50 protein-coding genes and 2 pseudogenes (1 of these 52 running past the window's edge) are annotated in these 56,744 nt (G+C 64.0%); 16 read left to right on the top strand and 36 right to left on the bottom strand.

Going from position 1 to position 56,744, the window contains the following annotated elements; all coding sequences use genetic code 11:
• Window positions 1-168: 168 nt before the first annotated feature.
• Window positions 169-1,419: an arsenic transporter gene (locus tag HDG32_RS24945; RefSeq protein WP_184071521.1), complete on the top strand. Its 1,251-nt coding sequence runs from the start codon at window positions 169-171 to the stop codon at window positions 1,417-1,419.
• Here HDG32_RS24945 and HDG32_RS24940 read toward each other — a convergent pair.
• Together HDG32_RS24940 and HDG32_RS24935 are read right to left on the bottom strand one after the other, a co-directional pair.
• Complete coding sequence (locus HDG32_RS24940) at window positions 1,408-1,686, bottom strand: hypothetical protein (RefSeq protein WP_184071519.1); 279 nt, start codon at window positions 1,684-1,686, stop codon at window positions 1,408-1,410. The genes HDG32_RS24945 and HDG32_RS24940 overlap by 12 nt on opposite strands.
• A 316-nt stretch (window positions 1,687-2,002) precedes the next feature.
• Complete coding sequence (locus HDG32_RS24935) at window positions 2,003-2,293, bottom strand: hypothetical protein (protein WP_184071517.1); 291 nt, start codon at window positions 2,291-2,293, stop codon at window positions 2,003-2,005.
• 247 nt (window positions 2,294-2,540) lie between these two features.
• On the opposite strand from HDG32_RS24935, the gene HDG32_RS24930 reads away from it, so the two are divergent.
• From HDG32_RS24930 to HDG32_RS24920, 3 genes are read left to right on the top strand one after another with little or no spacing between them, the layout of a single operon-like run.
• A complete protein-coding gene (locus tag HDG32_RS24930) occupies window positions 2,541-2,834 on the top strand; it encodes an EF-hand domain-containing protein (RefSeq protein ID WP_184065271.1) in 294 nt (97 codons plus the stop codon).
• A gap of 27 nt (window positions 2,835-2,861) precedes the next feature.
• Window positions 2,862-3,575, top strand: coding sequence for a response regulator (locus HDG32_RS24925; protein ID WP_184071499.1), 714 nt, complete (start codon window positions 2,862-2,864; stop codon window positions 3,573-3,575).
• Window positions 3,572-4,945 (top strand): ATP-binding protein, encoded by a 1,374-nt coding sequence (locus HDG32_RS24920; RefSeq protein WP_184071497.1) that lies wholly within the window; start codon window positions 3,572-3,574, stop codon window positions 4,943-4,945. Before HDG32_RS24925 ends, HDG32_RS24920 begins: the two co-directional genes overlap by 4 nt.
• A 28-nt stretch (window positions 4,946-4,973) precedes the next feature.
• Here the strand turns inward: HDG32_RS24920 and HDG32_RS24915 are convergent, their stop codons facing one another.
• The 10 genes from HDG32_RS24915 to bcsD all read right to left on the bottom strand — a co-directional run bounded on the left by HDG32_RS24915 (window position 4,974) and on the right by bcsD (window position 22,261).
• Window positions 4,974-5,240, bottom strand: a complete 267-nt coding sequence (locus HDG32_RS24915; RefSeq protein ID WP_184036397.1) for a hypothetical protein — start codon at window positions 5,238-5,240, stop codon at window positions 4,974-4,976.
• A gap of 155 nt (window positions 5,241-5,395) precedes the next feature.
• Window positions 5,396-5,722, bottom strand: a complete 327-nt coding sequence (locus HDG32_RS24910; RefSeq protein WP_090806367.1) for a transposase — start codon at window positions 5,720-5,722, stop codon at window positions 5,396-5,398.
• Window positions 5,723-5,927: 205 nt separating this feature from the next.
• Entirely contained in the window at window positions 5,928-8,588 is a 2,661-nt protein-coding gene (locus HDG32_RS24905) for a response regulator (protein ID WP_184071495.1), read from the bottom strand.
• Between the two features lie 575 nt (window positions 8,589-9,163).
• A complete protein-coding gene (locus HDG32_RS24900; RefSeq protein ID WP_184071492.1) occupies window positions 9,164-13,855 on the bottom strand; it encodes a cellulose synthase subunit BcsC-related outer membrane protein in 4,692 nt (1,563 codons plus the stop codon).
• Window positions 13,846-15,033, bottom strand: a complete 1,188-nt coding sequence (gene bcsZ, locus HDG32_RS24895) for a cellulose synthase complex periplasmic endoglucanase BcsZ (protein WP_184071577.1) — start codon at window positions 15,031-15,033, stop codon at window positions 13,846-13,848. Before bcsZ ends, HDG32_RS24900 begins: the two co-directional genes overlap by 10 nt.
• A 306-nt stretch (window positions 15,034-15,339) precedes the next feature.
• Window positions 15,340-17,904, bottom strand: coding sequence for a cellulose biosynthesis cyclic di-GMP-binding regulatory protein BcsB (gene bcsB, locus HDG32_RS24890; RefSeq protein WP_184071490.1), 2,565 nt, complete (start codon window positions 17,902-17,904; stop codon window positions 15,340-15,342).
• A 3-nt stretch (window positions 17,905-17,907) separates the two neighbouring features.
• Window positions 17,908-20,115: a UDP-forming cellulose synthase catalytic subunit gene (gene bcsA, locus HDG32_RS24885; RefSeq protein ID WP_184071488.1), complete on the bottom strand. Its 2,208-nt coding sequence runs from the start codon at window positions 20,113-20,115 to the stop codon at window positions 17,908-17,910.
• Entirely contained in the window at window positions 20,112-20,900 is a 789-nt protein-coding gene (gene bcsQ / locus HDG32_RS24880) for a cellulose biosynthesis protein BcsQ (RefSeq protein WP_184071486.1), read from the bottom strand. Before bcsQ ends, bcsA begins: the two co-directional genes overlap by 4 nt.
• Window positions 20,897-21,658: a cellulose biosynthesis protein BcsP gene (bcsP, locus tag HDG32_RS24875; RefSeq protein ID WP_184071484.1), complete on the bottom strand. Its 762-nt coding sequence runs from the start codon at window positions 21,656-21,658 to the stop codon at window positions 20,897-20,899. The genes bcsQ and bcsP overlap by 4 nt, the downstream gene beginning before the upstream one ends.
• A 147-nt stretch (window positions 21,659-21,805) precedes the next feature.
• Complete coding sequence (gene bcsD, locus HDG32_RS24870; protein ID WP_090806351.1) at window positions 21,806-22,261, bottom strand: cellulose biosynthesis protein BcsD; 456 nt, start codon at window positions 22,259-22,261, stop codon at window positions 21,806-21,808.
• Window positions 22,262-23,253: 992 nt separating this feature from the next.
• Here bcsD and HDG32_RS24865 point away from each other — a divergent pair.
• Entirely contained in the window at window positions 23,254-25,575 is a 2,322-nt protein-coding gene (locus HDG32_RS24865) for a bifunctional diguanylate cyclase/phosphodiesterase (RefSeq protein WP_184071482.1), read from the top strand.
• Between the two features lie 21 nt (window positions 25,576-25,596).
• Here the strand turns inward: HDG32_RS24865 and hpaI are convergent, their stop codons facing one another.
• The 7 genes from hpaI to HDG32_RS24830 form a co-directional block, all read right to left on the bottom strand.
• Complete coding sequence (gene hpaI, locus HDG32_RS24860; RefSeq protein WP_184071480.1) at window positions 25,597-26,400, bottom strand: 4-hydroxy-2-oxoheptanedioate aldolase; 804 nt, start codon at window positions 26,398-26,400, stop codon at window positions 25,597-25,599.
• A 10-nt stretch (window positions 26,401-26,410) separates the two neighbouring features.
• Entirely contained in the window at window positions 26,411-27,214 is an 804-nt protein-coding gene (hpaH, locus tag HDG32_RS24855) for a 2-oxo-hept-4-ene-1,7-dioate hydratase (RefSeq protein WP_184071478.1), read from the bottom strand.
• Window positions 27,215-27,221: 7 nt separating this feature from the next.
• Window positions 27,222-27,620: a 5-carboxymethyl-2-hydroxymuconate Delta-isomerase gene (locus HDG32_RS24850; protein ID WP_184071477.1), complete on the bottom strand. Its 399-nt coding sequence runs from the start codon at window positions 27,618-27,620 to the stop codon at window positions 27,222-27,224.
• 19 nt (window positions 27,621-27,639) lie between these two features.
• Complete coding sequence (hpaD, locus tag HDG32_RS24845; RefSeq protein ID WP_184071474.1) at window positions 27,640-28,503, bottom strand: 3,4-dihydroxyphenylacetate 2,3-dioxygenase; 864 nt, start codon at window positions 28,501-28,503, stop codon at window positions 27,640-27,642.
• An 82-nt stretch (window positions 28,504-28,585) separates the two neighbouring features.
• The gene (gene hpaE / locus HDG32_RS24840) at window positions 28,586-30,043 is read right to left on the bottom strand and encodes a 5-carboxymethyl-2-hydroxymuconate semialdehyde dehydrogenase (RefSeq protein WP_184071472.1); all 1,458 of its coding nucleotides are present in this window, start codon (window positions 30,041-30,043) and stop codon (window positions 28,586-28,588) included.
• 40 nt (window positions 30,044-30,083) lie between these two features.
• Window positions 30,084-30,842, bottom strand: a complete 759-nt coding sequence (locus tag HDG32_RS24835; RefSeq protein ID WP_184071470.1) for a fumarylacetoacetate hydrolase family protein — start codon at window positions 30,840-30,842, stop codon at window positions 30,084-30,086.
• Window positions 30,839-31,612: a fumarylacetoacetate hydrolase family protein gene (locus HDG32_RS24830; RefSeq protein ID WP_184071468.1), complete on the bottom strand. Its 774-nt coding sequence runs from the start codon at window positions 31,610-31,612 to the stop codon at window positions 30,839-30,841. The genes HDG32_RS24835 and HDG32_RS24830 overlap by 4 nt, the downstream gene beginning before the upstream one ends.
• A 191-nt stretch (window positions 31,613-31,803) precedes the next feature.
• On the opposite strand from HDG32_RS24830, the gene hpaR reads away from it, so the two are divergent.
• On the top strand, window positions 31,804-32,211 hold the full coding sequence (hpaR, locus tag HDG32_RS24825; protein ID WP_018424961.1) for a homoprotocatechuate degradation operon regulator HpaR: 408 nt from the start codon (window positions 31,804-31,806) through the stop codon (window positions 32,209-32,211).
• Window positions 32,212-32,240: 29 nt separating this feature from the next.
• On the opposite strand, the gene HDG32_RS24820 is transcribed toward hpaR, so the two are convergent.
• The 5 genes from HDG32_RS24820 to HDG32_RS24800 form a co-directional block, all read right to left on the bottom strand.
• A complete protein-coding gene (locus HDG32_RS24820; protein ID WP_184071466.1) occupies window positions 32,241-32,534 on the bottom strand; it encodes a contact-dependent growth inhibition system immunity protein in 294 nt (97 codons plus the stop codon).
• Window positions 32,535-32,541: 7 nt separating this feature from the next.
• Window positions 32,542-33,378, bottom strand: a complete 837-nt coding sequence (locus tag HDG32_RS24815; protein WP_184071464.1) for an RNase A-like domain-containing protein — start codon at window positions 33,376-33,378, stop codon at window positions 32,542-32,544.
• A gap of 144 nt (window positions 33,379-33,522) precedes the next feature.
• Entirely contained in the window at window positions 33,523-34,671 is a 1,149-nt protein-coding gene (locus HDG32_RS24810; protein WP_184071461.1) for a DSD1 family PLP-dependent enzyme, read from the bottom strand.
• A gap of 34 nt (window positions 34,672-34,705) precedes the next feature.
• Entirely contained in the window at window positions 34,706-35,380 is a 675-nt protein-coding gene (locus HDG32_RS24805) for an HAD-IA family hydrolase (protein WP_184071459.1), read from the bottom strand.
• A gap of 98 nt (window positions 35,381-35,478) precedes the next feature.
• Window positions 35,479-36,384, bottom strand: a complete 906-nt coding sequence (locus HDG32_RS24800) for a LysR substrate-binding domain-containing protein (protein ID WP_184071456.1) — start codon at window positions 36,382-36,384, stop codon at window positions 35,479-35,481.
• A 119-nt stretch (window positions 36,385-36,503) separates the two neighbouring features.
• Between HDG32_RS24800 and HDG32_RS24795 the strand changes: the two genes are divergently transcribed.
• On the top strand, window positions 36,504-37,583 hold the full coding sequence (locus HDG32_RS24795; RefSeq protein ID WP_184071454.1) for a hypothetical protein: 1,080 nt from the start codon (window positions 36,504-36,506) through the stop codon (window positions 37,581-37,583).
• Window positions 37,584-37,695: 112 nt separating this feature from the next.
• Here HDG32_RS24795 and HDG32_RS24790 read toward each other — a convergent pair.
• Both HDG32_RS24790 and HDG32_RS24785 read right to left on the bottom strand, forming a co-directional pair.
• A pseudogene (locus tag HDG32_RS24790) lies at window positions 37,696-37,836 on the bottom strand (Gfo/Idh/MocA family oxidoreductase); the annotation flags it as partial.
• Between the two features lie 51 nt (window positions 37,837-37,887).
• Window positions 37,888-39,291, bottom strand: a complete 1,404-nt coding sequence (locus HDG32_RS24785; protein ID WP_184071452.1) for an MFS transporter — start codon at window positions 39,289-39,291, stop codon at window positions 37,888-37,890.
• Between the two features lie 230 nt (window positions 39,292-39,521).
• Between HDG32_RS24785 and HDG32_RS24780 the strand changes: the two are divergent.
• Window positions 39,522-39,774 (top strand): annotated as a pseudogene (locus tag HDG32_RS24780) (LysR family transcriptional regulator); the annotation flags it as partial.
• Between the two features lie 51 nt (window positions 39,775-39,825).
• Here the strand turns inward: HDG32_RS24780 and HDG32_RS24775 are convergent.
• The 4 genes from HDG32_RS24775 to HDG32_RS24760 all read right to left on the bottom strand — a co-directional run bounded on the left by HDG32_RS24775 (window position 39,826) and on the right by HDG32_RS24760 (window position 43,038).
• Complete coding sequence (locus HDG32_RS24775; RefSeq protein ID WP_184071450.1) at window positions 39,826-41,142, bottom strand: MFS transporter; 1,317 nt, start codon at window positions 41,140-41,142, stop codon at window positions 39,826-39,828.
• A 51-nt stretch (window positions 41,143-41,193) separates the two neighbouring features.
• Window positions 41,194-41,772 carry an isochorismatase family protein gene (locus HDG32_RS24770; protein WP_184071448.1) on the bottom strand — a complete coding sequence of 193 codons (579 nt, stop codon included), beginning with the start codon at window positions 41,770-41,772 and terminating at the stop codon, window positions 41,194-41,196.
• A gap of 45 nt (window positions 41,773-41,817) precedes the next feature.
• On the bottom strand, window positions 41,818-42,270 hold the full coding sequence (locus tag HDG32_RS24765) for a MarR family winged helix-turn-helix transcriptional regulator (RefSeq protein ID WP_184071446.1): 453 nt from the start codon (window positions 42,268-42,270) through the stop codon (window positions 41,818-41,820).
• Window positions 42,271-42,390: 120 nt separating this feature from the next.
• Window positions 42,391-43,038, bottom strand: coding sequence for a VTT domain-containing protein (locus tag HDG32_RS24760; protein ID WP_184036546.1), 648 nt, complete (start codon window positions 43,036-43,038; stop codon window positions 42,391-42,393).
• Between the two features lie 150 nt (window positions 43,039-43,188).
• On the opposite strand from HDG32_RS24760, the gene HDG32_RS24755 reads away from it, so the two are divergent.
• Window positions 43,189-43,716: a GNAT family N-acetyltransferase gene (locus HDG32_RS24755; RefSeq protein WP_184071445.1), complete on the top strand. Its 528-nt coding sequence runs from the start codon at window positions 43,189-43,191 to the stop codon at window positions 43,714-43,716.
• Window positions 43,717-43,807: 91 nt separating this feature from the next.
• Here HDG32_RS24755 and HDG32_RS24750 read toward each other — a convergent pair whose 3' ends face one another.
• The 6 genes from HDG32_RS24750 to HDG32_RS24725 all read right to left on the bottom strand — a co-directional run bounded on the left by HDG32_RS24750 (window position 43,808) and on the right by HDG32_RS24725 (window position 48,729).
• Complete coding sequence (locus HDG32_RS24750) at window positions 43,808-44,866, bottom strand: alkene reductase (RefSeq protein ID WP_184071443.1); 1,059 nt, start codon at window positions 44,864-44,866, stop codon at window positions 43,808-43,810.
• Between the two features lie 83 nt (window positions 44,867-44,949).
• Window positions 44,950-45,252, bottom strand: a complete 303-nt coding sequence (locus HDG32_RS24745; protein ID WP_184071441.1) for a helix-turn-helix transcriptional regulator — start codon at window positions 45,250-45,252, stop codon at window positions 44,950-44,952.
• A gap of 224 nt (window positions 45,253-45,476) precedes the next feature.
• Window positions 45,477-46,382, bottom strand: a complete 906-nt coding sequence (locus tag HDG32_RS24740; RefSeq protein WP_311540342.1) for a helix-turn-helix domain-containing protein — start codon at window positions 46,380-46,382, stop codon at window positions 45,477-45,479.
• A 120-nt stretch (window positions 46,383-46,502) separates the two neighbouring features.
• A complete protein-coding gene (locus tag HDG32_RS24735; RefSeq protein ID WP_184071437.1) occupies window positions 46,503-46,715 on the bottom strand; it encodes a hypothetical protein in 213 nt (70 codons plus the stop codon).
• A gap of 451 nt (window positions 46,716-47,166) precedes the next feature.
• Window positions 47,167-47,382, bottom strand: coding sequence for a hypothetical protein (locus tag HDG32_RS24730; RefSeq protein ID WP_184071435.1), 216 nt, complete (start codon window positions 47,380-47,382; stop codon window positions 47,167-47,169).
• Between the two features lie 93 nt (window positions 47,383-47,475).
• Window positions 47,476-48,729, bottom strand: a complete 1,254-nt coding sequence (locus tag HDG32_RS24725) for a glycosyltransferase WbuB (protein WP_184071432.1) — start codon at window positions 48,727-48,729, stop codon at window positions 47,476-47,478.
• Between the two features lie 464 nt (window positions 48,730-49,193).
• Between HDG32_RS24725 and HDG32_RS24720 the strand changes: the two genes are divergently transcribed.
• The 7 genes from HDG32_RS24720 to HDG32_RS24690 all read left to right on the top strand — a co-directional run.
• Window positions 49,194-50,009, top strand: coding sequence for an aldo/keto reductase (locus HDG32_RS24720; protein ID WP_184071430.1), 816 nt, complete (start codon window positions 49,194-49,196; stop codon window positions 50,007-50,009).
• Window positions 49,999-51,549 (top strand): GMC oxidoreductase, encoded by a 1,551-nt coding sequence (locus HDG32_RS24715; RefSeq protein ID WP_184071428.1) that lies wholly within the window; start codon window positions 49,999-50,001, stop codon window positions 51,547-51,549. Before HDG32_RS24720 ends, HDG32_RS24715 begins: the two co-directional genes overlap by 11 nt.
• A gap of 66 nt (window positions 51,550-51,615) precedes the next feature.
• Complete coding sequence (locus HDG32_RS24710) at window positions 51,616-52,254, top strand: putative colanic acid biosynthesis acetyltransferase (protein WP_221307854.1); 639 nt, start codon at window positions 51,616-51,618, stop codon at window positions 52,252-52,254.
• Window positions 52,217-53,086 carry a glycosyltransferase family 2 protein gene (locus HDG32_RS24705; protein WP_184071426.1) on the top strand — a complete coding sequence of 290 codons (870 nt, stop codon included), beginning with the start codon at window positions 52,217-52,219 and terminating at the stop codon, window positions 53,084-53,086. The genes HDG32_RS24710 and HDG32_RS24705 overlap by 38 nt, the downstream gene beginning before the upstream one ends.
• Window positions 53,087-53,136: 50 nt before the next feature.
• On the top strand, window positions 53,137-54,288 hold the full coding sequence (locus HDG32_RS24700; RefSeq protein WP_221307853.1) for a glycosyltransferase: 1,152 nt from the start codon (window positions 53,137-53,139) through the stop codon (window positions 54,286-54,288).
• A 141-nt stretch (window positions 54,289-54,429) separates the two neighbouring features.
• Window positions 54,430-55,857, top strand: a complete 1,428-nt coding sequence (locus HDG32_RS24695; RefSeq protein ID WP_184071422.1) for a lipopolysaccharide biosynthesis protein — start codon at window positions 54,430-54,432, stop codon at window positions 55,855-55,857.
• 99 nt (window positions 55,858-55,956) lie between these two features.
• Window positions 55,957-56,744, top strand: the beginning of a protein-coding gene (locus HDG32_RS24690; RefSeq protein ID WP_184071420.1) for a hypothetical protein. It continues 1,210 nt past the right edge of the window; the window shows 788 of its 1,998 coding nt (coding positions 1-788); its start codon is at window positions 55,957-55,959; the stop codon falls past the right edge of the window.

The following is a 56,744-nucleotide window of genomic DNA, read 5'->3' as shown; positions in this document are numbered from 1 at the left end:
ATGTTAATCGTGTCGAGAGGTATGCGCGCAGAAAGGTCCGCGCATGAAGGCACGCACACTGCTATGGAGCGCTCGCCGTGGTACCGCTGTGGTAATTTGTTGCCCCGAACAACACGGTTGCGCGCTTTGCGCAGCCACGGACATAACCCATTATCCGGGCGTTAAGCCGTGAATTCCGTTTTTCTTTCCTGGAGTATTGCCGCGCTCGCTACCGCCGGCGTGATCACACGGCCGTTCAAATGGCCCGAAGCCGTGTGGGCCGTCGCCGGCGCGGTGCTGCTCGTCGCCCTCGGCCTATTGCCCTTGCATCTCGCGGTCGAAGCGATCGGCAAGGGCACCGACGTCTATCTGTTCCTGTTCGGCATGATGCTGCTATCCGAAGTCGGCCGCCGCGAAGGGCTGTTCGACTGGGTCGCGGTGCTCGCTGTCAATCATGCGCGCAGTTCGCCGCGCAAGCTGTTCGTGCTCGTGTATCTGTTCGGCGTGGTGATCACCGCGTTTCTTTCCAACGACGCCACCGCCGTCGTGCTGACGCCCGCCGTGTTCGCGGCGGCGAAGAAAGCGAAGACACCGCCGCTGCCGCTGCTGTTCGTCTGCGCGTTCGTCGCCAATGCGGCAAGCTTCGTGTTGCCGATTTCGAATCCGGCCAACATCGTGCTGTACGGCAATCACACGCCGCCGCTGGGACCGTGGATGCTGCGCTTCACGCTGCCGTCGGTGCTGTCGATTGCCGCGACCTTCGTGATGCTGCGCTGGACGCAACGCGAGGCGCTCGCTGGCGTCTGCGAGGCAAATCTCGACGCGGTCGAGCTGTCGGCGAGCGGGCGCGTCGCGCTCGCGGGCATCGCGGTGACGGCCGGCGCGCTGCTGACGGTCTCCGCCTACGACATCCAGCTCGGCCTGCCGACCGCGATCCTCGGCACGCTGACCGCGCTCGTCGTGCTGATCAAGGAGCGCAGATCGCCGCTGCCGATGATGCGCGAAATTTCGTGGAACGTGTTGCCGCTCGTCGCCGGGCTGTTCGTGCTGGTCGAGATGCTCGATCACACCGGTGTGATCAACATGTTCGCGGGTGCGTTGCGCCGCGCGACCGAACACAACGAAATGGAAGCGGCCGGGTGGGCCGGCGCGAGCGTCGCGTTCCTCAGCAATCTGATCAACAACCTGCCGGCCGGCTTGATCGCGAGTTCGACCGTGATGCAGGCGCATAGCCCCGAGCGCGTGATCGACGCGCTGTTGATCGGCGTCGACCTCGGGCCGAACCTGTCGATCACCGGCTCGCTCGCGACGATCCTGTGGCTCAACGCGATTCGCCGCGAAGGCGAAGACGTCAGCTTCATGAAGTTTCTGAAAGTCGGCGCGCTGGTGATGGTGCCCGCGCTCGTGCTGGCGCTTGGGGCACGGATATTAACTGGCTGAACGGATGCCGGACCCGCCCGCCATCAGCGGGCTTGTGCAGGAACCGACGCGCGTCGCGCCGGCGAGCTCGTCCAGTCGCGCGCCGACCGAGCGCAGCCTTGCTTCGAGGTGGGCGACGCGCTGGCGTTGCGCGGGCACCATCGACGAACGGTTCAACGCATGCAGCCGACGATGCCAGTACGACAGCGGAAAACGGTCGCGCCCAGAAAGTGCGTTGAAAACGACTTCGAGGTGGGCGATTTCCTTGTCGATATCTTGGTAGCTCATCACAAAGGTCCAGGAAAGAAGGTGGGATAGGGGCGCGCGAACCTGACAGGGATCGCAAGGTCCGTTCCATCCCGCCTATATGTAGTCAATATCAGCCGTGCCGGCGCAGAGCGCCACATCGAGCGCGCGCCTGGCGCCGTGCGCGTTGGTAAGAAGCGGCAAACTCCATGCAAGCTTTACGCGGCACTCCACCTTTCAACGGGACAACGGGAATTCACCAGGCGTGCCCGCGAGGCGCGTGTCCTATGCTGAGTCAACGGCGTGGGCCGGTCTCGGGGCGATCGAAACCGCCCGCGCGACGGCCCGGCGCGCGCTTTCAACGCGGCGCGATCACGAGCGGTTGCGCATAGCTGACCGTCGGCGCGGGCACCACCGCATAGTTGAGCGCGGGCGGCGCCGCGACGATGGTCGCGGCCGCCACTGGCACGTCGACAGGCGGTGCCGATACATACACGGGATTGACCGGCACCGGGTAGTAGACCGGCCGCGGCGGCGGCGCGTAGACCACGGCGGCGGGCAGATACACGACGACTCGCGCGTAGGCAGCGGAAGAACAGGCGAGACCGATGGCGGTGAAAGTCGAGGCGCAGGCGAGACGGATAGTCATTTGGGACTCCTGATACGTGAATGCCGACGAACGGCAGACGGAACGATACGCAGCAGGCCCGCAAAACGAAACCGCGAACTCATTTCATTCGATGTCACGCTGCAGCGGCACCCGGCGCCGTGACATGATTCGACATGATTCTCGAATTGCGATCGCGCGGCGTCTGACCAACAATTCGGCCTGTCATCGAAACGGCTCGCGGCACCCAGGCAGGCGACGGTCGATGTTCCAACCGAAGGAGTCAGTCATGAAGAAGTTGCTCGCCACCGTGCTGCTGTGCTGCGCGTCCACCGTCGCGTTCGCTCAGGCCGCCGCGCCGCAAGGTATCAGCCAGCAGCGGATGGAGCGCATGGAGCAGCAGTTGCAAACGCGTTTTTCAAGCGCGAACACCACCCACGACGGCAAGCTGACGCGCGACCAGGCAGCGGCCGGCATGCCGCTGCTCGCGCGTCATTTCGACGAGATCGACACGCAGAAGGCCGGCTACATCACGCTCCCGCAGATCGAGGCATTCATGCAGGAACGCGGGGCCGCACACTGAGCGGCTCGGTTATCGAGGAGCTTTCGGATGGAACGCCCCGCCAGGATCATCGTGCTCGACGACGAAGCCGAATTGCGCAACATGCTGCTGCGCTTTCTGCGCGGTCATGGCTTCGACGTGCGCGCGGCCGAGGACGGCAAGCGCCTGAATCGCTACCTGGAGCGCGAGCCGTTCGACCTGCTGATACTCGATCTGATGATCGGCGAAGAGGACGGCCTCGAGATCTGCGCGAAGCTGCGCGCTCAAGGGCAGACCTTGCCGATCCTGATGTTGACGGCGAAGGGCGATCCGCTCGATCGCGTGACCGGCCTCGAAACCGGCGCCGACGACTACCTCGCGAAACCGTTTCTGCCGCGCGAACTGGTGGCGCGAATCAATGCGTTGCTGCGCCGCCAGAAGATGGCCGCGGGCGACCTCACGCTGACGTCGCAGTGCGTGCGTTTCGGCGACTTCACGCTCGACATCGGCAAGCAGGAGCTGTCGCGCGCGGGCGAGCCGCTCGAGATTCATTCCGCGCAGATGCTGCTGCTGGTCGCGCTCGCGTCGTCGCCGAATCGCGCGGTGAGCCGCGACAACCTGCTCGCGCGTGCGCGAGGGCGCGACCATGACGCGCTCGATCGCAGCATCGACGTACAGGTGCTGCGGCTGAGGCAGATCGTCGAGGACGATCCGTCGAAGCCGCGTTTCATTCGCACCGTCTGGGGCGTCGGCTATATGCTCGTCGCCGATCTCGAATCATGATGCGCTCACTGTCGCGCGCACTGCTGCCGCGCACGCTGCTCGCGCGCAATATCGCGCTGTTGATCGCGCTCGTGATGCTGAGCCAGATCTGCTCGATCGCCGTGCTGCTGCATTACGTGCAGCGGCCACGCGTCGAACGCGCGGCGGCCGTGTTCGCGACCTACGTGACGACGCTCGACAACCTGCTCGCGGCCACTCCGCCCGCCTCGCGCGCGGCGCTGACCGCGCGTCTCGACGCGCGCGAGCAGTTGCCGCCCGAAGCGACCGACACACCGCCGCACGATCTGTTGCATGTGTACAGCACCTATCAGCACGGCGTTTTCGTCGACAGCCTGCAGAAGCATCTGCCCGCCGATATGCCCGTGCGGTGGCAGACCGAGGGCGGGCAGCGGCTGTGGATTCGCATGCATGCGCCGGCTGCCGGGTCCGACCACGCGGCCGGTTCGTTGGCCAGCGCGCCATACTGGATCGCGCTGCCGGTTCCCGAGGACGCGCAGGGCAGCGGCCTCGAAGCGGCGATCTTCCTGTCGTTGGGTCTCGGCGTGCTCGCCGCGCTCGCCGGCTACGCGATCCAGCTGCACCTGAACGAACCATTGCACGAGCTCACGCAAGCGGCGCGGCGCGTCAGCGCCGGCGACCTGCCCGCGCCGCTGCCGACCGACGGCCCCGCCGAAATCGCCGCCGTGAGCAGCGCTTTCAATCAGATGACGCGCGCGTTACAGGACGCCGAAGCGACGCGCGCGTTGATGCTCGCGGGCATCTCGCACGACATCCGCACGCCGTTGACGAAGCTGCGCCTGTCGATGGCGATGGCGATGCCGCAGGGGGCCGACAGCAGTTTCGTCATCGCCGCCGAATCGTATCTCGATCAGATCGAGACGATTCTGCAGCAGTTCATGGATTACGCGGGCAGCGGCGAGCGCGAGGAAGCGCAGCCCGGCGATCTGAATGCGCTGATCGAACGGCTCGCGGGCGACTTCGCGGGGCTCGGGCACGAGTTCGACCTGTCGTTGGGCAGCTTGCCGGCCGTTCGATATCGGCCGATCAGCATGATGCGGCTGCTGATGAATCTGATGCAGAACGCGATCGTCTACGGCGGCAGCGGGCTTGCGGTGCGCACGTGGGCGACGCAGGACGCGGTCACGGTTGCGGTCGGCGATCGCGGTAAAGGTTTGACGGCGGAGGAGTTGGAGAAGCTGAAGGCGCCGTTCCAGCGCGGCCGCAATGCGCGTGCGCGTAGCGGCGGCACGGGGCTGGGGCTGTCGATCGTCGATCGGATCGCGCGGCTGCACGGCGGCGGCCTGCAGTTTCATCCGCGCGACGGCGGCGGCCTCGAAGTGTGGGTCGTATTGCCGGTCGAGGCGGCATGATGGGATGAGGCGGTGGCGTTCTTGCCGCTCACTCGCGATCGAGCCACGCGTCGAGCCCGACCCGAAACGCAACGCCCGCGATGACCGGCACCGTCAGCATCAGGATGATGCCGAAGTTCGGGATCTCGTCGCCGTACATGATCGGGTTGTACAGCACGACGCCCGACACGATCGTGAACATCACGACGCCAATGGCGACCATCAGGAGATTGCGCACGGACATGGACAGCGTCTTGCGCTTCGGCTTGTCCGTCGTGTCGTGAGCGCCGGGTGCTTCGTCGTGTTGGGCAGGCATGATGGTTCTCGTGGCAAAAAATGCGGCATCGGAAGCGGGTGCGGAGGGCACCGCGCCCGGCATCATACCCGCACCCGCGCGGCTGATGCAGATCGGGGCCGCGCCGTTGCGGTACTCACCCTTACCAACAATATATGCCATTCCAGGCCGCGATTTCAGGCGTCGGCAGTCGACCCCGCCGGAGGCGCCGAATCCGCGCGAGACGCCGATGCAAGCGCGCAACCGCTCAGGCCGAGCTCGTCGAGAATCGCGCTCATCAAGCCCGTGCGGCGCCATTGCAGCCACCTGATGTAGCACGTCTGCGACGGCGGAAACGTGCCGGGCAGCCGATGCCATTTCTCGTTGCGCGTGACGACCCACAGAATCGCGTCCAGGATCTCGCGCGGAGGACGCGCGGGCCGGCCCAGACGTTTCTTCGGGTCCTGCTTGAACAGATGACTGATGCGCGCCCAGGCGTCATCGGAAAGAGGAAGATCTAGCATGCCGCGAACACCTGACTGACCGGTTTATGTCGATCTTACGGTTTGGGCGGTTCCTTCTAATTCCGGATTTACGCGGGGTTTGGCCCGCTGAACCGCGGATTGCTTCGCGTCCGATGATGCTAGCGTTGCTCTCCTGACCTTCATCTGCGACGCGCCGGGGATTACCGCGACCACGTTGAAGGAGCTGACGCTGATCTCTTCGGCCCTAGGACGCCGCCTCGGTGTGGTCGAGCCATTGCGCGAACTCGTGTCGCAACTGCGCGATATCGAGCGGCTTGCCGAGTAGCCGTGCACCCGGAATCGCCGCCCCGATCTCCGCGCTGCGACCGTAGCCCGACACCAGCAGCACGCGTATCTCCGGCTGCACGCGCCGCACCGCGCGCGCGAGTTCGTGGCCGGACATGCCGGGCAGCGTGAGGTCGGTCAACAGTACGTCGTAGCGCTGCGTGTTCGCGAGCGGCAACGCTGCTTCCGCGCTCGCGACCGCGGTGCAAGCGAGGCCTAACGCGCCGAGCAGTTCGCCGAGCGCCTCGCGCGATTCGGTGTCGTCCTCGACGAACAGCACTCGCGCGGCTTCGTGGGCCGCACGCGGCTGGATCGGCTTGTGCGGCTTTTTCTTCGGCTCTTTGTTCGACGCTTTCCGCGGGCCCTTCGCAGTGGCGCACGGGTTGGCGCTTTCGTACGCGGCGGGCGGCACGCATGCGGCGATCCGCGCTTCGCGCATCCCGGCCGCGTGGTCCGCGCGCGCGGCGCCCGCGCGTAGAACGTTACGCACCAGACGGGCAAGATCGTCGCGCCGGTACGGCTTCGACAGCAGCGTGATACCCGCGTCGAGCTTGCCGTGGTGGACGATTTCGTCGCGCGTATAGCCCGACGTGAACAGCGTAGGCAGCGGCGGCGTGCGCGCGGCCGCGCGTTGCGCGAGCTCGACGCTCTTCAGCTTGCCGGGTATCACGACGTCGGTGAACAGCAGATCGATCGGCACGTCGCTGTCGATGAATTCGAGCGCCGCGTCCCCGTTCGACGCGGTCAGCACCTTGTAGCCGAGCTGCGCGAGCATTTCGACCGCGGTCAGCCGCACGTCGGCATCGTCCTCGACGACGAGTATCGTTTCGCCGCCCCCGACCGATGCCGCGGTGCCATCGACGGTCTCCGGCGTCTCCGCCTCGCAGCAGCGCGGAAAGAACAGCGACACCGTGGTGCCGTATCCCACTTCGCTTTCTATCGACACATGCCCGCCGCTTTGCCGCGCGAAGCCGAACACCATGGACAGGCCAAGGCCGGTGCCGTGGCCGTCGGGTTTGGTCGTGAAGAACGGCTCGAACACGCGTTGTAGCACTTCGGGCGGCATGCCCGAGCCGGTGTCGGCAACCGAGAACTCGACGTATTCGCCGGGCGACAACTCCGGCTTGCCGCGGCAGAACGCGGCGTCGAGCGTGCGGTTGGTCGCGCGCACGGTCAGCACGCCGTCGGCGCGCATCGCGTCGCGCGCATTGATCGCGAGATTGAGCAGCGCGTTTTCGAGCTGGTTGCGGTCGACCTGCACGTTCCACAGATCGTCGCTGAGCACCGTGTCGATCCGCACCGTTTCGCCGAGCGCGCGATGCAGCATCTCGCTCATGCCGGTCAGCAGGCGGCGCGGATTCAGCACGGTCGGCGACAGCGGCTGACGCCGCGCGAACGCGAGCAGATGCGCGGCGAGCTTCGCGCCGCGTTTGACGGCATCGGTCGCGGCGGATAGACGCCGCTGCGTGACCGGGTCGTCGTCGGCGTCGGCCGCGAGCATCTGCAGATTGCCGTTGATCACCTGCAGTACGTTGTTGAAGTCGTGCGCGACGCCGCCCGTCAGGCTGCCGATCGCTTCCATCTTCTGCGCCTGGCGCAGCTGTTCCTCGGCGAGCGCGCGCGCCGCGATCGAATCGGCGACGCGCTGCTCGAGCGTTTCGGTCAACTGAAGAAGCTGCTGTTCGGCGATCTTGCGCTCGTGAATGTCGATCAGCACGCCCGGAAAGCGCGTCGGTTCGCCGTGTTCATCGAACTGGCAGCGGCCGTTCGCCTGTACCCACATATAGCCGCCGTCAGGCCGCCGGATTCGGTACTCGGCGCGAAACGGCTCGCCGCTGCGGATCGCTTCGGCGGTCAGGCGGTCGTTGAGCGCCTGGTCGTCGGGGTGGATCATCTGCGTCACGGCATCGCGCGCGACGCCCTTCGACGCTTTGTCGCGTGCAAACAGGAAGGTCCGCGCGAAGCGTTCGTCGCCCGTGACCTCGCCGGTGCGCACGTCGAGCACCCAGGTGCCGAGCACCGCGCCGGTGTTCAGAGCGAGCTGCAGGCGTTCGTTGGTCTCGTGCAATTCGGTTTCGGCTTGCTGGCGCATCCGCTCGGTCAGCACGCGCCCGGTGGTCTCGACGACCATCGCGAGCACACCGGCCGGCGCGCCGCTGTCGCCCGCGACAGGGCTGTAGTACAGATCCATCCACACGTCTTCCGGCTTGCCGTCGCGCAGCAGCATGAGCGCCTTGTCGCGATACGACAGCGTGCCGCCCGCGAGGCAGGTGACCATCACGTGATGGTTGAAATCGGCGACTTCGGGCCAGCCCTCTTCGACCGGACGGCCGAGCAGATACGGATGCCGCCCGCCCGCGAAGACCGCATAGGCGTCGTTGTAGATCATGTAGCCGGGCTCGCCCCACAACAGCACGAGCGGCACCGGCGAGGCGAGCATCATCTGGACCGTCGAGGTCAGACTGCGCTGCCAGTTTTCGATCGCGCCGAGGGTGGTGGCGCGCCAGTCGAATTCGCTGATGCGTCGCGCCATCTCGCCGCGCCAGCCAGCGCAGCCGCAGTCTTGTGCCGGAAAAGGCATGCAGCGCTCCACGTGAAATCACGTCGAAAATGATTGGCTCTTGACCGAAGCTTCGAGGGTTCGCGCGCGTTGCACAGCCTCGCGAATCCCAAATATTGTAGGGCACAACGCCTTATCGTTGATGCATCGCAGACGCTATTCGGGGTTTTGCCGGGTAAGCACCCGTGTCCGAAACCGTACCAATTTGGCACCTCGTTCGATGCGCGGGCAACATTTACCGCGAGGCGCATTTGCTGCGCGGCGAAAGCGGAAGAAGCGCCCGCATTTCAGGCGGTGGCTCGATACCTTCGCGTAGGGCGTGGTCGTGCCCACGGTCAGGTGCGAATCGTGCTCTCGTCCCCGATTCCTGCGCGAGCTTCGAACTTCAACGGAACGCACCGTACGATGGCGAAGGAAAACATCACACGATATCCACACCCCAAACCCGCCGTCGAGCTCGTGAGCAGCCACGAGGCCGGCTATCTCGAGCATGGCCGGCGCTATGCGATGGAGTGCGAACGAAAGTGAGGGCGGGGGGCGCCGAGGCTTGCGATTCATCGAATGCAAGCCGCGACCTCATCCAACGAGTGCGTCCGTCAGTTGGACAGCGACAGATACTGCGACGTCAACGGCACCGGCGGGAACGGCTGCAAGCCGGTCTGCTTGTTGAAGCTGTAGCGCACGTACACGGCCGCGAGCCACTCGCGATATTCATAGGCATTGCCGAGCGACGCGGTCGCCCCGACCGCGAGCTGCGGCGCGAGCTGATATTCACCGACGCCGCTGATCGAATACGACACGCCGGTCTTGCTCTGACCCGGGTAGACGGCGGTCAGACCGTTGCCGAGGGATTGCGCGGCGGCGGCCGCGTCACCTTGCCGCGTCGAGCCGTCGTTCAGCGGGAAGTAGTTCGACGCATCCTCGCGATAATGCTGCACGCCGATCGAACCCTTCACGTCATATGTAAACAGGCCCGCGCGGCCCGACCATTCGACCGGCAGATTCAGGATCACGTACTGCTGCGGACTGAAGTAGCCGCCCTGGCCGTAAGTGAAGTACGACAGATTGCGGTTGTAGCCCATGATCGTCGTGTTCACGCCGACCGTCAGCGTCTGGTCGGCGTCTTTCAGCAGACGCGTGTAGACGCCGCCACCACCCTTGATCGCGTTGTTGCCCGGCACGTTGGTGCCCATGTAGTGCTGATACGACGCGTTCACGTACAGGCCGCTCGTGCCGTCGTCCCAGCTGAGGCTGGCAAGCGCGCCGTTCGACGTGACGCCGCCCCATTCGAGGCCGGCGGCCGCATCGCGCGCGCCCGCGTACGACAGCAGGCTGTCCGTCACCGCGCGTCGCGCGACCGCGATCGAGTACGAGACCTTGTCGGTGATGCCGCCGTTGTATTGCGCGCCACCGACGATGTTGGTCTCGCGCAAGCCGATCGGCGTCACGCCGATATCGCCGCTGATGCTGCGGCTGTCATAGCCGACGGACAGGCCCACACCGCTCGCGGTCTGGCTGCCGTAGTTGTTGGTGCCGTTCTGCGCCGCCGATTTCGACGACGCGGTCGAAAGCCCCGCGCCGAAGCGCGCGAGCGTCGACGTGCTGTTCGACGCGGTGCCTGCGTCGAGCGTGACCGGGGTCGCGGTCACGACCACGTGACCGTTGCCCGCCTTGATACGCCCCTGAATCGGCGCCTCGATGTCGGTGAGCGACGACAGTCCGTCCTCGCCGACTCGATTGCGGAAGATCAGGCCGCCCGACACGGTGCTCGACTGCTCGCGATTGACCTGCGCAAGCTCCTCGGCGACGCCGAGCGTCTGCGCGTTCGCGACGTTCGACTGCGGGTTGTTCTGCGCGTTGCTGCCGGGCGGGTAGTACGGTTGCGCGTAGCCGGCCGGCGGTTGCGGAATGTACGGCTGCTGCGCGTAGTAGCCCTGGTTCGGGTAAGGCTGCGGTTGATAGGGCTGTTGCGGCGGGTACGGCTGATACGGCTGCGCGTAGCCCTGCTGCTGCGGATACGGCGGCGGCTGCGCGTAGACCGGCGCGGGTTGGCTCGTTTTCGCCGTGCTCTTCTTTGTGCTCTTCTGCGTGCTCGTGCGTGTCGATCCGTACGGCAGCGCCGTCGTCGACGCGGCGTTGGCCTGCGCTTGGCGCGCGGCTGGCGACATAGGCCACGGTGTGGCCGCATAGCCGTCCTGCGTGCCGTAGGGCTGCTGCCCGTACGCTGGTTGCCCGTATGCCGGCTGTCCGTACGCCGGTTGCTGCGGATACGCTTGCTGCTGCGCATAGGGCTGCTGCTGCGTATAGCCCGCGTCGTACTGCTGCCGCGGCGTCGGCTGCCCGGGCGCCTGACCTTGCCCCGGATAAGGCTGCAACGGCGCGCCCGACTGGCTCGAGCCGTTGGATTCCTGTCCGTAGCCGCCGACCTCGGCGGCGGAGCGGGGCGCTCCGTACGGTGCGGCGACCGGCGCGGGCTGTGCGGCAGGCGCGTTATAAGGCGTCGCGGCGGGCGCCGTATAGGGCGCGACATACGGCGCGGGCTGAAGGGGCGGCGGATAGTTCGGCACGGTCTGCGTCGGCGAGGAAGACTGCGTATTCAGGAACGGAAGCGCGGGACGCGCGGCATTGTCGGCGACGCCCGAAGGGACGATCGCCGTTTTGCCTTCGAATGGATTGGTGCCCGGCAGCGGCGTCGCGCCGATCTGGCTCATCGCCGCTTCCCAGCCGCGCGGCACGTTGGTGCCTGCGTTGCGGGGCGCGTTCGCCGCCAGCGGCGTGTTGGCCGCGACCAGCGAGCGTTGCAGATAGGTCGACGCGAGCGACAGCTTGCCCTGGGCGCGATACATGCGCCCCACGGTCGCGAGCACGCCCGGGTCGTTGGGCGCGAGGGCGAGCGCCTGGTTCGCGAGCGTTTCGGCGTAGCTGAACTGCTTCGCGCCGGTCGCAGCCGAGATCGCCGCCTGCAGCAGATTCAGATCGTCGGGGCGGCGCTGCAGCGCGACACGGAAGCTCGTGAGCGCGTTGCGGTCGTCCCCCGCGCTCGCATACATGCGGCCGAGCGCGGCTTGCAGGTCGGGGTTGTCGGGCATCGCGGCGAGCCACGGCGCGATCACGTCGTAGGCGCTCGCGAGATCGCCGCGCAGGCGTACCGCGTCGGCTTGTCGGATGACGATGCCGAGATTCAGGTTGTTGAAGTCAGTGCGCTGCTGCGGCGTCAGTTGCATGCCTTGCAACTGGCGCATCACGGCGCCGAGCTCGGCCTGCTGGTTGGCCGCGGACAGAATGCTCGCGTATTGCAGCAGCAGATCGGTGTTGCCGGGCGCCGCGCTCATCGCGCCGCGCACGAGTGCGAGCGCGCGGGTCGGATCGCCGGCCTGCTGGTACGCGCCGGCGATCACGCCGATCAGCTCGGGGTTGTTGCCGGCCACCGGCTCGGCGGCGCGCAACGTCGCGATGGCCTGCTGCGTCTGGCCGTTCTTCGCCATGCGCGTCGCGAGGTCGGCCTGCCGATGCACCCACAGCCGATGCTGCAACGTCGTCATCGCATCGGTGCGCTGCGCGGGCGCAATACGGTCGAGCTGCGCGAGACCGGTCGACCAGTCCTGCGTTTCCGCCGACAGCAGCGCGCTCGCGTACAGCGCATCGGTCATGTCCGGATGCGTGGCGAGCAGACCGTCCATCATGCTGCGCGCATTCGCGACCGCGCCCTGGCGCACGTAGATGCGCGCGAGGTCGAGCCGCAGCCACGGATCGTCGGGCTTGTTTAGCAGCGCGTCTTCGAACAGGCTGCGCGCGCTGCCGAGATCGCCGCGCGCTTCGGCCGCGCGCGCCTGCGCTGCCTGCGCGTCGCCGCGCAAACGGTCGATGCCGCCGACCTTCGCCTGTTGCTGCGCGTTCAGCTGATTGGCGAACTGCAGCGCCTCGTCGGCACGGCCCTGCGCGGCGAGCGCACCGACGAGGCCGCGAATCGCGTCCGGGTTGTCGGCCTGGCGGCGCAGTGCCATCCGGTATGCCTGCTCGGCGCCGGCCGGGTCGCCGGTCGTGAGCAGCATTTCACCGAGCTGCACCTGGGCGGTCACGTCGGACGGATTCAGCGCGATCGCGCGCTCGAACAGTGCCTTCGCCTTCGCGAACTCGCCATTGCTGCGCGCGCCGATCGCTTCGCTGGTGTAGGTCCAGTAGGTCGCGCTGTCGAGCGCGGTTTTCCAGCGCGCCGGATTCGGTCCGCGCGAGGCACGCTCGAGGTAGTTGCGCGCCTCGGCGAAACGCTCCTGCTTCAGCGCGGCGATGCCCATGCCGCCGAGCGCGTCGGTATCGTTAGGACTGTTCGCGAGTACCGACGAGAACCTGGCGCGCGCGCTCACGAGGTCGTCGCGGTCGAGCGCGGCGAAGCCGTCGGCGATCACGCGGCCGCGCGCGTCGGCGGCGGCGTTTTCCTGCGCGCGGGCGCGCGCCGCGCTGCCCTGCTGCACCATCGATTCGAAGCGCGCCTTCACGGCGGCATCTTCGCCGGCGGTCTGGAAGTACGACTCGTACAGCGCGGCGTCCGAGGGCCGCGCGTCGAGCCACAGCAGCGCCTGGCGCCAGCTCTTTTTCGCCGCCGCACCGACCGAGGTGTCGCCGGCGAGCTTTTGCAGCCGCGCGATACCGTCGCGCCGCGTGACGTCGCGATAGGTCAGATGCTGCGCGTACGCGAGTGCGAAACGCGGGTCGTTGGGGTTGTCGTGGGCGAGCTGTTCGAGGCCGCGGCGTGCTTCGTCCCAGCCCTGCGGCGTCGCCGACAGCGCCTGGTAATACTCGAGCTGCAACTGGGGCGTGGCGGGCTTGCCGGCCAGCGCGCGCTGATACTCCTGCGCCGCGCTCGCGCTCTGACCGGCTTGCGCGAGCCGTCGCGCCTCGCTGATGGTCTGGTCGCGCGGGCTCGTTTCGCCAAGGCGGCGGCCGAGCTCATCGAGATTCGGATAATTCGGCGCGACCGCCTTCAGCCGCGCGAGGTACTGCTGCGCGCCGGCGCCGTCCTTGCGGTCGGCCAGCACCATGCCCATGCCGAACAGGGCGTCGGGCTGCTTCGGATCGATGCTGAGCACCTTCTGCCAGGCCTGCTCGGCGAGGTCGCCGCGCTGATGCGACTGCCAGTACTTGCCCTGATCGATCAGCACGGTCAGCGGATCTTTGCTCGCCTGCGCGAGCGCATCGGGGGCGGCCGCGGCCGCGCACAAGACCGCGCCGACGGACAGCGCGATATGCAGCGCGATATGCAGCGACCCGGCGAGGGCGTTCAATCGCATGCGGTCCTCCAGGCGGGCACGAGACCGCCGGCTTCATCGAAGCGATAGCGGCCATCGATGAACCCCGTGCCGAACAGACCCAACACACGATCGTAGTACACCGGTTCACGGCCCGGAACGTTCGCGTCGAGCGCGGCGAGCCGCGTGCGCGCGAGGCCGAGTCCGTGCTCGTCGCCCAGCGTCTTGAAGTATGGCGCGAGCGCGCCCCAATAGCTGAGCGGGCCTTCGCCGCTCGACGCGCCGGTGGTCGACGACACCTTCTCCGGCGGGAAGCCGTTCTGCGCGACCTTCGCGCGCATGCCGCCGAGCGCGCCGAGCCACGGCTTCGCGAGCGGATCGGCGAGCGAAGCGAGGCCGGCCCACAGATAGACGCGGATCGCATCGTAGCTGCCGACGTCGCCGTTCTTCGGATCGACGACGAACCGACCGTTCTGCCACGCCGCCCAGTCAGGCGCGAAGCCTTGCGGCGACACGGTTTTGACGAACTGATAAGCGTTGTCGGCGAGCTTGGTCCACGGGCCGTCCGGCACCTCGTGCGCGAGCGCGCGCAACACCGGCAGCGGCAGATAGCTCGGATTCAGACGCGTGACGTTGCCGTTCCTGAAGCCCTGCGCCCCCGGCAGCAGCATCGGCCCGAGGCCAGATAGATTCGCGACTTCGTCGCGCGCGATGCGCTCGGCGAGTGCCTGGCCCAGTTGCGTGTAGGCGGGGCTGTGCCACAGGCGGCCGGCCTGCAGCAGATCGTAGGCGATCCACAGGTCGGAATCCGATGCCGAATTCGGATCGAGCACGCCGTACGAGCCGTCCGGCTTCTTGCCCCATTGCCATGCGGGCAGCCGCAGGTTCTGGGCGTCGAACTGGTTGCCCGCGAGATTCGCGCGGGTCCAGCCGAGCAGCTTGTCGAAGGTCGCGCGGTCGTTGGCGACCAGCGCGAAAAAGAGCGCGTAGGACTGGCCTTCCGAGGTGGTCTGCTGGGCCGGCGTCGAGTAGTCGATCACGCGGCCGTCGGCCTGGACGAAGCGTTGCACGAAGCTTTGCCAGGCGACCCAGTCGCCGCATGCAGCGCCGTTCTGCGCGGCCTGAGCGGCGCCGCTCAAACCCGGCAGACTGGCCGACGCCGTCATGCCGATACCGAGCGCCAGCGCAAAAGTGGTTCTTCTGTCGATCCGAAACCGCATACGAGTCATAGCCGTTCCATTAGGGTCTGTTTACATATGGAACGCACGTGCGTTGCCGCGAGAAGGGCCGCTCGCAAGGACTGCGACGCCGCGAATACTCGACGTATTCGCAAGGAGCATGACGCAGCGAGCGGCCCTTCTCGCGGCAACCCCATTTGCCTGGATTTCATTTCAGGGGAATGCCCGCTATCGGCCGCATGGCGGCGTCGCGCGTCGCTCACGTGGCGCGGCCACGCAGCGCTCCTTACTCCTTGCCCTGCGGCCGATAGCGGGCATTCGCACGTGCGTTCCATATGTAAACAGACCCTAGTCCTTCAGTCGACGCGCGGCGATCGCGCGAAGGGTCCGGTAGCACAAGGCCGCGATGATCAGCGCGGCGAGCACGCCGCCGAGCAACAGCAGCAGCGGATGCGACGACAGTGCCCAGCGCAGATACTCCTGCGGCGACAGACGGCCCACGTAGTATGCGGTGCCGTTCGACGTGATGGTGACGGCGCGGCCATGGATCACGGCCATCGCGCCTTGAATCTTCGGCAGCACGTCGGCGTCGAGCAGCGCGGCGGACAGATCGGCATCCGACGGGCCGGCCGCGCTGATCAGCGCAACCGCGCTGCGGCCTCGCTGCAGCGGCGACTCGAAGCCGGTTAGCAGCGCCGCGCCGTTCGAGCTGACCATCGTCAGATCGGCACGCGCGGGCGTGCGCTCGACGCCGCGCTCGCCGTGCCACCAGTCCCGCAGCTTGAACACCAGGTCGGTGAGCTGGAACGTGTGCGCGGCGCCGTCGCTGGAGAACGGCATCGACTTCGACCAGCGCTGCAACAGCGGCTGCTTGCCAGGCGCGCCGAACACCAGCAGGTCCTTGTCGGCGAGGCGCTCGACGTCGGCCGCATGAGCGACGGTCACGCCGGAGACCGGATAGCCGGTCGATTCGCCCATCCGGCCCATCGTCAGCAGATACAGGCTGTAGTCGCTCGCGTCCGGGTCGTCCGGCAGCACGACGGCGGTCTCGGAGAGGTCCGCCATCCGCGTGAACGGAAAGCCGCTGTTGGCGAACGCGGCCAGATCGGGCAGCGCCATGTAGTGCGGGAACGACGACAGGTCGATCGTCGAGTTCGGATCGATCGCGCCGACCACGTTCTGCAGCAGGCGGCCCGCGCATTCGCCGGTGTTCGGGATGTCGTAGTAGAAGTGCAGCCGCAGCTGTGTGCGCGGCGTCATCAGCAGCGGCGGGATGCGGATGTTGCGGCGCGCGTCGGCGGTGCCGTCGGGCATGATTAGGTTGAAGTAGCGGCTCAGGTCGAACACCGACGCAGGGCGCGCCGGAATCGGCAGCGCCTGCACGAAGCCGTTGTTCACGCCGATGTTCAGCGACGAGCGGTCGCGCGCCGGCCGCACCGTGTAGCGGTAGCGCAGATCGATCGGCACGCCGCGCGTGTGCCACATGAACAGATCGGGCGGCACCCGCATGTTGATGCGCACCGCGTCGGCGTCGTAGCCGAACACGGTCAGGTCTTTCGGATCGGCTAGCTCGCCGAAGCGCACCGCGCGGTCGGTCGGCAGCCAGTTCGGCGCGTCGTACGGCACGCGCGGCGTAATTTCGTTCAGCGACGTGATCGTGGCGCTCGCGCCGGACAGCGCGCTATGGCCGATCCCGAGCGACCTCGCGGCGGTCTTCAGCTCGGCCTCGTTGCGGCCGAGCACGAGCAGCAGCTTGCCGCGCGCGTTCGCGTCGCGCTCGACCACCGCGATGGTCGGCCCGGTGATCTCGGGAATCGTCACGCCGGCCGGATGCTGGTCGCTGGTCGCGAACACGACCGCGTTGCCCGACAGCGGCGCGTTGTCGAGCTGGGTGGGAAACACCGCGCCGCGGTAGCCGGCGAGCGAGCCGAACCACGACGCGACGATGCCGGCGGCTTCGAGCGTGCCGTTGCCCGGCTTCTGCGCGAGCACGAACGGCAGCTCGAGGCGGCGCACGTCGCGGCGGTCGAAGAACGGCTGCGGCAGCGCGGCCAGCTCCGCCTTCGTCGCGAGCGACGAGTAGGTCAGGTCGAGCGAGCTCGCGTTGCTGATCGTCGCCCACAGCGACGAGTTGGCGGGGTCTTCGCAGGCCGTCGTGTAGTGGCCGATCAGCTGCAGGTTCAGGTGGTTGAAGTCGGTGATGAAGCGCGGATCGATCGTGATCTCGCGCGCGACCAGCATGCCGGCCTGCTCGTGCGGCAGCGGCAGGGTCGCCGCGACTTCGCCGTTGACCAGCACCTTCAGCTGCGACAGGTTCGCCAACAGCGCGGGCGAATAACTGTAGATCAGATGCAGCGTCGCGCCGGTCACGACCTCGTCGCCGCGCACCGAGAAGGCGATGCCGTTCTGTCCGTCGACGCCGCGCAATTGCAGCGGGTCGAGCGCGCCGAAGTCGGCGAACGTCAGCGTCTGGCGGCGGCCTCCGGGCACCAGCGTGCCGGGCTCGGCGGTGGCCGGCGTGCGCATGCCGAGCGCCTTCACCGACGCCGCCGCGAGCGCGGGCGTCGGCGTGGCGAGCTGGCCCTGGGCGATCGCGTTCGGATCGAACGGCACCGCCGCGCTCGGCGCGGGCACGTTGCCGACACCGGTCGCGACTTGCGGGGTTTGCGGCGCGCCGGCGGGTGCCGCCGCGTCCGACGCCGGTTTGGCCGCGGCGGCGGCAGGGGTGGCCGCTTCAGCGAGCGGCACTAACGACGCCAGCGCGGTCTGCAGCGCGAGCCAGCAGGCGACGCCGCGCATGATTCGCCGCGAGTGTCGCAAGCCGTGACAAGCAAACAGGCGCGATTGGGGTCCAGTGCTGTTGCGCCCGTGTGCCGGGCGTTCGATATTGTCCTTGGCCATCCGGTAGCCCATAGATCAGTCTTTCGTTTTTAGCTTCTTGACGTCCGCGGGACGGCTTTTGATCGAACTGCGCAAGTCGTCGTACAGATGTTCGAACAGCCCCGCGATGCCGCGCACGCCGACCTTCAGCACGTGCGACAGACCGCGCAGCGGTGTGTCCGTCTCGCGTCCCTCGGCCCAGCCGGTCCACGCGTCCGCGCGGGCGAAGGTGGTTTTGACGAACTCGTACTCCTGTTCGTGCGACATCGACGAAAAGCGCAGCCCCACGCGGCCCGGCTCGGTAAAACTGACGGTGGCGGGGAACGCGTACTCTTCGTCGCCGCGGAACAGCGACACGGTCACGCGCTCCTGCATCGGCACTTCGATGGTGCTGGGCAGCGCGACGCCGACGCCGCCTTCCGAGTAGTCGATCGTTTCGCACGCGAGCGTGCGGCCGGTCGAGAACTTCAGCATCACCGGCATCTTCATCGCGACGCGCGGCACCGCGCGGATCTGGCGGCGCTCGCTCGCGGCGGCCACGCTCGCGCCGAGGATCAGCATGTTGTAGCTGGTCCACGCGAGATTGAGCAGTGTGGTCTCGACGATGCTGCGCACGTGCCAGTTCATGTAGATGTGCACCAGACCCGCGAGGAAGCCGAGCAGGTTCAGCAGCAGCAGGAACAGATACGGCCGCGAGATCGACCAGTCGAAGTAGCTCTTCTCGATCACGCCGCCCTTGGCCGTCACGTTGAACTTGCCGAGCTTCGGGTTGATCAGCGCGAGCAGCGTCGGCGCGGTGATGTACGACGCCAGCACCGACTCGTACACCTCGGCCCAGAACGAATGGCGGAACAGGCGCTGCATCCGCGAGTTCGTGATGCTCGCGTGCATCATGTGCGGCAGCGCGTAGATCGCGATCGTGCTGGCCGCCGCCTCGATCACATGCGCGCCGAAGAACAGATACGACAGCGGCGCGGTCAGGAACACGAGACGCGGCACGCCGTAGAAGAAGTGCATCATCGCGTTCAGGTAACACAGCCGCTGGCCGATCTTCAGCCCCTTGCCGGTGAGCGGATTGTCGATGCGGAAGATCTGCGTCATGCCGCGCGCCCAGCGGATGCGCTGGCCGATGTGGCCCGACAGGCTTTCGGTCGCGAGGCCGGCGGCCTGCGGAATCGCCAGATACGCGGTGGTGTAGCCGAGGCGGTGCAGCTTCAGCGCGCTGTGCGCGTCCTCGGTGACGGTCTCCACCGCGATGCCGCCGATCTCGTCGACCATGCTCCGGCGCAGCAGCGCGCACGAGCCGCAGAAGAACGTCGCGTTCCACAGATCGTTGCCGTCCTGCACGAGGCCGTAGAACAGCTCGCCTTCGTTCGGCACCTTGCGGAAAGTGCCGAGGTTGCGCTCGAACGGGTCGGCGGAGAAGAAGTGGTGCGGCGTTTGCAGCATCGACAGCAGCTTGTCGCGCAGGAACCAGCCGAGGCCGATCTGCAGGAACGAGCGGGTCGGGATGTGATCGCAGTCGAAGATCGCGAGGTACTCGCCGCTCGTGATCTTCAGCGCCTCGTTGATGTTGCCGGCCTTCGCGTGGCGATTGTGCGTGCGGATCGTCCAGTTCACGCCGACTTCCTCGCAGAACGCCTTGAACTCGGCGCGGCGGCCGTCGTCGAGCACGTGGATCGACATCTTGTCGGCCGGGTAGTCGAGCGCGAGCGCCGCGTAGACGGTCGGCTTCACGACGGCGAGCGGCTCGTTGTAGGTCGGGATGAACACGTCGACGGTCGGCCATTCGTCGCGATTGGCGGGCAGCGGCATTGGTTTGCGCTTGAGCGGCCACGCGGTCTGGAAGTAGCCGAGCATCAGCACGATCGTCGCGTAGAGCTCGGCGGACACGAGCAGCAGACCCCAGGCGGCGTCGAGCGGATGCTCCCAGTAGGTCGTTTCGGTCAGCCGCCAGTACATGTAGCGGCCCGACGCGACGATCGACAGCATGATCATCACCATCGTCGCGTAGCGGCCGGGCCGACGGCGAAACAGCAGCGCGAGCACGAAGCACAGGGTCGCGAAGGTCAGCTGCTGATAGAACTCGAGCGGCACCGTGAACACGAAGTACAGCATGTACAGCGCGAGCATCGTGACGAGCCCGGTGACGATGCGGCTGTTCCAGAAGCTTGCGTCGATGAAGCGTTGGAACCGCGACGGCTCGCCGCCCTCGGGCTCGCGCGAGGAGGCTGGACTGCTCATGCGACGTTCCTTGGCTGGGCGGCGATCGCGTCGAGCGCCGCCGTGAGCCAGGCGGCGCATGCGCGGAAATCGGCGGCGGCCTGGCTCAGCGGATCGTAATGGATCAGCGTGGTGTCGCAGGCGAGCGCTTCGCTGACGCCTTCGTCGAGATGGATCACGCCGGGGAACACCTTGCCGGCGAGCATCTGACGCAGCACCTTCAGCACGTCCTTGGTCAACTGGCGGGATTGGTCGATCTGGTTGATCACGTAGCCGACGCCGCCGAAGTCCGCGCGCGGCGCCGCATAGGCTTCGATCAGCCGCTCCATCTGCGGGATCGCCGCGTACGACGCGGCGTCGGCGAGCACGATGTTCAACGCGAAGGTGGCCGCGCTCAGCGCGGTTCGCACGTAGGTCGACGAGCCGGGCGGCGTATCGACGATCACGATGTCGGACGCATCGAGCCGCAGGTGCTGCAGCGTCTGCGCGAGCCATTGCGGGTGCTGGTCGATATGCGCCTCGAGGCGGCGGCGGTCGTCCTCCAGCAGCGCGCCGTACGGCAGCACGGTCACGCCGTCGATACCGTCGAACATCACCGTTTGCCACGGGTTGCCCGAGAGAGTCGCGCGCGACAGGCCGTCGATGCTGTCGAGCGGCACGCCGAAGTGCAGCCGCAGGGCGTTCTGCGGATCGAGATCGAGTGCAATCACACGCCGGCCGCTGTTGGCGAGCACGGAGGCGAGATTGGCGGCGAGGGTGGTCTTGCCGACGCCCCCTTTGGCGGACACCACGGCAATGACTTTCATGAGCGACGCGGACCGTCGGTGAGCCACGAGGCGAAGCCGCCGCGCGCGGTGCCGGCGGGTGCTTGCGCGCCTTGGGCGGACGTGCCGCGCAGACGGTCGAACACCGAGTTCAGCGACGCGGGCTGGGGCGCGGGCTGGGGCGCGGGCGCGGCCGCTTGCGGCGGCGCGCTCGGGGTTTGCGCTGCAAACATCTTGCCGAGGATCGACGGCGGTTGGGCCGGTTGCGCGGGTTGGGCCGTATAGGTGGGTTGCGGCGCTGGTGGCGGTGGCATCGACGATGCCGGTGCCGTGCTCGCGCTGCCATAAGCGGGCGCGGCGGGCGCGGCGGGGCGTGTCCTGCCTGGCTCGACAGGCGCAATCGTTTGCGCGGCCGCCTCGTCGAGTTCGTCGGCCGTGCGAAAGCGTGACGCGCCGCTCGGCGCCGCGGGCTGGGCTGCGGCCACAGGTACCGGCGGAATGTCACGCCGGTGCGGGCGCGTGAACAGCGGTGCCTTCGCGCGCGTCACGGATGCCATGTCCTTCGGTGTCGTGTCCTCGTGGACGGCGGCCAGTGGCGCCACGCTTATCGGCGGCTGTGGTTTCGCGTCGCGAAGCTGGCCGATTGCCGGAATGGCCGGTTGCGTCAGATCGAGCGTCACGAGCAGCGGCCAACGAGTGCGCGCGGTGCGCGCGTCGTTCTCGCGGCCGATCTCCTGGTACGCGTTGGCGTCGCCGCCAAATTGCTCGAACAGTTTTTCGATGTCGCTCGATGAACTCATGATGCCGTCGTCTGTTACATACCGTGCATGGCCCCAAACCGACTGCTCGGGGTGCTGTTTATTTGAACTGCCTTCCCTGATTCTGCATGGCGGCTGTATCGCCGTCGCACGCTCGTTCGCACGTGCGCGTGCAGCGCCCGCTGGTGCTCAGGCGGGGTGACGGCCGAGGCGGAATTCGAGCGAGCTGTCCTCGCCGAACGCGCTCGTCTGCACGACCGACAAACCCTGCGCGCCCAACGCGCTCAACCACGTCTGATAGGCGCCTTCGAGAAATGCCGGCGTCCAGGCGAGCGCCGATTCGCCGAAGGCGGGCAGCGGCGCGCAATAGTGAATGATGCGCAGCGACTCCGCCTCATCGGCGAGCGCGACGTAACCCCAATCCATCTGATGCCAGTAAGAATTCAACACCTGCTCGAGCTCGGCCGTCGATGCGCAGGCGGGCAGCGGATACGCGAGCGCGAAACGGCTGCCGACGCGATGCATCAGCTGGCGCAGCTCGTCGTGTCCGATTTGCGCTTCGAACTCGCTCGCCAGCGCGCTCAGCATGCCGCGCCATTGCGGCGAGATTTGGCGTTCGAGCAGATAGTTGAGGATTGGGACCATGTTTTCCGGAAGTGGTCGCGGCCCGTTGCACATCGCGAACGTGACAGCCATTGAGCATCGGAGTCGTTCGGCAATCGGGCGCCGATTACGTCATTTCTGCCGGGTTGTCTAGGGTGCCCGGCACACATCGTGAGAAGTCTACTTAAGACACAGGCTTTTAGCCACTTTCCATTGCTCGGCTTATATGTTAATAAAGGCGCACTCGATACACATGAATTGCGTAATTTTTGCTGCTTAAAAGAAATCGAAAGGTTAATCTTCGCCTGGCGCGCGAAAAGGCTTGCGGAACCATAGGTGTATTAGCCGGCAATCCGACCTGTTTTGAGCTTGAGTCTTTTAATCATGCATTCGGCGGATGGTGAGTCGCGCGAAAGATCGGCGCGGCGTTCGATTCCAATAATTTGCAATGCTCAATCCACTCACTATTCTGCTGGTCACGATTCCTGGCGGACGCAATGGCGATGGCCGTGCGGTGTCAACTACTGGATCGCCGCCAACGCGCTCGCGGCCGTGGCCCGCTTATGTGGGGCTGCTGTTCGTGCTGGTCGGCATGGTCTACCGGACCTTCGTCGCGCCGAACTTCAATGCGCGCGTCGCGCTGGTGTCCGCCCATCACGCGAGCCTCTATGGGGTGCTCGGGCTGCTGATGCTGACCGGAACTCGGCCAACCGGCCGCGCTACAGCTTCTACTTTCTCGCGACAGCGGCGCTGCTGCTGTGCCTCGGCCACACGACGCGCGGCGCCATGTACGGCTTGCGCAGATGATGGCGCGCGCCGACCGTGCGTTGTACGCGGCGAAAGCTGCGGGGCGCGATCGGGTGATGGCGGCGTAGCGCGGCCCGGCCGGTGACCGGATCGCACAGTGGGAAGCAGCGCGACTTTCAAGCACGCAGGCGCCGAATTTATACGTCGCGTTACGTTAGCCATAAATGTTTATCGAACGTTTGCCGATAACTATTGGCGGAGTGACCGGAAACCCTGATCAGCCATCTATGTCTGCCATCCCGACGCAGCACCTCCCCGAGCCAAGCATGCGTGAGCGCTTTCACCGGCGCTCGCTCGACCATCAGCGGCCGCTTTCCCTCGTGACGATGGGCTTCACGGTGGTTGCGTTCCTGTGCATGGTAACGGCGCGCGAACTGGTCGGCGCACCGGCCGGGCCGCTCGCGTACCGGCTGCTGTGCGCGCTCCTGCTCGCGCTGCTGGTGCTGGCGATCCCGCGCGCGAAGTCGACGGCGCTGTTCGGCGCGATCGGCGTCGCGTACGAACTGGTGCTGATCGCCGGGCTCGTGCTGAACGCGAAGGGCCTCGCGTATCCGTTGCCGTGGCTATTGCCCGCATTCGTGGTGATACCGATCTGCGCGGCGCCGCTATGGCTCACGCCCGCGCATTTCGTCACCGGCAGCGTGGTCTTCTACGCGGCGGCCATCGCGCTGCTGCGCGGCAAAGCTCATGCGCCCGAGGTCGAGGCGGCCGTGTGGACGTGGGTCATCGCGATCGGCGCGCCGACGGCGGCGGTATTCCATTTCGGCTTCTACCGTTTCCGGCGCAATCACTTTCTGCTCGAGAGCCAGCTCGCGCAACTCGCGGCGACCGATCCGCTGACCGGCCTGCAAAATCGTCGCTCGTTCGTCAAGCACGCGGAGGGACGCCTCGAGACGCTGGCGCCAGGGGCGCAGATCAGCGCGATCTTTCTCGACATCGACAGCTTCAAGTCGCTCAACGACCGCTTCGGTCATGCGGTCGGCGACCATGCGCTGTTCCAGGTCGCGCAGGTGCTGAAGGACGCGGTTGCGCTCTACCAAAGCGTGAGCCGCATCGGCGGCGAGGAATTCGCGCTGCTGCTCGACGATGATCTCACCGGCGCGCTGCAGCTCGCCGAGCGGCTGCGCCTCGACATCGCCGCGATCGAACGGCCGGACGGCCATCTGACCGCGAGCTTCGGCGTCGCCGAGCATCGGCGCGGCGAAAGCTTCATGATGCTGCTCGATCGCGCGGACGAAGCGTTGCTGCGCGCGAAGCAGACGGGGCGCAACCGTGTCTGCGCGGAGCGCGCGCTGCCGTTCGACGCGCTGCAGTCACCGTTCGGCGACCCGAGCGCCGACGCGGCGCGTTACCGCTGGGAAGACTTCTATCTGATCTCGCACTTTCAGCCGCTCTACAGCCTGTCGCATCAGAAGCAGGTCGGCTTCGAAGCGCTGCTGCGCGGAGAGCATGGCGACGGCACGCTGGTGCCGCCGGTCGTGATGTTCGCGCCGAAGCCGTCGAGCGACGAAGGCGCGCTCGACCGCGCGAGCCACGCGGTGCATCTCGGCAACGCGCGTCGCGCGCTGCCCGGCGACGCGTGGCTGTTCCTGAACATCCTGCCGTCCACCTTCGTCGCCGAAGGCTACGCCGACCAGTTGACGAAGATCGTGCGCGTCGCGGGGCTCGAACCCGAGCGCGTGATTCTGGAGATTCTCGAATCGCATGGCGGCAGCGTCGACGAGATGTCGCGCGCGGCGGCGCGCTATCGCCAGCACGGCTTCCTGATCGCAGTCGACGACTTCGGCGCGGGCCAGTCGAATCTCGACCGGCTGCTGCGGATCCGGCCGGACCTCGTCAAGCTCGACGGCGAGCTGATTCGCGCGACCACGTACGGCACGCAGCAGCCGATCCTGCCGAAACTCGTGTCGCTGCTGCACCAGGCGGGGATGCTGGTGGTCGTCGAAGGCGTCGAGACGGCCGACGAGCTGATTCTCGCGGTCGAGTCGAATGTCGATTTCGCGCAGGGCTATCTGCTAGGGCGGCCCGCGGCAGAGATCGCGCCGCCCGAGTCGGTGCATCGCCAGATCGACGATGCGTTCGACGTGATCGCGCAGGGCCGTGCGCATCAGCATGCGTTGTTCGAATCGGAAATGGAGCCGTACCGGCTCGAACTGCGGCGCGCGGCCGACGGCTTGCGCGCCGGCGCCATGATGGACGACGCGTTCGCGCTGCTCGCCACCTTCAAGCGTTGCATCAGCTGTTTCATCCTCGACGACACCGGCCGCCAGATCGGTCACGAGGTGCGTGGGCCGGCGTGGTGCGAGGACGCGGCGTCGCTGCAGCCGGTCGCGAATCCGCGTGATGCGCGCTGGGATCATCGGCCGTACTTCCGCAATGCGGTGCTGCTGCCCGGCGAGGCGGTCACCAGTAATCCTTATCTGTCGCTCGCGAGCGGGCGGCCGTGCATCGCAGTGACACTTGCCGTGCAACTGGCGAGCGGGCGCTGTGTGATGGGGGTCGAGCTGGATTGGTCGGCGCGAGGCTTGCCTTGGCCGGCGGGCGAGTAGGGGAAGTGAAAGACTTTCGCTTCAATACCCGCCTTTGACCTGCGGCGCGCTTGCCGCCAGGTTCTTGTACGACGCGGCGAGGTCCGCGGCCGCGCGGCTCAGCAAGCCGGTGTCCGTGCCGACCGCGACGAAGGTCGCGCCCGCCGCCAGATATTCGGCCGCCAGCGCGGGATCAGGGGCGAGCACGCCCGCTGCCTTGCCAGCGGTGCGCACGGTATCGATGCCGTGGCGAATCGCGTCGCGCACGCGCGCGTCGCCCGGCTTGCCGAGCAATCCCATCGATGCGCTCAGATCCGACGGCCCGAAAAACACGCCATCGACGCCATCCACATGCGCGATCTCCACGAGATTGTCGAGGCTCTGCACGGTCTCCGCCTGCACGATCACGCACAGTTCGTCGGCGGCGGTGTCCAGATAGTCGGACACGCGATTCCAGCGCGACGCACGCGCGAGCGCGCTGCCGACGCCGCGAATGCCTTGTGGCGGATAACGCGTGGCCGCGACCGCATCGAGCGCTTGCGCGGCCGTGTCGATCATTGGCAGCAGCAGCGTTTGCGCGCCGATGTCGAGCAACTGCTTGATCAGCGCGGCGTCGCTGCGTACCGGCCGCACGACCGGATGCGACGGATACGCGGCGACCGCCTGCAATTGCGACAGCGTGCTGCGTACGTCGTTCGGTGCGTGCTCGTTGTCGATCAGCAGCCAGTCGAAGCCGGCGGTGGCGAGCAGCTCGGTCACGTAGGCATCGGCGAGCGCGGCCCACAGGCCGAACTGCGGTCTGCCTTCGGCGAGCGCGCGCTTGAAGGAGTTTTTCGGCAAGGACATATTGATGCGTTCAGATGAAATTCAAACCAATGCCGCCGAGCGGGCCATAGTCGATGTGGAACGTGTCGCCCGCGCGGGCGGGAATCGGGCTCGTGAACGAGCCGCTCAGGATCACATCGCCCGCATTCAATGATTCGTCGTGCGGAGCAATTTTGTTGGCGAGCCACGCGACGCCGGTGGCCGGATGGTTGAGCACCGCCGCCGCGAGCCCGCTTTCCTCGACCGCGCCGTTCCTGTACAGCAACGCGCCGACCCAGCGCAGGTCGACGTCGAGCGGACGCACCGGCCGGCCGCCGAGCACGACGCCCGCGTTCGCGGCGAAGTCGGAGATCGTGTCATGGACCTTGCGCGGCGCGCGTGTTTCGCGATCGAACTGCTCGATGCGCGCGTCGATGATTTCGACGGCCGGGCTCACGTACGCGGTCGCGTCGAGCACATCGAACAGTGTGACGCCGGGGCCCTTCAGCGGTTTGTTCAGCAAGAACGCGAGTTCCACTTCGACGCGCGGCGCGATGAAGCGATCCACGCGAATGTCCTGGCCGCTTTCGATGAACATGCTGTCGAGCAGGGGCGCGTAGTCCGGTTCGTCGATCTGCGACGAGCGCTGCATCGCGCGCGACGTCAGGCCGATCTTCCTGCCCTTGATTACGTGGCCTTCGGCGAGTTTCAGCTTGACCCACTCGCGTTGTATCGCGTAGCCGTCCAGTACGGTCATCTCTGGATACTGCACGGAAAAATGGCGCAGCTGCGTGCGGGTCTTTTCCGCGTGATCGAGTTGCGCGGCGAGGTCGCGAATGGTTTGTTCGTCTAGCATGCTGATGTCAGCCCTTGAACCGCGCGTGCAGATTGTTGTGCTTCCAGGTGCCCGCTTCGCTGAACTCGTTGATTTCGAGCGACAACGCGAGCCCCTGCCGTTCGAACTCAGTGGCGAAGCGCTGCTTGATCAGCGCGAACAGCGCGTCGCCGGTCGCCTTCTTGACGGCCTCCGGGCGGCCCGCGCCGATCTTCAGATTCGCGTGCAGGAACGCGTCGCCGGGCCGCCCATCGGCGATGCAGTACTGGTCGCAGCGCAGCGCGCGCACGCGGATGCCGCCGAGCGGATAGACGCGCTCGCCGTTATCGCGCTGCGCGTCGAGGCACTGCGCGAGGTCTTTGCATAGATCGCCGAGGCGTTGCGCGTCCGCGAGGTTGGCGCTGTATTCGAGTGTCAAGTGAGGCATGGCGATCCCTTCGCGAGTGTCAGACGGGTAGCGGCGTGACCGGGAAGATCGCGTTGATCTGGCCGGTGCCCGAACTGCCGAAATAAGGCGTGACGACTTCGACCTTGCCGTCGTAACGATCCCAGCCGAGCGCACCGAGCAGCATCGCGGTATCGTGCATGCCGCCTTCGCCCCAACATTTCTCGTTGTAGAGCGGCAGCATGTCGCAGAAGGTCTTCCAGTCGCCGGCTTCCCACATGCGCACCACGCTGCGATCCATCTGTTCGAGGAACGGGCTCCAGACTTTGTGCATGAACTGCTCGGCGGTGCCGTTGTTCGCGAAGTGATGCGACAGCGAGCCGCTCGCGAGAATGGCCACGGTACCGTCGTAGCGTTCTTCGATGGCCTTGCGTACCGCGAGGCCGAAACGCGCGCTGGTCGCGAGGTCGTGCCACATGCACCAGCCCGCCACCGACACCGCCTTGAAGTGCTGATCGCCGTTCATATAGCGCATCGGCACCAGCGTGCCGTATTCGAGCTCGAGCGTGGTCTCGCTGTGCGCGCGGCTTTTCACGCTCATTTCGTTGGCGACGTCCGCGATCTGCTGACCAAGCCCGACATTGCCCGGATACGCGTACGGCATGTTCCTGATGAAATGCGGCAGCTCGTTGCTCGTGTACACGCCTTCGAACTTCGGCGCGCAATTGATGTGGTATTCGCTATTCACTAGCCAGTGCACGTCGAACACGACGATCGTATCGACGCCAAGTTCGCGGCAGCGTCGGCCGATTTCATGGTGTCCGTCGATCGCGGCCTGACGGCAACCCTTGTGCGGACCGTCGAGCTCGGATAAATACAACGACGGCACATGTGTAACTTTTGCTGCCAACGCGAGTTTGCCCATCGCGGTCTCCAGTGTCGAGCGGAGTTAGAGCGTCAGCTCTTACTCCGGTCCCATGCTTTAGCAATTTCGTTTGACGTCGCGATTAAATGCCCCAGCGCGGAATATGATGCGAGCCGAGCGACACGCAGACGTTCTTCGGTTCGAGGAACACTTCATAACTCCACGTCCCGCCTTCACGGCCCACACCCGACGCCTTCGTGCCGCCGAACGGCTGGCGCAGATCGCGCACGTTCTGGCTGTTCACGAAGCACATGCCGGCTTCGACGGCGGCCGCCACGCGCAACGCGCGGCCCGTGTTCTCGGTCCAGATATAGCTCGACAGACCATACGAAATATCGTTGGCGAGACGGATCGCCTCGGCTTCATCGTCGAGCGGAATCAGGCACGCGACCGGTCCGAAGATCTCTTCCTGCGCGATGCGCATACGGTTGTCGACGTCGACGAACACGGTCGGCGTGACGAAATTGCCGTGACGCAAGGCGTCGGGCAACTCGGGCGTATCGAGCCCGCCGCACGCAAGCGTGGCACCTTCCTTCGGGCCGAGTTCGATATAGCTGCGCACTTTGGCGAGATGCCCCTGGCTGATCATCGGGCCGACGATCGTGCTGTCCGCGAGCGGATCGCCCACCGTCAGGCGCTTCGCGCGCTCGACGAAGCGCTCGGCAAACCGCGCGTAAATGGAGCGCTGCACGAGAATGCGCGAACCCGCGGTGCAGCGCTCGCCATTGTTGGAGAAGATCATGAACACCGCGGCATCGAGCGCGCGTTCGAAGTCGGCGTCGTCGAAGATCACGAACGGCGACTTGCCGCCAAGCTCCATCGAGAACTTCTTCAGGCCCGCGGTTTGCACGATGCGATTGCCGGTCGCGGTCGACCCGGTGAACGACACCGCGCGCACGTCGCGATGCGCGACGAGTGGCTCGCCCGCTTCCTTGCCATAGCCGTGCACGACGTTCAGCACGCCCGCCGGGATGCCCGCTTCGAGCGCGAGCTTGCCGAGCATCGAGGCGGTCAGCGGCGACAGCTCGCTCATCTTCAGCACAGCGGTGTTGCCGAACGCGAGGCAGGGCGCCACCTTCCAGGTGGCCGTCATGAACGGCACGTTCCACGGCGAGATCAGCGCGCACACGCCGACCGGATGAAACAGCGTGTAGTTCAGATGCGAGTCGGTCGGGTACGTGTGGCCGTCTACGCGCGTGCACATCTCGGCGAAATAGCTGAAGTTGTCGGCCGCGCGCGGCACCAGTTGCTTGCGCGTCTGCGAGATCGTCTGGCCGGTGTCCTTCGTTTCGGTCTCCGAGATTTCCGGCACGTGCTTCGTGATCAGCTCGCCGAGTGTGCGGATCAGCTTCGCGCGTTCCGCGGCGGGTTTCGCAGCCCAGGCGGGGAAGGCGCCTTTGGCCGCTTGCACGGCCGCATCGATCTGCTTCGCGCCGCCGCGTGCGACCTCGGCGAGCACTTCCTGGGTGGCCGGATTGACGGTTTCGAAATAGTCGCTCGAGGTGCACGCCTCGCCGTTGATCAGATGGTCGATCGGCATTGCCTTGTCCTTTCGCTGTTCGGTGGGTTTTTGCTGTCGATCAGGCGCGGCCGAAGTCCGCGTCCGAGGCGATCGTGTTGACGAGACGGCCGAGGCCGTCGATTTCGCAGACGACTTCGTCGCCCGTGTTGACGTTGACGATGCCTTCGGGCGTGCCGGTCAGGATCACGTCGCCGGGCGCGAGCGTCATGAAGCCGCTCAGGTATTCGATCAGTGCGCGGATGCCCGTGACGAGATCGCGCGTATTGCCGCATTGCTGACGCGTGCCGTTGACGAACGTGCGCAGCTCGAGCTGCGTGACGTCGGCGATGTCGGCGGCGTCGACGAACCAGGGGCCGAGCACCGTGCCGCCGTCGCGATTCTTCACGCGCAGATTCGGGCGATAGTAGTTTTCGAGGTAGTCGCGAATCGCGTAGTCGTTCGCGATCATGTAGCCCGCCACGTGCTGCATGGCGTTTTCACGCGCGACGTTTTGCGCGGTTCGCCCGATCACGACCGCGAGCTCGCACTCGTAGTGCATGAACGTGACATCGGCGGGGCGACGCGTGACGCCGCGATGGCCGAGCACCGTGCCGGGCCCCTTCAGAAACACCAGCGGTTCTTCCTGTTTGCTGAACTGCAATTCCTTCGCGTGCTCGGCGTAGTTCAGGCCGAGCGCGAAGATCGTGCCGACTTCGATCGGCGCAAGCCAGACCACTTCGTCATCGCGACGCACGCGGCCGTCGGCGAGGCGGACACCCTGCTCGTGCGGATACGCTTCGTGAATCGCTCCCGCATAGGCGACGCGGCCGCGCATCATGACGGTTCTCCGTTGTGTTGATCCATGCCGATGAACGATATGGTCAAGGGCGGCAGCGTGCCGATCGACAGCGTGGCCGTATCGCCGACGTGCGCGACCGGCGAGCCGTGCCGGACGCCGAGCGTGAGCACGTCGCCCGCGTTCAGCGTCATGAAATCGGTGACGTCGGCGAGCAATCGCGCGACGTTGCGCACCGAGGTTGCGGTGCTTGCCGTGAACGGTTCGGCGCGGTTCAGCGAGACGGCGATGTCGAGCCGATCCGGCGCGGCGACGTGGCGCACGGCGACGAGCGCCGGTCCGATCACGCAGAAGCCGTCGCATGCGCGCAGTCGCACGTTCGGGCGATACACGTTGGTATGCGGCACGCTCAGATCGCCGACCAGCGTATAGCCGGCGATGTAGTCCGCCGCGCGCTCGACGCCGACGCGCGTCGCGGTACGGCCGATCACGATGCCGAGTGACGCGCCGACCTCGACGCCGAGCGTGTTATCCGGAACGACCACGCGCGCCCGATGCCCGGCCAGCGTGTTGCGCGGCTTCAGATACAGAATCGGCGCTTTCGGCGGTGCCTTGTACGGTGCCGCATGCACTGCGTCGCCCAGCGCGTTCAAGGCGGCGCGATCGTTCAGCAGGGTGCCGTACACGGCGCCGCCGACCGGCGCGCGACACGCAACGCCGCGTGCCAGCAACGCGGCCGCGGTGTGCGCGTCCACGTCGCGAGGCAGCGCGTCGCCTTTGGGATGCAGCAGATGATCGGCAAGGGCAAACATAAATGCGCAGCCTCGTGGCGAAAGTTTTGCGAAAACACTAAGATGTTAGTAGTATCCCGCTTGATATCATCGACGGTCAATAGGCTGCCGGTTGATCGCGGGTTTTCCCGTAAGCTTCGACAGCTGTTTTTTTCTGATTCCTTGCCACCATGTCCGCTGCGTCCACCCGAGTTTTGCACCGCAATTTGCCGATGCTGTTATTACGCGCCCGCGAAAAAATGATGGAGCGTTTTCGTCCGTTGATCACCGCGCATGGACTCACCGAGCAGCAATGGCGAGTGATTCGCGCGCTCAACGAGCACGGCCCGATGGAGCCGCGCCACATCTCCGACATCTGCACGATTTCGAGCCCGAGCATGGCCGGCGTGCTCGCGCGCATGGAGAGCATGGAACTCGTGACGAAAGAACGTTTCGCGGAGGATCAGCGGCGCGTGCTCGTGTCGCTGACCGATACGAGCGTCGAACTGGTGCGGGTGATTTCGAAGGATCTCGAGGCGCACTATCGCGAGCTCGAGCGCAAGGTGGGACCGGAGATCGTCGAGCGCGTGTATCGCGCGGTCGACGATCTGTTGGCGGGGTTGTCGGAAGAGGATGAGTGACCGACGTTTCGCGGCAGGTTTGGGGCTATCTATTCTCTCAGGAGACGCTTCACTTCATCGAGAAATGAGGCGGTCGTGTGGCCCCACGGTTCGGGATCAACGTAGAGGCCATAGATTTCCTCAAAGTATCCGTCCAGGTTGGCGGAATGGTCGCTTTCAAAACGATCGATTTCATCCACGACTAACTTATGAAGGGTCTTGTCGCTCTCTTTTTTGAAGCACGTGACAATTTCCTGTACGTCGTTGCCCCATAAATCGAAATCTTCATTGAAATAACCATGAATCAGAAAATCCAGATTCGGGTAAGGTGATTCGTCTTTCACAGTAAGCTCATGGCATCAGGTAGGCGGTCAGGACGTAGTATGGCATGCCGTTATATTCCTTCCGGATCAAGAACATGTGAACCTTGCTCAGATTCACCATCTCCCCCGTCTTGCGAATGACCCCGTACCCTACCTGCCTACCTGCATCGCCCGTCAGTTCCAGTCGTATGGAACCGGTATGAGATTGCGCCCACGTCGTTATCCGGGCCGCGTTGTCCTGCATGACCTTGGAAATCGCCCACTCTGCCGTTTGTAGATCAGTGAACGATGAAACAACCCGGCGCTTTGGTTCGCGCGCCAGTCGCTCACGCAACTGTGCTTCAGTCCGCGCCACATGCTTTTCGAATGTATGCCCGCCAAAGCGGCTGCCAGGCTTTGCTTCATGCTGCATCAGCCTGAACCGGCCCATCGTGATCTCGGACGCCCGTACTGCCTTGATCGATCCGGCCACGCCCACCGAGACTGCTAGATCAAGAAAGAGGCCGATGTTGTTCGCCGCGTCAGGACCCGCCCTCATTGTCTCGGCCAGCTTCGTCGTGCCCAGCTGTGTCAGCGTGGCCGTATCCCGGGCCGTCCAGATTTGACGCAAACCCGCCGACGCCGTATCAGACCCATGTGCGCCGAACACAATACACCCGGCCTTGCTCGCCATGGTCGGTTCCGGCATGACACACAATGCCCCAGCACCGACCATTTCCAGCAAACCGCCGACGAGTTGCAACCCGCCCCATAGCCGGTTAGAAAGCATTTCGGTCTGACTGATCGACTGGCGGGTCAGCACCGCCGCCAGTTGCGGGGCGCTCAGCACGACGCGAACGCCGTCTGGTTCATTCAACTCGGACATGCAAGAATCCTCTGTATTCCTGTGGAGACTCCACGCTAACGGCGGGATTCACGGTCCGTCTATGGGCGATGGATGATTCTGGCAGAAGCCGTTGGTTCTCCTTGAGTGTGCCGAGTGCGCCGGGCATGTTTTGAAGCCGCCGACTTACCAGCCGTAAAATCGCTGCCATTCGACGCTGCTGCCGTCCGGCGCAACCGCGTGATACTCGGGGAACTGCGCGCCGGTCGCACAAGCGTGGTTCGGCAGGATGCGCAGTTTCATACCGATCGGAAAGCGCTGCGCGATGTCGTCGATCTGTGCATCGGCTCGCGCATCGGCCGGAACCGCCGCAAGAATCCCATGCTCCTGATTGGCGCCGCTCACGAGATAGTCCGGCAGCAACGTGCCATTGAGCAAACACGGCTGCCCATAGCCGAAATCGTGCGACTGCCGCGACGTACCGCGATCACGGCTTAACGCCATCCAGCCCGCGTCGAGAATCGCCCAGCCTTTGTCTTCCTGATGACCGATCACGGTCGTGAGTACGCTAAGCGCGATGTCGTCGAGCGTGCAAACGCCCACGTTGTGCATGACCAGATCGAACAGCACGTAGACGCCGGCCCGCACCTCGGTGACGCCTTCGAGATGCCGCGCGGCGAGCGCGGTCGGCGTCGAACCGACGCTGACGGCCGGACACGCGATGCCCGCCTCGCGCAACCGTTCGGCGGCGCGCACGCAGCCCGCGCGCTCCTGCTCCGCGAGCGCGGCGAGCGCCTCAGGCGTATTCAACTCGTAGCTCGAACCCGCATGGGTCATCACGCCGCCGACCTTCACGCCGTTCTCGTGCAGAATCCGCCCGACGTCGAGCAGCGTCTGCTGTTCGGGCTGGATGCCCGAGCGATGTCCGTCCGTATCGACCTCGATCCAGACGTCGAACGTTTCGCCGTGCTGGTCGCCGAACGCGGCGATCGCCGTGGCGGCGGTCGGATTGTCGACCACGAGCTTCAGTTCGCAGCCCTGGCGGCGCAGCGCGAGCGCGCGCGGCAGCTTCGACGGAACCATGCTGACGGCATACAGGATGTCGTTGACGCCGGCCGCGAAGAACGCTTCCGCTTCCTTCAGCGTCGACACCGTAATGCCGCGCGCGCCGGCGGCGATCTGCGCGCGCACGACGTCGATGCACTTGGTGGTCTTCACGTGCGGCCGGAACGCGACGCCGAGCGCATTCATCCGCCCCTGCATCCGCGCGATGTTCTTCTGCATCCGCGCGACGTCGATCAGCGCGGCCGGGGTTTCGATCTGTTCGAGTTTCATGTTTGCACCTGAGGAGCAGGGTGAGGTTGGAGATTCAGTGACGACGATCGCGGCCAAAGCCTGCGAGCCACGGCACCAGCCCATCGAGCGATGCCGCTTCGACCTCGGGCGCCTGCGCTCCCGTGACGAGCGGCAGGCCGACGTGGTTGTGCCAGTAGGTCCGCAAGCCGACGGCCGCGGTGCCGAACATGTCATAGCTCGAGCCGGCGACGAACGCGGCGCGGCGCGGCTCGACGCCGAGCTTGTCGAGCGCGAGGCGGTACGGTTGCGGGTCCGGCTTGTAGACGCCGGCTTCCTCGGCGGTCACGATCGCGTCCCAGCGCACGGGCAAGATCGCGGCCGCCTGCGAGCCGAGCCGCGTCGAGCAATTGGTGACGACCGCGAGCTTGCAGTGCGGCGCGAGCGCGCGCAACGCACCGAGCGCGCCGGGCCACGGCGTCAGGTTCAGCCAGTCCGCCTGGAGCGCGTTCGCGGCCGATTCGGACAAACCGACTTGCGCGGCGGCCTCGCGCACCAGTTGTTCGTAGGGAACGTAGCGGCCGCAGCCGTATGTCAGACGCAGATAGGCGGCACGCCATGCGCGGCCCGCTTCGTCGGAGCCTGCCGCACGGTTCCATGAGGTCCACGAGTCGAGCAGGGCGGTTAGCAGGTCGAACAGGACCGCGTCGGGGTAGGCAGGGGTGTCGGTGGAATGGGCGGCGGCAGTCATGATTGCATGGGGCCGGCTGTTGAGGATGAGTCAATTATAGGTTTGCGATAGTACTTCAGCGTTCAGATAGGTTGACTGTTAGATTCAGATGGACTGAATCACCGCCGCCACGGTGGCAACGGCCTGAAGCGGCCTTGCAGATACTGCATGAAATGGCGCGTGCGCGCGGGCAGTCCCGCCCGCTGATGCGTGAGCGCGATCACGTTCGCGTCCGGCGCTTTCCAGCCCGGCAGCAGACGCACGAGTTTGCCCTTCGCAAGATCCTCGGCGACGTCCCATTCGGAGCGCAGAATCACGCCGCGTCCCTCGCAGGCCCATTGGCGGATCACGTCACCGTCGTTGCAACTCAGATGCGCGGACACGCGCACGCCGCGGCGCGTGCGGCCCTTGCTGAACTGCCACAGTGACACGTCCTCATTGTTTTCGCGCAGCACGATGCATGGCAGCCGGCTCAACGCATCCGGCGATTCGGGCTGGCCGATTCGCTTGACGAGCGCGGGCGCCGCGCAGACGAAGCGCGCGTTCGGCGCGATCGTATAGCCGACCAGGTTCGACGGCGGCAGCTCGCCGATATGCACGACGATATCGAAGCGATCGAGCGTTTCGGTCAAGGGCCGGTCGGACAGCGTCAGCGCGACGTCGATGTCGGGGTTCTGCTGCTGGAACTCGCCGATCAGCGGCGCCAGATGGCGTCGTCCGAAACCGAGCGGCGCATTGATCTTCAGCGTGCCGACGAGGCCGCCGCGGCGCGTTTGCAGATCGTCGAACAACGCGTCGAACTGCTCGATAAGTTCGGCGCCGCGCTCGCACAGCAGCAGGCCTTCGTCGGTGAATTGCAGGCGGCGCGCGCTGCGGTTCACGAGCTGCATGCCGAGCTTCTTTTCGAGTTGCTGCAGGCGCTGCGTGACCGCCGACGGCGACAGCGCGAGTCGGCGCGCGGCGGCGATCAGGCTGCCGCTCGCGCGCAGCGTGAGCAGGAAGCGAATATCGGCCGAATCGTTCATGGGTGCGAGGTGGGTGCAATGGCGGGAGCGGGGAATCTCGCAGCATAATGCGTCCGGATCGATCGCAGGGTAAAGTGGCGCTTCCAGTCTATTGATCCAATCATTGGAAGAGAAGTCCCATGCCGTTGCCTCATGAGTCGTCCGCGTACGACGCCACGCCCAATACTCCGCTGAAACAGGCGGTTTTTCTGCACACGGGCTGGCGCAGCGCGGGCACGTGGGTGTGGTCGCGGCTGCGCGAACACGAGCGCGCGGCCGGTTTTTACGAGCCGCTCAGCAATGTGCTCGCCGATCTCAAACCCGCCGACGTGCCCGCCTCGCGGCCGACCTTGACCTCGGGGCACCCGCCGCTCGCCGCACCCTACTTCGACGAATACCGCCCGTTTCTGCGCGAAGAAGCGCGCGGCGTGGCGGGTTACGACCGGCGCTTCAGCATCGATCGCTTTACGCGCGATCCCGATGCGACATTCCCTTCACTGCAGGCCTATCTGCGCGCGCTGAGCGAGCACACGATCGAGCAGGGTCGCGTGCCCGTCTTCAAGTTTTGCCGCACGGGCGGTCGTCTGCCGTGGCTGAAGCGCGCGTTTGCCGAGGCGCTGCACGTGGGCGTGCTGCGCAATCCTGCATCGCAGTTCGCATCGGGTTGGATGCTGCGGCAGCAGTGGAGCAATGCATTCTTTGTCGCCGCGCCGTTTCGCGTGCTCGGTCTGAATCAGATGGACCCGCTGGTGCGCGAAGCGATCGGCGTGTGCGGCGTACGCCTGCCGCCGCTACCGTCGATGCCCGATGACGCGTATGCCGTCGCCTGCGAGCAATTCGCGCGCACGGTGGACAGCGACAACGCGTATCGCGCGTTCATTGCGTTGTGGATCCTCTGCGCGCTGCGCATGGGCGAGGGCGTCGATTTGCTGATCGATATGGAGCGGCTCGGCGAGTCGCGCGACTACGCGGCCGGTCTGCGCGCCGCGTTCGACGCGCAATGCGGCTTGTCGCCCGACTTCACGAGCGCGCGCGATCTGGTCGAGGAAACGCGCCGCGGCGCGGCGCGTATGACGGGCATCGACGGCGGCGCGTTGCGCGCCGTGCATTCCGCCGCGCTTAAATTCCTGAAGGCGCAGGCGGGCATCGACGCGGCCTTCGTCGAGGTGGTGCGCCAGAAGATGGTGCTGGCCAACGAGTTGACCGAAACATGGCGCTAGCCGTGCGAGGCCAGCGCCGCGCGGCGCGTTCCCGTGGCTAGCCCGCCGCCGATACCGCCGCGCAGCCCGAGCAGATAGTTGTCCACGCCGAAGCCGCAACTCTGTCCTTTGACCAGAGCGGCACGCCCGCCTCGGCCGCGGGCGACGGGTCGACGATCGCCGACAGCGTGCACGCGTCGCTTTGCTGCGCGACCGCCAGATGGACGCGGCCGATGTACCCCGCGCCGGCGACGGCGATCCGGGTGCGGTTCATGAGCGGGTTCCCTGAAAGTCCTGATCAAGACGCGTTAAAGGGCAAGCGGGCTCAAGCAGCGGCCTTTTTCGCGTCGGCCATGCTCTGCGCGCGCATTGCGTCGTAGCTGAGCTTGTCGAGCGGCACGACGTTCTTTGCGCCGAGGTCGCCAAGCCGCACACGGAAGTTCTCACGCGCGCTCCATGCGGCGATTGCGCAGACGATCGTGATGGCGAACGTGATCGCGCCGATCGTCAGGGGCACGTTGTGCGATCCCGGCGGCGCGACGTAAGCGAACAGCGCCGGCAGCAGCGCGGTGATCGTCGTGCCGATGTTCTGGCCGATCGCCATCGCGGAGACGCGCGAACGGGTCGGGAACAGTTCCGGATAGAAGCTCGGGAAGATCGCGTTGTAGCCTTGATAGATGACGCCCCACATCAGGATCGACATCACCATCGCAAGCGGCACGTTGTGGATGCTGATCGCGTACAGATACGCGAAAGACAGCACCCCTGCGCCGAGCGAGCCGACGATGATCGGCAGACGCCGCCCGATCCGGTCGGACAGATTGCCCACGTACGGAATCACCAGCACCGCGACGATGTTGCCGATCACCGGAATCCACAGATACAGGCTCTTCGAAAAGCCGATCCCGTACGACGGCTGCACCGCGTACGCCGCGCCGAAAATCGTCGCGACGACCGGGATCACGTTCATCAGCGAGCACAGCACGACGCGCAGCATGTCGTCCCAGTTGTACTTGAACGCTTCGACGATCGGCGAGCGCGGCACGCCGCCGCTCGCGTCCTCCTTCTCGAACGCGGGCGTTTCCTCGACTTCGCGGCGGATGATGTACCCGGCGATCAGCACGACCGCGCTGAGCAGGAACGGAATGCGCCAGCCCCACGCATTGAACGAGGCGTCGTTCATGAAATAGGCGAGCGGCAGGAAGACCGCGGCGGCCAGAATCTGGCCGGCCTGCACGCCTTGCAGCGTGAAGCTCGCGTAAAAGCCGCGTCGCCCGAATGGCGCGTGTTCGAGGATCATCGAACTGGCGCCCGAGATTTCACCAGCGACCGCGAAGCCCTGGATCAGTCGCAGCACGACGAGCAGCACCGGCGCGAGAAAGCCGACGTGCTGATAGGTCGGCAGCAGACCGACCGCCATCGTCGACAGACCCATCAGGAACATGCAGACGAGCAGTACGTTCTTGCGCCCGTGTGTATCGCCCCAGTGCCCGAGCACGACCGCGCCGATCGGCCGCGCGACGTAGCCGACGCCGTAGGTTGCGAGCGATGCGACGATCGCGATCTTGGGATTACCGGAAGGGAAGAACAGCTGAGGAAAGATCAGGGCGGCGGCCTGCGCATAGATGAAGAAATCGTAGTACTCGAGTGCCGAGCCGATCCAGCCGCTGGCGGTAGCCTTGCGCGCCTGCGAGCTATGCCCGCTGCTTGCCGATGCGTTCGTTTGCATGACGCCTCCTGAATGGGAAATGTTTTTGTCAGCTTCTACGGCTGAATCATTGGCGCCCTTAAACGGGCGCCGCGCAAGCCAGGATTTTCCTGGTCTCGTTGCCGCGGTGCGGCACAACGGGATGGATCGACGTGTGTCACGAGCTGGCGCGGCGCACTTCGGGTTAACCACGGCCTCAGTGCGCCGGGCATTGCATTCAAACCGGCTTCAAACGATTGCCCCTTGCCCCACTGTTTCGCGGCCGCGACGACCGCTTCGGGGTCTGGCGCCTGAGCGGGCCGCATGGCGAAAGGAGCGTGAAGATGACGGGCACGGTCGCGTCGAATCTGAGCGACATCGTCGTGCAGTGGGCGAAGGAGGGATACGGGAGTGTGGGCGGCGACGGCCGAGCGCTTGTCGTCGTCGGCGCGGATTCAGGTGTGCATCGAGTTTCTCAGGGAGCAGCTGACGCACGGACCGTGTGCACTGGCGACGCGCGGCGTGGCGGACTCTGAGCTGCGCCTGCCAGGATCCGGTGCTCACACGCTTGCGCTTTTACACGCTCGAAGCCGTATCCTCTTCCGCCTCGTCCAGCTCGCTACGCTGAACCGTCGTTACGGAGTCGGGAATGACCGCGGTGGCCGTGACGGGCCGCGGATCTTCGATGCTGTAACGCAGGCGCCAGCCTTCGCGATAGAAACGCAGTTGCCGGTATCGCATCAGATAGGCAAGTCCGACGAGCGCGGCGCCGAAGCCCGATGCAGCGCCGACGCCGAGCGCCCAGCGCGGCCCGAAACGGTCGGCGACCCAGCCGACCACCGGCGCGCCGAGCGGTGTGCCGCCGAGCGCGATCGCGAGCAGGATCGCGATCACGCGGCCGCGCATGGCCGGTTCGGTGGTCAGTTGCACGAGGCTATTGGTCGAGGTGGTGAAGGTCTGCGTCGACACGCCGATCGCGATCAGCGCAGCTGCCGTGCAGCCGACGCCGAACATCGCGCCGGCGCCGAGCAGCAGCCCCATGGTGGGCCGCGCGCGGCGCGCGGCGAGCAGAGCGCCGGTGACCGAGCCAATCGCCATCGTCGAGCTGAGCACGCCGTACTCGTCCGCGCCCGCACGGAACGCGGTGACGGACATCGTCGAGATGAAGATCGGGAAGTTCAGGCCGAAGGTGCCGATCAGGAACAGCATCAGGAGCGCCGCCTTCAGATCGGGGCGTGTCCAGACATATTTGAAGCCTTCGACGAAGCTGCCGCGCGAGCGCACATTGCGCGGCTTGATATGTAACTGGTCCAGCCGCAGCATGCGCAGTGCACCGAGCACGGCGACGAACGAAAGCGCGTTGATCAGAAACACCCAGCCACTGCCCACCGACGCGATCAACAGACCCGCGACCGCTGGCCCGAGCATGCGCGCGGCGTTGAACGACGTGGAGTTCAGCGCGACGGCATTCGCGAGATCGCGTTCGCCGACGAGGTCGGATACGAAGGTTTGGCGTGCGGGGGAATCGAACGCGGTCACGCAGCCGAGCAGGCCCGCGAATACGTAGACCTGCCATAGCTGCACGAGCCCCGTGACCGTGAGCAGACCGAGCGCGAGCGCCAGCGTACCCATTGCCGCCTGGGTCGCGAACAGCAGCTTGCGGCGGTCGAAGTGATCGGCCGCGTAGCCGGTGAGCGGCAGCAACAGCATCTGCGGTCCGAACTGCAGCGACATCACGATGCCCACCGCCGTCGCGTTGTGATGCGTAAGCTCGGTGAGCACGAGCCAGTCCTGCGCCGTGCGCTGCATCCATGTGCCGATGTTCGAGACGATCGCGCCGCTCGCCCAGACACGATAGTTGAATATGCGCAGCGAACGGAACGTGGTGCTCACGGCAGGGGTTTCCTCAACGCGGGGTGGGCCGCATGCGGGTAGCGGCCCGCTTCAGTTCAGGCTTTCAGCGCGCGAACGTTCGAGCAGATCGAGCACTTCCCGCGTCGTGCCGGTTTCGCCGAGGCGCGGGAAGATGCGCGTGATGCTGTTGGTGTGCGCGTCGGCGTTCAGATCGGTCATCGCGTCGACGACGAGCGCGACGTTCAGGCCCGCCTCGCTCGCGAAGCGCGCGGTCGATTCGACGCCGATGCTGGTCGCGATACCGACGAGCACCACTTGCGTGACGCCTTGCTGTTGCAGATACGCGGCCAGGTCCGTGTTCGTGAAGGCGCCCCACGTGCGCTTCGTGACCAGATGGTCCGACGGCTGCTGCTTCAGTTCGGGCAGAAGGTCGGCGAAGTCGGGCGGGAAGTCGGCGGAGTGGCGACCCTGGTCGGTGCGGCCCGGTGCGGCGGCTGTGACGTTCACGAGCACGACGGGCAGGCCGTGGCGGCGGAACGCATCGAGCAGCGTAACCGAGCGTTCGACGATTTCGCGGGCCGAATGGGGGGCGGTGGGCAGCGCGACGATGCCGCACTGCAGGTCGACGACGACCAGTGCGGTTTTGGCGTCGAGAGTAGTGAGTGCCATGAAGTGCTCCTGCGAGTGGCGAGACGCGTGTGCGCGAATCGCGAGTTACAAATCGACGAGGCGTTTCAGCAGATCGACGCCCGTCGCGAGTTGTTGCTGTTCGGCTGCCGTGAAACGCGTTTGAATCGTGCGGTACAGCCAGTCTTCGCGTGCCGCGCGGCTTGCCTTGACCTTCTTGCGAAAGGAGGGTGTCAGCGACAGAACCGTCTGCCGTCCATCGTTAGGATCGGGCGTGCCGCTGACGAGCCCCGCGGCTTTCAGTACCGCGAGCGTTTCTCCCATCGACTGCGGCCGCATGCCGTGCGCACGCGCGAGCGAGGTGACGGTGGCCGGCCCTTCGCGTTCCAGCAAGTTCAGCACCTGCACCTGCGACGGCGTGAAGTCGCCGACATGCGACTCTTCGCGCAGACGCCGGCGCAGCTTGCCCGCCAGCACGCGCAGATCTTCGGCGAGCGTATGAAGTTCTTCCGGCGTAACTGGGGGAGGGGATTGGGTCATGCGGTGAACTCGTGCGATGACATGATGTGAAGGTTTCCTGATAAGGTTACCTTCGTATCTCGCCCGGTTCAAGTTTTGAGGTGGCGGGAGGCCGTACGCCGGGACGTCGCCGCGATGGCCTCAGCGCGCCCGCACGCGCCGGTTGAAAAAGCGCCATACCGCTCCGCCGACGAGCATCGCACCGCCGAGCGCGAGGCCCAGCAACACCAGCGAACTCAGATGCTCGCGCACCACCGGCACATTGCCGAACAGATAGCCGCCCGCGATCAGCGAGACGACCCACAGCGCCGCGCCCGCGGTGACGAACGTGACGAAGCGCGAGAACGTCATGCGCGACACGCCCGCGGCGAACGGTGCGAACGTGCGCACCACGGCGATATACGGCGACAGCAGGAAGGTCAGGCGGCCGCGCGTCTCGCTGAACACGTGGGCGCGGCGCAGCGCATCGCGATTGAGCCAGTAGTAGTTGCGGGTATAGACTTTGTCGCCGACCGCATGGCCGATCGCGTACCCGACGCTGCTGCCGGCCACCGTCGCGACGAACAGCACGGGCGCGATGATCCACACGTTCAACGCGCCGGTGGCCGCGAGCGCGCCGCAGATGAAGATCAGCGGATCGCCGGGCAGAAAGAACAGCGGCAGAAAACCGTATTCGACGAACACGACGACAAACAGCAGTGCGTAGATTGCCGTGCCGAACTGCACGATCAGCGCGCTCAGGTGCTGGTCGAGGTGCAGCGCGATCTGCAGCACGTTCATCAGGTTCATCTTGGCGTGGCCCCGGGTGGCGTTCGGATGTGATGAGTGTAGTCCCGCGAGCGTGCGTGCAGGGCGCTTGCGCGAGTTTATGCCATATGCCGCTTGTCGATGTTGCGGTGCCGATGTCAAACTCGGGCGGTCTTCATCGGACGCAACGCCATGTCGCACGATTCCGCCATCACCTTCCGATTTGCCGCTTTGCACGATGCCGAAACGATTCGTGCCATCGAATTCGAAGCGGGCCAGCGTTTCGTCAGCGTCGGCATGACCGGGATTGCCGACGCGCCGCCCATGGCGCGCGAGGTCGTCGAGCGCAAGATCAAAGCGCGCGAGATCATCGTCGCGCTCGACCAGCAGACGATCTGCGCGGGCTTCGTGATGTTCGAGCCGCAGCCGACGCGCATCTACGTTCAGGAACTCGATGTGCTGAGCTCGCACGCGGGCAGGCGCATCGGCGCGGCATTGATCGAAGAGGTCGCGCGAATCGCGCGCGCGCGACAATTGACACAGCTGGTGCTGTCGACGTATCGCGACGTGCCGTGGAATGCGCCGTATTACCGGCGGCTCGGGTTTCGCGATCTCGACACGTCGGAGCTCGACGCGGCGTTGCTCGCTCGGCGCGACGCGCATATCGCGCGCGGACTCGATGAATCGAAACGGGTGTTTATGCGGCGCGAGCTTGTCTAACGCACAAAAAGCGGCGGGCGTGACTGGAATTCAGTCACGCCCGCCGCTTTGTCATTTCATACAGCGGACATGAGCCCGCTGTCGCTACCGTTTACACCGTTTCGAGCGCCGGATAATCGGTGTAGCCGACTTCGCCGCGCGCATAGTACGTCGCCGGGACCGGCTTGTTCAGCGGCGCATCTTCAGCGAAGCGGCGCACCAGATCCGGATTCGCGATGAACAGCTGACCCCAGGCCACCGCATCCGCTTCACCGGAGTCGAGCACCTGCTGCGCGCTTTCCCTGGTGAACTTCTCGTTCGCGATATACGGGCCGCCGAACGCTTCCTTCAACTGCGGGCCGAGGCGGTCGTCGCCGAGCGCTTCACGTGCCGCGATAAACGCGATCTTGCGCTTGCCGAGTTCGCGCGCGACATAGCCGAACGTTGCGGCCGGATCGGAATCGCCCATCGTGTGCGCGTCGCGGCGCGGCGCGAGATGCACGCCGACGCGGTTTGCGCCCCACACGCTGATGCACGCGTCGGTGACTTCGAGCAGCAGACGCGCGCGGTTTTCGATCGGGCCGCCGTAGGCATCGGTACGCTTGTTGGTGCTGTCCTGCAGGAACTGGTCGAGCAGATAGCCGTTCGCGCCGTGCACTTCGACGCCATCGAAGCCCGCGGCCTTGGCGTTTTCCGCGCCCTTGCGGAACGCTTCGACGACACCGGCGATTTCATCGAGTTCGAGCGCGCGCGGCGTCACGAACGGACGCTCGGGACGCACGAGGCTCACGTGACCACCCGCCGCGATCGCGCTCGGCGCGACCGGCAGCTCGCCGTTCAGGAACACCGGATCCGAAATACGGCCGACGTGCCACAGTTGCAGGAAGATCTTGCCGCCCACCTCGTGCACGGCCCGCGTGACGAGCTTCCAGCCTTCGACCTGCTCCTGCGACCAGATGCCCGGCGTCTCGGCGTAGCCGACGCCTTGCGGCGTGACCGATGTCGCTTCGCTGAGGATCAGACCGGCGCTCGCGCGCTCGGCGTAGTAGCGCGCCATCAACGCGTTCGGCACGCGGATTTCCTCGGCGCGCTGACGCGTGAGCGGCGCCATGATGATGCGGTTCGGCAGCGTGATATCGCCAATTTGCAGCGGATCGAAAAGAGTCGGCATAAGAGTTCACCTTTGGCGGCGGGCAAGGCCCGAGCCTCAAAAAACTGCGTGAAAAAAGAAGCGCGGCGATGCGAATGCGGCGCTCAGAGCTTCGCGTTCATGTATTCGAGGAACGCCTGAATGACGGGCTCGTTGCGTTTGAAAAACACCCATTGACCAACCCGTTTCGACGTGACGAGCCCCGCGCGCTGCAACGCGGCCAGGTGCGCCGACACGGTGGACTGCGACAGGCCACAGCGCGAGTCGATCTTGCCCGCGCACACGCCGTGGTCGAGCGGCAACTCCTGATCGGCAAAATGCGCGTACGGCTCACGCAGCCAGCCGAGAATCTCCCGGCGGACCTGGTTGGCCAGCGCTTTGTGGATCGCGTCGAAATCGGGCGTCATGTGGATGGTTTTCAGGTGATTCGGCAACCGGCACGCCGCATGGCGTGCGCGACATGCATCGCTACAGAACGAATCATATATCGGAACTTAACGATATGGGTGAAAACACTACTGGGGTTGGGGCGATAGGCATCGACATACAAAAAGTCCGCATTTTCGGAGCAACGCTCTAAACTGCGCTTGACGTGACTCCCCACTTGCGCATCTGGATTGCTGTTCGTACGTCAACTCTTTCGTCGACTCTGCGTCCGGAACTCAGTAGGCGACATCGAGAGCTCTTTACGGAAAAGCTTCGACAGTCTCTCTCCGTTGCTAAGACCGGTTCTACGAGCGATCTTGTCCACCGGAAGATCGCTGTTGGCGAGCAGCTTGCACGTAAGATCGAGCCGCGCACCAAGAAGGTACTTTGAAGGCGTAACACCGAGCTCCCGTTTGAACAGACGCAGGAAATTGCGCTCACTCATCGAAGACGTGCGCGCCGCATCGCCCACCGATATGGGCTTCGCGCAGTTCTGGACGATCCAACGCGCCGACGCACGTGCTTTCTCGGCGAGCGTCTTTGCATCCATCTCTTCGAACGCGGGGGCCAATGTACGCCCGCCATCCGAGCCGAGACGGTCCGCCACGCGCGCGGCCAACTCCGCTCCCAGATCCATCTTGAGCAGTGCGAGCGAGGTCACCAAAGCCTGATCGCGATCATGCTCCGCAGCGCTCGCGGATAACGATCGGAGACGGATATCATGCTTCATCGAAGGCCAATCGCACCGCGCCACGCCGGCAGCCGACAAAACCATGTGCCCATTCCCGATCGCGGTGACACTGACGCCTCTTGCACAAACCAGTCGCAACAGATCAATGAGGTTGTCGTCGACGGAGGCGTGCGCGACACCACTTCCGCTGGGAACGAAGAGGTTGTCGAGACGATTGAAATCGCGCGTGGAAAAATGCTCTGTCCAAACCATCATCGATGACGAGCACACAACCCCTCCACCGCGAGCCGAGATGAGGTTCACGCGATATGTCACGGAATGATTCGAACTTTGCGATTGTAATTCATTAGCGACATGCAGAGCTTCGGCGAGCGTACCGGCGTCCAGCAACGAAAATCCGTCATACAAAATAATCGCCACGTGCTTCACGATTGTCGAACACTGAACAGACCGAATGTCCTGTCTCGGACAATCAAGCGGTGCTAGCGCGTCAGATAAGATTGGCGTCATGCGGCCTCCAGTTCGGCAGGTTTCTATTCGTCACACGGAAAGAAGACAGGATTTCCATGTGTCGTCGGACTTCGATTTTCTCGTTTTCAGATTTATCCTTGCCGTTTTAATCGACAAGGTTTCAGGCGAGAAAAATACGTTGCCGAAGGGTGGTGATGCAAGCCCGGCATCCAGGTCGCGGCGCGCGATAAAAACGACTGTCAGCGGAAAATGCAGCGGCCCTGCCTCAATGTCGAGATGCAAGGTGTCCGCTTCAAAATAGCGGAGGCGTCACTGCAATATGGGCAGCAACCCCGGTAATCAGAAAGAAAATAGTAATAACAGGCATCGACTTCCCGTTTCGTATAACGATATCGGGAGTCCGCGCCTGATGCGAATCAGCGAGGTTCCCATATATCGGTATTCCTGGTTCAAGCGTATTCTTCATATAGTAGACTTTGAAGATAAACTGGAAAGATAATGAGGAGTTGTGCCACGTAAATATCGTTACACGCCATAACTTACCGCGTGAAAAAAAATCCCACCAATTACTTTCAACCTTTATCGGCCGGACAGGGCTAAGTTTTGACTTAATGAAACTACGGCGCGTTCAACTGGCCGCATACCTTGGTGAATTAGTAGGGAAGGTCTGCAAAAGTCCAGGTGTTGACGTCTGGGTGGACGAAAAGCGCTGCAAGGCGAAGCCGCTTCAGATCTAGTCCCGGCTAATATATCTGATTGAATCATTCATGCCCATGGCTTCACCGAGTCTCGTGACCGCAACCATACAAATCCGGTCTCCGGCCTCTTCAAGCGTGATGGTCTGTTCTTTGTAGGCCAGTGCGATCGCCTCCACTGCACGCATAAAGAACTCCGACTCCTCATCCGTCCAGTCTACGGGAAGGTCAGCACTAAGCCCTTCTGAATTCATCCCTGCCTCCTTAGGATACCTTGTGAGGCTTACGAAGCAAGCTGGATCTCGCTCATTTGCGCTAGCACCGGATCCGAAGACTGTTAAGTGGGCCTACGTCGTCGCGCGGTCTCCGAGGTCTCGTTTGCCGAGAACTGAGCTGCGAAGCCGTGCCTCAAACTGGAGAAGAATCGTTTCTTTCGAGAAATTGGATGCGGCGTATTGCCGTCCGAGGGTGCCAAGGCGCTCACGAAGCGACGGGTCGTCGGCGAGACGAAGGATGGCGTGTGACAATGCCGTGAAAGAGCCGGGCTCGACTGCGACGCCGACCGAGTTGATGACGCTCCATAACTCGGTACCTTCATTCGCAGTCGCAATTACCGGTCGGCTGCTCGACAGCATTGGGCCAAGCTTCGAAGGCATGACGAGATCCGCGGCGCCCGCAAGCTGTGGAAGGACGTGTATGTCCGCAAGCGATAGCAATTCATTGAACCGCTCTTTAGGTTGCAGCCCGAGAAACTTGACGTTCGGTACGTCACGGGCCTTTTCGAGCAGGACATCTTTTGCTGGTCCAGCGCCACAGATCAGGAACATGATGTCCGCGCGCCACGTGAGAAGCTTTGCAGCGTCGACAATGATTTCCAGACCTTGCTTAAGTCCGAGATTGCCTGAGTAGAGGACGACCAGCGCTCCGTGGCCGATGGTGAGCTGCGCGCGATAGGGGTTGTCCGTGCTGTTTGGATGCGCGTGTTGAGTATCGACCCAGTTGGGAAAGGTGAAAGCTTTTTCCGAGGAGACCCCCTTCTGCACGGCGAGCCGTGTCATCGCTGCGGAGGGTGTCGAGACGACGTCGGCGCGTGACATCAACCATCTTTCCACGCGCAAAGCCAGCTTTCTTGCGACATGGCCTTTCAGTATGCCCAGTCGAAACGCTGCGTCGACTTCGTAGTCCTGTACATGAAGCCAACATGAGGCGCTGGCGACGCGGGCGGCGAACAACGCGACGGGAGACGCGAACAAAGGTGGCTCTACGAGCCACACGGCGTGCGGACGCCACGCGATCTGCCACAGGGCAGCCGGGCTCGCGAAGACCGCGAAGCTCATCAGATGTAGCACGCGCTTCAGACCCGACGGGCGCTTGGGGCACCAGAAGGGAACGCGTATGACGGAAACGTCGTTGATTTGCTCAGTCGAGTACGTCAACGCGTTATAGCCAGCCTTGATGCGCCACTCAGGATAGTATGGAGACGCGGTTATCACGCGTATCGTGTGCCCCTGTAATGCGAGCCACTCCGCAAGCTCCGCGGAGTACTTTCCCACCCCTGTCACCTCTGGGGCATAGTTGAGCGAGATTATCAGCACTTTCATTGAGTAATCCACATCTTGGGAAAAAGAAGATCAAGTCTGCGTTGGGCACGGGAATGTACGACCCATGCGTTCGGACTCTGATGGAGGCTATCGTTCCGTGTCTTGCTCGCAGTCGCATTCGTATTCGCGTTGTGTCAAAGCTGCGCGTTCGCCTTCCTGATTCGAAGATCGCAGATATCCAATCGCCCGGTCGGACAAATGCTTGTCGTGCCTCGCCTAGATGGGCTTCGCCAGCCAGGACATATGATCGCTAGTCGTGTGGGCGCAGGAGGCCTGGTGCCGGTCTCTTCCCACTCGCGGTGGGCGAAAGCCGACAACTTCTTGCCAATTTCCGTCTTGACCGGGGGGCATCAGGGCGCGGCGCTTATATTCCTTTCACGTCGGGGTAACGCTGATCGTGGGTAGAACATTCTCGTCATTCAATTCAAGGCGCGGGCTTGACGAGCATTTAGCGGGAGCTAATCGTGCAAAGCGTTCAGTTGACCGGGACTCCCATCGTACTTTCGCGATTCATATTCGGCACCGCCAGTCTTTTCAACAGTGGCCCCGAAAAAGCAAGGCGACGACTATTATTCTCTGCGGTGGACGCCGGGTTCACCCATTTCGACACGGCCCCCTACTATGGCTTTGGCTTGGCCGAGCGCGATCTTGGCCACGTTCTCAAAGCACGACCGGAGGTCACTGTCACCACCAAAGTCGGTATCTATTCGCCCGGCGGCGAGGAGCAAAGCGGGGCCGCTGTTTTTGTTCGCAAGGCGACAGGACGCTTCATAAAGGCCATCTCGGGTCCAACGGTGGACTTTTCAGTCGCCCGAGCGAAGAGAACACTCGAGGGCAGTTTGCGTCGTCTGAAGCGTGACTCTATCGACATCTACGCGCTGCACGAGCCTGAACTTTCCCTGCTCAATACTGATGAATGGTTGAAATGGCTCGAGAGTCTCCTACGCGACGGAACGGTCCGTACTTTCGGCCTCGCGCTAACTACGGATAAGGTCGAACCGTTCCTCGCTGCCGGCTCGGAACTGACCCGTTTCATTCAGGTCCACGACAGTCTCACCGGTCGCGAGGCTGACGTACTGACCTGCTACCGCAAGCCCTTCCAGATCACTTATGGTTATGTCTCCGCGTCCCGCAAGGAGGGGTCGCCGCTGTCCGTGACAGAGGTTCTGCGTCGGGCACTACTTCGCAATACCAATGGCGCAATCATCGTGAGCACGAAGCAGTTGGCCAGGCTGCAGCAATATGCCCGGCTCGTGGAGGAAACGGCCGATGCTCAATGACCTGGGCGGGCAGGGCGCGATTTCGCGGGCAGCCGATTTCATAGTCATCGGCGCGGGAACCGTCGGCCTACCGATCAGCGTACTACTGGCGCGGAAGACAGGCGCAACCGTCATCTGCCTGGAAACCGGCGGATTGCGCCAGGAAGAGGACACGCATCCGCTCAATGAAGTCGTCCAGCAGGGGATGTTCTACAAGGGTGCCTCGCACGGACGTTTCCGATGCCTGGGCGGTACCTCGATGCGATGGGGCGGTGCCCTCATTCCCTTCCAAAACTCTGACCTTTGCAATGCCCACTGGCCGATCTCACTCGATGAACTAAGCCCTTTCATCGGTGACGTCGAGCGGCTGTTCTCCCTGGAACCGGGCCCGTATTCCGACGTCTCCTTTCCGTTCGAGCTCGGTGGGACCCATGTCAATCGTCTCGCCAAGTGGCCAGAATTCCGGAAGCGCAATGTAGCGGCGTTGTTGGACGCTGACGTCGCTGCGGCAGCCAACCTTCAGGTCTGGTTGAATGCCCATGTCGTCAAAATCAAAACTCAGACTGAAGGCGTCCGACTGGAAGCGGTATCGCAAAATGGTGACAGGCTAGCTATTTCGGGGAGGAAGCTCATCGTCGCCGCTGGCGCGATCGAAACAACCCGTCTGGCATTGCTAATCGACCGTCAGAACAATGGAGCCGTCTCCGCCCTTACGTCTGCGCTCGGTCATAACTTCACGGATCATATTTCCGCAGAAGTAGCGGAAATCGTCGCCTCCGAAAGCGCTTTGCTAAATAAGATCGTCGGCTTTCGATTCGGTGCCGCCGGTTCAATGCGCAATATCCGTTTCGAGCTAGCGCCACAAGCGGAGGCGCGGCGGCATCTGCCGCCAGGTTTCTGCCACATCGGGTTCGAGGTTGAGAAACCCGGTGGCTTTGATGTGCTACGGGAGATATTCCGGAATGTACAGCGTCGTAAGTCACCGCCGCCACGAGTAATCTTCGATTTGATTGCGAATACCCCCTGGCTTGCGCGCGCCATGTGGTGGAGGCTCGTGAACAAACGTCTACTGTTTCCCGCCCACTCGCGCCTGATTGTCCATGCGGTGGTTGAGCAGCTTCCATCTCCCAACAATCGTATCACTCTCAGCGATACGTGCTGCGACCGCTTCGGCTTGCCACTCGCAGAGATCAACTGGAGGTTGTCCACGGAAGACAAAGAAAACGTAATCGAGACATCGGAACTATTTAAAAGAACTTGGAGAACGAGCAAATTCGCCTCGCTTGGCGTATGGAAATCGATCGAGCCACAGCAAATCTGGGCCAACATCGATAACGCAGAAGGCATCTTCCATCCGACAGGTTCGACTCGCATGGGTGCTTGCCCCGCCGATGGCGTGGTGGACAAAAACCTCAACCTCTTCGGTGTCGCGAATGTCCAGCTGCTTGCCACGTCAGTCTTGCCGACGGGAGGTGGGGCGAATCCGACTATGATGCTCCTGCTGCTGGGGATGCGATGTGTCAATCAGCACGCTGCCGGCAGCACCCCGCCAAAAGCTTGATGCTTTCCGCCAACCGCGGGTATTGAACCGTGTGGACGCTACGATGGTCCGTTGAGAGAGGAGTCTATGCCTGAAGATGCAATCAACCGGGAAGGCGTTCATCCCAGCATCATCCTGAAAGGCGTGAATTCGAGACAGGGACCTTCATTTTCGTTGTCGAACAGATTTCTGAGGGTTCTTTGGGGCGTCATCTACATCGTTTTCTTCGTGCCGACGCCGCGTGTCTTTCATGCGTGGCGTCGCTGGATTCTGCGACTATTCGGGGCCACTATAGGCGCAGGTGTTCACGTCTATCCGCGTGTGCGCATCTGGGCGCCATGGAATCTTTCGATCGGCGACTTTACAGGCGTTGCCAATGGAGTGAACTTGTATTCCATCGAACGCATCACGTTAGGTGAGCGTTGCACGATATCGCAGGGCGCGCAGCTCTGTACAGGAAGTCACGACTACAACCATCCGACGTTTCAGCTAACTGCAAAGCCGATTATTGTGGGATCGGACGCGTGGGTGTGCTCTGAGGTCTTCGTTTGCCCTGGCATTCATATCGCGCCGGGAGCGGTTGTAGGCGCGCGATCAGTGGTAACGCGGAGTCTGCTGGATGAGTGGACTGTGTATGCCGGCATGCCAGCAAGGAAGATTTCTCTTAGAGTCAAGCACGGAGAGCCCAATGAGCAAAGTGTCTGTACTAGTGCTGACGAAGAATGAAGAACAGGATTTGCCTGGTTGTCTTGAGACCGTCATCGGGTGGTCCGACGACATCCACGTATTTGATTCGCTCAGCACAGACGGGACCGTCGCGTACGCTCGCTCGGTATGCGCGAACGTGATCTCCAGGCCATTCGACGACTGGTCCACTCACCAGAACTGGGGATTGAAAAACATCCCATTCAAGCACGAATGGGTGCTGTATCTGGATGCCGACGAGCGCGTTCCCCCATTGCTCGTGCCGGAGATTGAAACGGCGGTCTCGAACGCCGGCGATGCGGTGGCGTTTCAGATTAGACGCCGCGACTTCTTCAATGACAGGTGGCTCAGGCACGTGCAGGCTTCACCGTACTTCGTTCGGCTTTTCAGACCCGAGCATATCCACTATGAACGGCTCGTCAATCCCGTCACCGTGGTGGATGGCAAGACCGGCCGGCTCGACGGCTATCTCGATCACTTCCCTTTCAGCAAGGGGCTATCGCACTGGCTTTCACGGCATAACGCCTACAGTTCGCTGGAAGCAGATCAGTTCCTTCGCAATAAGGCGAACGGCAACAAGTTCAGCCTTTCCAAGGCGCTGTTTGCGGCCGATTTCCAGACTCGCCGCTATCATCAAAAGCGCCTGTTCTACCAACTTCCATGCCGCCCGGTGATCAAATTCGTTTTACTTTACTTCGTTCGTCGAGGCTTCCTCGACGGACACCCGGGCTTGGTGTATGCGACGCTGCAGTCGGTCTATGAGTACTTCATCGTTCTGAAAGTCAGGGAGAAGATGAGGGCGGCGAGAACGCAAGTCGATCGCCCTACGTTAAGCGAAGAATTGAAGAGTTGAACCGCGCATGCGCGTTATGATGAATGTCAGTGTCAGCCGGAGATCCCGCGTTGAGAACCCTTCACATTATCTCGTCAATCGAGCGAAGGTATGGTGGTCCTGCTGAGGCGCTCAAACGGCTCGCGACGGAGCTCCGGCTTTGCGGACACACTACCGACATTGTCTGTCTTGACTCATCGATTGATGCTGACAAATCGGACGACAATGCTTTCGATCTGGTTGTGAGGCTAGGCCACCACGCTGGCAAATACGCGCTCAACTTCAGGCTTGTTGGGTGGCTGACACAGCATGCGAACCAGTACGATGCAATTATCGTAGACGGCATATGGCAGTTCCACAGCGCGGCGGCCGTTCTTTCGCTTCTTCCGCAAAAGATCCCATATTTCGTGATGCCGCACGGCATGCTCGATCCATGGTTCAACATCGGCCGCCCGTTGAAACATGCCAAGAAACTAGTCTATTGGATATTTGTGGAGCGTCATGTCATCAGCAATGCGAAGGGGGTTCTCTTCACCACCGACAGTGAGCGCGAACTGGCGCGCCTGGCGTTTCCGCTGTACAGGGCGAAGGAGCTGATGATGATGATTGGCACGGCACCGCCACCATCGACGGAAACGTTGGACGTTGCGCAGCGGCATTCGCTAGCGACGCCGGGCAAGATTATCCTCTTTCTCGGGCGAATTCACGAGAAGAAGGGCTGCGACTTGCTAATCCAGTCGTTTCACGATCTCCAGAACTTGAGCACCGACTATCGCCTCGTCGTCGCAGGCCCCGATGATCATGGACTCGGGGCGAGATTGCGTCGCGAGGCCGTGCGGCTCGGCATCGCGGATCGTGTTAGCTGGCCTGGCATGGTAACGGGGGCGCACAAGTGGTCTCTGCTGCGCGCTGCCGACGTCATGGTTTTGCCCTCGCATCAGGAAAACTTCGGCGTGGTGGTGGCCGAAGCACTAGCGTGCGGCGTGCCGGTGCTCTTGACCGATAAGGTCGGAATCTGGCAAGAGGTCGTTGCCGATGGAGCCGGGTTCGTGGACGACGACACGCGAGAGGGTATCACCCGCCTTCTGACGCAATGGGCAATGCTGCCGGACGACGAGAAGGTTGCGATGCAATGTTCGGCAAAGCAGTGTTTCAACAATCGGTTTCATATCTCCAGAGTCGCGCAGAACTATATCGCGTTGATGAGCAAGCAGGTAGCGTAAGCATTTCTGCTTTAACACACGCGTGCAGGATGGCTGTCGCAGGAAGTTGAGTTCGTCAGCGCGATTTTACGCTCAACCGTTGCTGCCCCTTCCAGGACATCTCATTCGCGGAAGAGCAGCGTCAGAGGATCACACGCTCCAATGCCGCTTGCAGATAATTTTTTCGTGCGCGCACCGGTCTCCATCCTGCGGCTCTGTTTTCGTCGCTTGCCGTTTGGTATCGGAGCCTCGGAAGGGCGCGACAGGGATCGCTATGTGCGCGCCGCGCGTTCCGCTGCATGCAATGCGGTGAGTGCCGCGATGGGTTTTGCGGTAGTGCTGCTCTCGGTCTCTTTAACGCTTCCGTATCTCGGGCAAGAGCGCTTCGGCATTTGGATGACAATATCAAGCCTCGCAGTGATGTTGTCGGTGCTTGACCTTGGCGTGGCGAATGGCCTCGTCAACCTGGTTGCGGACGCGAAAACGAGCGACGATCAAGAGAAACTGCAGACGATTGCGACTCGCGGCGTACTGCTGCTCGTGGTGATCGGCGCAGCCGCTGGGGCTGTGCTCGTTGGTGCCGTGAGGTTGCTGGACTTCCAAAGGCTGCTCAGGATCGAATCGGCAGACGTCACAAGAGAAGCGATGGAGTCAACCGTGGTTTTCATCACGCTGTTTTGCGTGAACATCCCACTAAGCGGCGTGAGAAAGGTTTTTCATGGTCTTCAGCGAGCATGGGAGCCACATATCGCTGCTGCGATCGGATACTTTTTCTCGCTACCGCTTCTTTATCTCTGCAACCGCTATCGCGCACCGTTGCCGTATCTCGTGCTTTCTACCTATGGCATGCAGGTCGGCTCGACGTTGATTCTCGTTTGGCGTCTTCGACGTGAGCGGATTTTTCGAGTTCATCGCGGCATATGGCTGGGAACGGGGTGGCAAGACTCGAGGCTGCTACTGCGGACGAGCAGCATGTTCCTGATTCTTCAACTTGGCATGATATGCGGCAGCGCATGCGATCCCCTGATCGTTTCAAACATTCTCGGCGCGAAGGAAGTGGCGACACTGGCCGTTGCGCAGCGGTTGTTCCAGGCGATCACCGTCGGCATGGCCATGCTGTCGGGGCCGCTCTGGGGTCTCTATGCCGACGCACACTCGCGCGGTGAGAAAATGTTCATCAGGCACACGCTGAAGGTGTCCATGGGCGTCACGGGCGGCATCGCGGTGCTGACAAGCGCGCTGATTCTGGCAGCTTCCCCCTGGCTTCTGAAGGTTTGGACGGGCAATCACCTGGCTGTACCTTTCTCATTGCTGTGCGCGGCGGGGATACTGGCGGTGGTTGAAGCAATGGGAAACGCTTTCACCATCTTTCTGAATGGAATGAGCGAATTGCGCCCGCAGTTGCTTGCCGTGCTGATCTTTAGTGCGGTATCCATTCCGCTCAAGGTAGGTCTGCTCTTGACGTTCGGCACAGTGGAATGGGTGGTCTGGTCGTCCATCATTGCGAGCATCATCGCCGACTATGGCGTCTATATCGGCCTCTTCAGGAAGCAGATTCTGGCGCACGCGTCGGTCGGTCCGCTTTCGTGACTCTCACACCCACCTTCTGAACGTATGGCCGACTTCCAGGAAAAGTTGCGGTTGGCGGGGGACGCGCTCAAAAACAGACGTGGAGCCTTGAGGAGAATCATGGCCGCCTGCTTCGGCCTGTCTGGTGCATCTGCACAAGCGGCGCAGCGGCAGGCATCGGGACTGCAGCCGTCGCACACGCAGAGCGGTTCGACCTCGATGCAGCCCGTGAGCGACTTGTCGCCCGACGACAGGGTGATAGTCACCAGGTCTTCGCTCGCATACACCGAAATCCGACGCCTCGCTGAATTTGTGCTTGCGCAAGGTCCGATTCAGGGCTACGCCAGCTTGCGTGACTACGGCGGACCGCTTACGAGACTGCTCGTTTTTCAGCACGCTGCGGGCGAACGCGATTTGGATGCTGCATATTATTGGCTCGATCCTACCGACGTCTTGAGCGGGGACAACGGTGGCACAGTGCTGGTTTCGAAGAGCGGAAAGCGTTGGAAGCGCGTATTCGAGGGCGACATCCATGCCCGATGGTTCGGTGCACGCGGTGACGGCACGACGGATGACGGTGACGCGATCAATCGCGCCGTCGCATTCGCAGGATCGCTCTATACGTCGACGGGCCGGACTCAGTGCGTTGTGCTTGATAACGGCACGTTCTACCTTGCAGCCGCGCGCGGAACGCTGGCCATCCCTTGTCACGACGATGGCACGGTTAAGCAGGGAAAAGGCGGAAGACTCCCGTCTGAGCCTGCCATGCGACAGCCCTATTGCGTAGGCGTATGGCCGGGGGTCAAACTATATGGGCATAACGCCGTGGTGAAGGGCAACTATCGCTACGGCATGGCGGACGCGTCGCAGCCAGTCACTTTCGGCTTGCTCGATCAATTCGACACGGC

Origin of the sequence: Paraburkholderia sp. CI2 (assembly GCF_014201055.1) — a bacterium.
Lineage (GTDB): Bacteria > Pseudomonadota > Gammaproteobacteria > Burkholderiales > Burkholderiaceae > Paraburkholderia > Paraburkholderia tuberum.
The sequence above is the reverse complement of the archived record's forward strand: the minus strand, read 5'-3'. Positions and strand labels throughout refer to the sequence as shown.

What these genes read in the sequence shown, in the direction of transcription:
- bcsB (WP_184071490.1), bottom strand. Translation starts at nt 17,904, where the DNA reads ATGGGCTACCGGATGGCCAAGGACAATATCGAACGCCCGGCACACGGG.
- bcsD (WP_090806351.1), bottom strand. Translation starts at nt 22,261, where the DNA reads ATGGTCCCAATCCTCAACTATCTGCTCGAACGCCAAATCTCGCCGCAA.
- HDG32_RS24805 (WP_184071459.1), bottom strand. Translation starts at nt 35,380, where the DNA reads ATGACTGCCGCCGCCCATTCCACCGACACCCCTGCCTACCCCGACGCG.
- HDG32_RS24750 (WP_184071443.1), bottom strand. Translation starts at nt 44,866, where the DNA reads ATGCCGACTCTTTTCGATCCGCTGCAAATTGGCGATATCACGCTGCCG.
- HDG32_RS24810 (WP_184071461.1), bottom strand. Translation starts at nt 34,671, where the DNA reads ATGAAACTCGAACAGATCGAAACCCCGGCCGCGCTGATCGACGTCGCG.
- HDG32_RS24915 (WP_184036397.1), bottom strand. Translation starts at nt 5,240, where the DNA reads ATGCCTGCCCAACACGACGAAGCACCCGGCGCTCACGACACGACGGAC.
- HDG32_RS24725 (WP_184071432.1), bottom strand. Translation starts at nt 48,729, where the DNA reads ATGAAAGTGCTGATAATCTCGCTCAACTATGCCCCAGAGGTGACAGGG.
- bcsQ (WP_184071486.1), bottom strand. Translation starts at nt 20,900, where the DNA reads ATGAAAGTCATTGCCGTGGTGTCCGCCAAAGGGGGCGTCGGCAAGACC.
- hpaD (WP_184071474.1), bottom strand. Translation starts at nt 28,503, where the DNA reads ATGGGCAAACTCGCGTTGGCAGCAAAAGTTACACATGTGCCGTCGTTG.
- HDG32_RS24765 (WP_184071446.1), bottom strand. Translation starts at nt 42,270, where the DNA reads ATGACCCAATCCCCTCCCCCAGTTACGCCGGAAGAACTTCATACGCTC.
- HDG32_RS24830 (WP_184071468.1), bottom strand. Translation starts at nt 31,612, where the DNA reads ATGTTTGCCCTTGCCGATCATCTGCTGCATCCCAAAGGCGACGCGCTG.
- HDG32_RS24920 (WP_184071497.1), top strand. Translation starts at nt 3,572, where the DNA reads ATGATGCGCTCACTGTCGCGCGCACTGCTGCCGCGCACGCTGCTCGCG.
- hpaH (WP_184071478.1), bottom strand. Translation starts at nt 27,214, where the DNA reads ATGCTAGACGAACAAACCATTCGCGACCTCGCCGCGCAACTCGATCAC.
- HDG32_RS24755 (WP_184071445.1), top strand. Translation starts at nt 43,189, where the DNA reads ATGTCGCACGATTCCGCCATCACCTTCCGATTTGCCGCTTTGCACGAT.
- HDG32_RS24850 (WP_184071477.1), bottom strand. Translation starts at nt 27,620, where the DNA reads ATGCCTCACTTGACACTCGAATACAGCGCCAACCTCGCGGACGCGCAA.
- HDG32_RS24930 (WP_184065271.1), top strand. Translation starts at nt 2,541, where the DNA reads ATGAAGAAGTTGCTCGCCACCGTGCTGCTGTGCTGCGCGTCCACCGTC.
- HDG32_RS24815 (WP_184071464.1), bottom strand. Translation starts at nt 33,378, where the DNA reads ATGTCCGAGTTGAATGAACCAGACGGCGTTCGCGTCGTGCTGAGCGCC.
- HDG32_RS24905 (WP_184071495.1), bottom strand. Translation starts at nt 8,588, where the DNA reads ATGCCTTTTCCGGCACAAGACTGCGGCTGCGCTGGCTGGCGCGGCGAG.
- hpaR (WP_018424961.1), top strand. Translation starts at nt 31,804, where the DNA reads ATGCTGTTATTACGCGCCCGCGAAAAAATGATGGAGCGTTTTCGTCCG.
- hpaI (WP_184071480.1), bottom strand. Translation starts at nt 26,400, where the DNA reads ATGTCCTTGCCGAAAAACTCCTTCAAGCGCGCGCTCGCCGAAGGCAGA.
- HDG32_RS24925 (WP_184071499.1), top strand. Translation starts at nt 2,862, where the DNA reads ATGGAACGCCCCGCCAGGATCATCGTGCTCGACGACGAAGCCGAATTG.
- HDG32_RS24800 (WP_184071456.1), bottom strand. Translation starts at nt 36,384, where the DNA reads ATGAACGATTCGGCCGATATTCGCTTCCTGCTCACGCTGCGCGCGAGC.
- HDG32_RS24770 (WP_184071448.1), bottom strand. Translation starts at nt 41,772, where the DNA reads ATGGCACTCACTACTCTCGACGCCAAAACCGCACTGGTCGTCGTCGAC.
- HDG32_RS24910 (WP_090806367.1), bottom strand. Translation starts at nt 5,722, where the DNA reads ATGCTAGATCTTCCTCTTTCCGATGACGCCTGGGCGCGCATCAGTCAT.
- HDG32_RS24705 (WP_184071426.1), top strand. Translation starts at nt 52,217, where the DNA reads ATGAGCAAAGTGTCTGTACTAGTGCTGACGAAGAATGAAGAACAGGAT.
- HDG32_RS24730 (WP_184071435.1), bottom strand. Translation starts at nt 47,382, where the DNA reads ATGAATTCAGAAGGGCTTAGTGCTGACCTTCCCGTAGACTGGACGGAT.
- HDG32_RS24900 (WP_184071492.1), bottom strand. Translation starts at nt 13,855, where the DNA reads ATGCGATTGAACGCCCTCGCCGGGTCGCTGCATATCGCGCTGCATATC.
- HDG32_RS24695 (WP_184071422.1), top strand. Translation starts at nt 54,430, where the DNA reads ATGCCGCTTGCAGATAATTTTTTCGTGCGCGCACCGGTCTCCATCCTG.
- HDG32_RS24835 (WP_184071470.1), bottom strand. Translation starts at nt 30,842, where the DNA reads ATGATGCGCGGCCGCGTCGCCTATGCGGGAGCGATTCACGAAGCGTAT.
- HDG32_RS24935 (WP_184071517.1), bottom strand. Translation starts at nt 2,293, where the DNA reads ATGACTATCCGTCTCGCCTGCGCCTCGACTTTCACCGCCATCGGTCTC.
- HDG32_RS24785 (WP_184071452.1), bottom strand. Translation starts at nt 39,291, where the DNA reads ATGCAAACGAACGCATCGGCAAGCAGCGGGCATAGCTCGCAGGCGCGC.
- HDG32_RS24865 (WP_184071482.1), top strand. Translation starts at nt 23,254, where the DNA reads ATGTCTGCCATCCCGACGCAGCACCTCCCCGAGCCAAGCATGCGTGAG.
- HDG32_RS24940 (WP_184071519.1), bottom strand. Translation starts at nt 1,686, where the DNA reads ATGAGCTACCAAGATATCGACAAGGAAATCGCCCACCTCGAAGTCGTT.
- bcsZ (WP_184071577.1), bottom strand. Translation starts at nt 15,033, where the DNA reads ATGCGGTTTCGGATCGACAGAAGAACCACTTTTGCGCTGGCGCTCGGT.
- HDG32_RS24715 (WP_184071428.1), top strand. Translation starts at nt 49,999, where the DNA reads ATGCTCAATGACCTGGGCGGGCAGGGCGCGATTTCGCGGGCAGCCGAT.
- HDG32_RS24760 (WP_184036546.1), bottom strand. Translation starts at nt 43,038, where the DNA reads ATGAACCTGATGAACGTGCTGCAGATCGCGCTGCACCTCGACCAGCAC.
- bcsA (WP_184071488.1), bottom strand. Translation starts at nt 20,115, where the DNA reads ATGAGCAGTCCAGCCTCCTCGCGCGAGCCCGAGGGCGGCGAGCCGTCG.
- HDG32_RS24795 (WP_184071454.1), top strand. Translation starts at nt 36,504, where the DNA reads ATGCCGTTGCCTCATGAGTCGTCCGCGTACGACGCCACGCCCAATACT.
- hpaE (WP_184071472.1), bottom strand. Translation starts at nt 30,043, where the DNA reads ATGCCGATCGACCATCTGATCAACGGCGAGGCGTGCACCTCGAGCGAC.
- bcsP (WP_184071484.1), bottom strand. Translation starts at nt 21,658, where the DNA reads ATGAGTTCATCGAGCGACATCGAAAAACTGTTCGAGCAATTTGGCGGC.
- HDG32_RS24710 (WP_221307854.1), top strand. Translation starts at nt 51,616, where the DNA reads ATGCCTGAAGATGCAATCAACCGGGAAGGCGTTCATCCCAGCATCATC.
- HDG32_RS24745 (WP_184071441.1), bottom strand. Translation starts at nt 45,252, where the DNA reads ATGACGCCCGATTTCGACGCGATCCACAAAGCGCTGGCCAACCAGGTC.